Raw genomic sequence first — 53,982 nt, forward strand, 5'->3', positions numbered from 1 at the left:
GCGTCAGTAGCCGCTTAAGTCACTGGCATTGCGTCTAGGGCAGACGTCAAGCACCACCCGACGCCAACCCGTCAACCATCAACTGAGACTCGACAAGGCGTGCAGGGGCTCAGGGCTGGGCGTCTCGTCGGCGAACCCGTGATCGGCAAGCCGCGTGGGACGTTGGGCAACCCAGCCTGAGACTCGCGGACCGCCATTGACGGCGTTGCCTTCGAGGACGGTCCTCACGTACTGGAAGCCTTGGTCAAGGTAGTACCGCTGAAGCCGCGCGTTGGTCGTCCACGCGTCGAGGCGCAGCCATTGCGCGCCTGCTCGATGCGCTCGGTCGCCGGCCCAGTCCAAGAGCCTGCCTCCGAGGTTCTGCCCTGCGTAGTCGCGGGAGATCGTCAACTTGTTGACGAACATCGAAGGTTCGGCAAGTTCTTCATCTGACCACAACCCCTCCTCCGCGTCGGGCGTGAGGGTGATCGTTCCGGCTGTCCTTCCGTCATCCCTCAGCATGAAGACGGTGCCGCCCTCGATGGTGGCCAAGAGCCGTTCCGCAGGGTACGGCCGGCTCCACTGGTCATTGCCCAACTTGCTGATCCAACCAGCGGCCTCGACGCGGAAGGCCAACAACTGGTCCAGGTCGGCGGGGGTGGCGGTGGTGACTCTCACTTGGCTTCGTTCTCTCGGGCGGACAGGTCGCCGATCTCGTAGTTCATGCGGTTGAGATCGCCGCGGAAGGTCGTGATCGTGCAGCGCACCGGCCGGTCCGCGGTGTAGCCCGTGCGGGTCCAGAGCAGAACAGGGATGCCCGGGCCGATCTCCAGCAACCGGGCCTCTTCCGGTGTGGGCATGCCGAGACCAAGCCCGGATACGTCGAACTGCGCATGACCGGCTATGACGTACTGCGCCGGGTCCGGCTCCCCCGTGGGGCACGCCCTGACGGTCTGGCCGTGCCGGTGGCGCTGCGGGAGGACGGGACGGCCTTCGTCCGCGACTACCGCAAGGTGCCCATGGCACTGACGCTCGGCGCGAACAACTCGGGCAAGTCCGTCTACCAACGGAACCTGATCAGCGGCTTGGCACGGCTGCCGGTCGCGCTGGTCGGGATCGACTGCAAGCGCGGTGTCGAACAGAAGGCGTACGCGCCCCGGCTGTCGGCCCTGGCCACCACGCCGGACGATGCCGCCTCGCTGCTGGATGTGCTGGTCGCGGAGATGGAATCCCGCTTCGACCTGCTCAGCGCGCACGGAGTCTCGGACATCTGGGAGCTGCCCGCGGGGTTACGGCCGGTGCCGGTCGTCGTCCTGGTCGACGAGGTGGCCGAACTGTTCCTGATCTCCTCCAAGAAGGATGAGGAGCGGCGGGAGCGGATCGTCACCGCGTTGATCCGACTGGCGCAGATGGCCCGCGCGGTCGGGATCTACCTGGAGGTGTGCGGGCAGCGCTTCGGCTCCGAGCTGGGCAAGGGCGCGACCATGCTGCGCGCTCAGCTCACCGGCCGCGTCGTGCACCGGGTCAACGACAAGCAGACCGCCGAAATGGGGCTCGCCGACGTGGCGCCGGACGCGGTCGTGGCTGCATCCCTGATCCCGGCGGAGCGGCCCGGAACGGCGGTTGCCGCCGACTCCTCGGGGGGCTGGGCGAAGATCCGCACCCCGCACACCTCCCGCGATGAGGCGATGGCGGTGTGCCGGGAGTTCGCCCACCTCGTCCCGGACTTCCCCGCCCTCGACCCGTTCCGCCCGCACGTGCCCGCCGACGCCCCGGCGCCGGACGTGTCCCTGGTCAAGCCGCTGCCGGTCACCGACTAGAAGGGGGGAGACCTGCCATGGCCACGCGTAAGAACGCCAAGCCCAAGCCGGCGGCCTGCCCCGACTGCAAGGGCAGCGGTGAGGTTCCCACCACGGTCCTCGTCGGCCGCAAGCGCCGCCCGGTCGGGAAACAGTCCGGGATCTGCCTGAACTGCCTGGGAACCGGCGAAGCGCCAGCGGACGGGGAGTGATCGCCGTGAACCGCTCGATCCGCCCCGATGCCGTCCTCATCCAAGCCGTGATCGCCGGTGCCCTGTCCTTCGCGCACCTGCACGACCTGGCTGCGGCGGCCGGGCAGTCCGGATGGAAGGCGTGGGCCTATCCGGTCTCGGTCGACCTGCTGTTGGTCGCCGCCTGGCGTCGGCTGCGCGCCGGCCGGGACCGGTCCGCCTGGACCTGGTTCGCCATCGCCCTGGCAGCCTCGCTCGGCGCCAACATCGCCACGGCCGGCATGCTCGACCTGCACAACGTGCCCGCCTGGCTGCGCATCCTCGTCGCCGGATGGCCCGCCCTGGCCTTCCTCGGCGGAACCCTCCTGGTCCACGCCCCCACCCCGGCCACCCCGGATCCGGCCCCGGAGCCGGACGAGGAATCGGCGGCGCCGGAAGTCGAGATGCACCGCACCGACACACCCGAACCGGTCCTGGTCTCCGCCCCTGCGGCGGAACTGACCCCGGCCCCGGCGAAGCCGCCCGCCACTGGTCCGGCGGTGCCGCCGGCCCTGCTCGACCATGCCCGTTCGATCGCTGACGCGCACCGGAACACCACGGGCCAGCCGATCACCGCCGACGCGCTCACCGCCCGGCTCGGCTTGCCCGTCCCGACCTGCCAAGCGATCGCATCCCAGCTCCAGCTCACCTGACATCGAAGGAGGTTGATCCGATGCGCCCGAACCGCTTCTACGACGTGATCCAGATCGGGCCGGTCAAGGTCGGCACCTACAACAACGGCCGTGGCCAGACCAGGCACACCGCCGCCTGCAACGCTCCCGGCTGCGGCTTCTCCACCGAGCACCGCGACCGGTCGGCCGCCGAACTCGCCGCCCGTACCCACCGCTGCAACGCCTGACAGGAGGAAGATCCCGTGTTCACCCCGAAGTACCCGCCCCCGGACACCGCCCCCGCGGTCCCGGCCCCGGCGCCCGTGACCGACCCCCCGGCCACCACCACGCCGGCCCCGGTCCCTGCCTCGGCCCCGGCTCCGGTGGTCCCGGCCTCGACCCGGCCCACCGTCCAGCTCACCCCGGGCAGCGCGCTCGCCCTCGTCGGCGGCGGCACGGCCGTGGTCCTCGTCGTCGGCGCGGTCCTGGTCTCCATGCTCCTCGCCGTCGCCATCACCGCCGCCTCGGTGGCCGTGTGCGCCCTCGTCGTCCGCTCGCTCATCAGCCAGGAAAGGAAGCGCTGACATGGGCTTCTTCGGCCGTAAGAACAACGACGCCTCGACCAACCCGGAGATGGCCGAACTGGGCCGCGAGTACGCCATCGCTAAGCGCCACGGCGACCGCAAGGCCGTCAACCGCATCAACCGGCAGATCGGCGCCTCCGGCATGAGCGACAAGGACCGCGACTCTTTCGACCGGGGCCGCGAGTCCTACGACGCGATCCCGCCGGCCTACTCCAAGCGCCGCACCCGTCGACGCTGACGGCCCCCGGAGCGGCCTCAACCGCCAAGTTTCCGCCGCTCCGGGTGCCTGGACCCCTTACCAGATCCAACGGACCCGAAAGGGAGACCTCATCATGCCCCAGCACGCCCAGAACACGCGCGTCTGCCGCGACTGCGACGGCTTCGCCTCCGTCGCCATCACCACCGGCACCCGCCACCGGGACGGCACCCGCGCCACCCTCCGAGTCGCCTGCCCGACCTGCAAGGGCACCGGCCACGCCGCCCCCGCCGCCGACTTCGCCCGTGCGGGGAGGTGACCGCCGTGGCGCTCCTCGACTGGCGCTCGCCCGAGCACTTCGACCACACCGGCGATCAGCCGTGCGTGATCTGCACCAAGCCCACCCCGCTCCGCTCCGACCGCGGCAAGCCCGTCCACAAGGTGTGCGCCGAGGACTGGATTGACCGCCACACGCCCAAGGAGGACAACGCGTGACCGCCGCCACCATGGCGGGCCTGGACCCGGCCACCCTCGCCGACGTGCTGAGGTTGGCCGGGTCCACCGGCTTCGACCGCATCCAAGACCAGATCCGCCGTACCGGCGGCTGCACTGACCCGATCCGCCTGCAAGGCTCCACCGTCACCCGCGACAAGCTCACCGGGCACGTACTGCACTCCTACTCGACCGACACCGAACCCGGCGGCGTGCTCCGCGTCGCCTGCGGCAACCGCCGCGCCTCCCGCTGCCCCGCCTGCGCCTGGACCTACGCCGGCGACACCTACCACCTCATCCGCGCCGGCCTCGTCGGCGACCCCGACAAGGGCACCCCGGAGACGATCCGCGACCACCCGCGCGTGTTCGCCACCCTCACCGCCCCCTCGTTCGGCCCGGTCCACAACCGGCCCGGCAACCGGCCGTGCCGCTGCGGCACCCACCACGCCGAGGATGCCCCGGAACTGGGCACCCCGCTCGACCCGGACACCTACGACTACGCGGGCGCGGTGCTGTGGAACAACCACGCCTCCGAGCTGTGGCGCTACTTCACGATCTACCTGCGCCGCGAGATCGCCCGCCGCGCCGGCCTGACCCAGAAGGACGCCCGCGAACAGTCCCGCGTCTCCTTTGGCAAGGTCGCCGAATACCAAAAGCGCGGGGCCGTCCACTTCCATGCCGTGATCCGTTTCGACGGACCCGAGGGACCCGACGACCCCCCGCCGGCCTGGGCCACTCTTGACCTGCTCACCGACGCCAGCCGCGCCGCTGCTGCCCGCGTCGCGGTCGATGTGCCCCCGGCCGGGGACCAACCGGCCCGCACGCTGCGCTGGGGCACCCAGCTCGACGTCCAGCCCATCGGCGCCTTCGGCCACGGCGAAGAGATCACCGAACAGGCGGTTGCCTCCTACGTCGCCAAGTACGCCACCAAAGCCGCCGAGACCACCGGCACCGTGGACCGCCGGATCGGCAACAAAGAAGCCCTTGACCTGCTCGGCGTCCCCGAGCATCCAGCCCGGCTCATCGCCGCATGCCTCGACCTGCACGCGCTCTACCCGGACCGCAAGTTACGGGACTGGGCTCACATGCTCGGCTTCCGCGGCCACTTCTCCACCAAGTCCCGCCGCTACTCCACCACCCTCGGCGCCCTCCGCCAGACCCGCGCCGACTACCGCGCCGCCCAGCAACGCGAAGCCCTCGGCCTGCCCGACCCCGACGACGAGGAAGCAACCACGCTCACCCTCGCCCACTGGTCCTACGCCGGCCACGGCCACACCCCCGGCGAATCCTGGCTCGCCGCCAACATCCGCCGGGACATCCAACTCAACCGCGAGATCGCCCGCGAAGCACTGCAAGACCAACTGAACTGGGAGGAATGCGCAGCATGACCACGACCATGATTCAACCGAAGTGGCACACCACGGCAGAGGTCGCCGCCATGCTGGGATTCGGTCTCTCCAAGACGAAGATGCTGGTCCTCACCGGAGAGATCCGCTCGGTGAAGGTCGGCCGCAACCGGCGCATCCTGCCGGAGTGGGTCGAGGAGTACATCGAGCGCGTTACCGCCGAGTCCGGGGCGGTGTCGGCATGAGCGGCAAGCGCGCCAACGGTGAGGGCTCGATCTACCCGTACAAGAACGGCTTCGCAGCATACGTCTGGGTCGACACCCCGGAGGGCAAGCGCAAGCGCAAGTACGTCTACGGCAAGACCCGCGAAGAGGTTCACGACAAGTGGATCAAGCTGCATGGTGAAGCCAAGAAGGGGCCAGTGGCGACCCGGCACCGCACCCTCGCCGCGTTCCTCGCGTACTGGCTCGACGAGATCGTGAAGCCGAATCTCGCGCCTCTGACGTACGTCTCCTACGAGGGGTCGGTGCGGCTCTACATCAACCCTCACCTCGGTGCGAAGCGGATCGACAAGCTCACGGTCCGGGATGTGCGCGAGTGGATCAACAGGCTCGCCGCCACCTGCCAGTGCTGCGCCCAGGGCAAGGATGCGAAGCGTCGCCCCGAACAGCGGCGCTGCTGCGCTATCGGCGAGTGCTGCGAGGCCTTCCCCTCGCGGCGTGTCGTCCAGGCGGCCCGTGATGCCCTCCGGGCGGCACTCACTCACGCCGTGGCTGAAGAGGAGATCGGCAAGAACGTGGCCTCTCTGGTCAAGGTCCCCAAGCCTCGGCGGCGGAGGATCAAGCCGTGGTCGGTCGCCGAAGCCGGGCGCTTCCTCGCCGACTGTGCCGCTCGGGACGATCACCTCCTCGCAGCCTGGATGCTCGTACTCTGCCTCGGCCTGCGCCGGGGTGAAGTCCTGGGCCTCACCTGGAAGTCGGTGGACTTCGAGACCGGCGAGATCTACGTGGATCACCAGATCCAGCGAGCCGGGCGGCAGATCCTCCACCGCGAGACCAAGACCGAGGAGTCCGACGACTTCCTTCCGCTGCCGGCGCTCTGCCTCAAGGCGCTTCGGATGCGTCGGGCGCAGCAGATCGGCGACCGGAAGGCAGCCGGGGAGCTGTGGCAGGGCAGCCATGACCTGATCTTCACCACGAAGTACGGCACGCCGATCGAGCCGGGCAATCTCACCCGGATGTTCGCTCTGCGGGCTCGTCGTGCCGGCCTCCGGGTCATCCCGCTGCGAAACACACGGCACACCTGTAGCTCGCTCCTTGTGGCGTTGAAGGTGCACCCGAAGGTGGCACAGCGCATCCTGCGGCACTCGCAGATCGCCATGACGATGGAGGTCTACGCCGAAGCGAGCGAGGAAGAGGTACGCACCGCGATCGGCAAGCTGTCCGACGCCATGGGCAGCACCAGCTGAACAACCCGCAGCTCTCACCTACGCTCCAGGGGGCCCCGAAACCGGGGTCCCCTTCGTGATGCCGAGCCCTTGCCTACGCGGCATCCACTGTCAGGGTGTAGTCCACACTGACCGAGAAATCGCCGGACCGACCGCGAATCGTCAGCGTGTGCTTTCCGGGTCCCAGCGGGGGTACCTGGCCCCAGAGTCCGCACCCGGTGGTGGTGAAGTGCCCGCGCGTGCTTGTGAAGGGATTGCCGGCCACGCTTCGTGCCGAAATCGTCTCTCCCGGGTGAGTGTCCACCTCAAGTTCCCTGCCGTCCAGAACGGCAGACCCCTCGGCTGCGCTCATGAAGACCGCGCAGTCCACCGGCCTACCGATCAAGTTCACGAGAGGGAAGGCAAGGCGCACCCCGTGGGGGACGTTACAAGTGCGCTCGGCCTGAGTGCCGAATGTGCCGGCCAGGAACCACACGTCCCGCGGCTGGTTCCGCTTGCACGCGCTTCCATCCTGATCGGCGACCGGGTTCGTCGACTCGGGCTCCGACAGTGCCCACGTCCACCATCGGCTCTGCAGCGTTTTGGACGAGAGGCGATCCTGGGCCTGGGCCCTGGTCCCGCACCCCACGAGTACGGCCAGCATCACAGCGGTGAGCGCCGCCGCGACAGCCCTGATCTTCATCAGTGCCCCTCCCGTATCGCACAAACGCTCCGGGCGTCGACCCGGTTGCTGTACTTCGCTGCTGTACGCCCCTGAAACGCCGAAGGCCCCGGATCTCTCCGGGGCCTTCGACCTGTGTGCACTCGGCAGGATTCGAACCTGCAACCTTCTGATCCGTAGGCGCGTGCACCACCGTCACGAACCGCTCGCCTGCTGCGATCTGTTGGCTCGCCCACCGATTGCGGGTGTGTCGCCGTGCTCGGCCGTACGCCTCTGTTGATGTCAACTGCTGATGTCAGCCCGGGCGGTAGACGGAGACGAGTTGCGCGGCAGGCTCCACAGGGCTCATCGCTCGGGGAACTCGGTCGGTGTCGGTTGAACTCGGACGGCCCGCAGAGACGGCCCAGTGGCCCTCGCAGGCAACTGCCCGCACCCGGCTGCGGCTTCGTGCGAAGATCAGGCCCGCGTGATGGGACACGCGAATGGAGGGGTGGGACATGGACTGGTTCCTTGTTGGTGCGGCTGCGGTGGGCTTTGGCCTATTGGCTTTCAGCGGCTTCCTGGCCTTGGCCACCGGGTGGCTGCTGCCGTGGCTGCGAGGACGCGTAGTTAGGCCGGACCTGTGGGGGTATGGGGCAGTGTCGCTGGCCTTGAGCCTGGCGATGGCCATGTCCTTCAAGGTGGTGACAGGACATTCCACGATCGTGCTGGATGCGCTCTTCGTCGTCACCATCGCGTTGGCCATCCTGGGTGGCCTGCTTCAGAGGCGCTCGACGCGTCTCCCCGCAGACAAGTAACCGCCCAGCCTTTCGGCTGTTCTACTTCGTCTACGGACGACTTCTGATCTTCCTCAACTCTGCTTCAGTGATGAGCACCTGCGCCGGTACCCGAAGCACCGTCTCTGAGCAGGGGAAGAGACGTCGTCGACTGTCGTCATCTGTCATTGTTGAGCACCCCCGCACGGCTGGCACGATCCGCCGCCCAATCCGGCAGCCTCGCACCGACGACGCCGCCGGCCGGCGCCCCGGTGTTCTGGCGAGACAGCGCCTGATTACAGGGGCTGTGCTGGGCTGCTAGTAGGTGCCGTTGTGCGCCGCTGTGGGCGTACAGGTTGGCGTACGCCCACGGCTCTGTTTCGGCTGGTTACCACTGACAAAGGGCCACGGTCGCATCGTCTCCCGACTTGTAGCGCGGCCACCGGCGGCCTGTGGGGTCTGATGCCTCAACCTTGCGCACGGTCTCGATAAGTTGACGGGGACCTCCCCCATGCAATGTGGCGAACGCCTCATCCCAGGTGGCCATGCCGTACTCCGTGACGAGTCTCGACACTCCGTCCGACATGACGGCGGCGCACCGTACGTCTTCAAGCTTCGTCGTACCTGTCAGGCCATGCCGTGCCGACTCTGGATTGGTGCCTGCGACCCAGTACCCGTCCTGGGTGTTGCGGACCTCCCTCTGAGCAAGAACCAGGCGCTGGAGCGCTTCCCTGTGACCTTGGGTGTGGGTCTCGTGGCGTTCCACCTCCGCTCGCAGCTCAGGAAGGATGTCGTCCACACGTAGGTCAGTGATCACGGTGTAGCCCTCCCGGCCGTCGAATACGACGGGCGAGTCTGCAAGAACGAGGTGATCGAGGATCCCGTGCCTCTGCCGCAGGATCGCGACCGTGGCCGATGGGGTGCCGGGGTTGTTGAGATCACATTGCGGGTGCAGCGATGCGACGCGGGCTAGGGCGTCCGCCAAGCCATCCGAGAGTGACACGTCTGGCTCAGCCAGGGCGGCCATGAGGTACCCGCCAAGGTGGGCGACGTACCACGGAACGCCGTGCTGGCAACCTGTAGGGAGTCCGGCCGTGCTTAGCCCGTCTAGCACTACGGCAACTGTTGGGGAGCTGGCCACCCAGTCCTCATTGGGGTTGGCGCCCCCTGGACAACTGTCAAAGCTCACTCGCATGGTCAGCCTTCGTGCCGGTAGAGGGGAGTAACCCTGCGGCTCTCCAGGATTTCCAGGGTCTCAGGGTTGTACCGGCAGGAGATCAGCGTGGAGAAGCGCTTTGTTCGCACCTCGCGGTACAGCTCCGCCAAGTTGTGCTCCAGGAAGTGGACGACCCCGTTCGCGCCGATGGCGTGGATTCCCGCGATGTAGAGGAACGTCCCACGGCCGTCAAGGCGCGGGAGCCGTCCGAGGTACCCGAAGTCTCCTGCTGAACCGTCCTCATCCTGCGGGGACCGGTACTCCTTGCCCGTGCGCTGGTCGAGCAGGTGCCACGCGTGGTCCTTCTCAAAGCGCAGGTTGTCGTCGCCCTCCAGTACCTGGGCAACGATGGGTGACAGGCGCGGGCCACAGATGACCACGTGGTTGTCGCGGTTCAGGTTGACGATGCCGCTCGGAGGAATGACCTCGTACTGGGCGTCCAGCTTCATGCCGCTCAGCAGCTTGCGCAGGTGCTCGAAGTTGTCGAGGTCTTCCCTGGTGACGACCTCGCTCGGGTTCTGCTCGGGCGTCTTGCCGCCTTCGTACTTGCCGCCCAAAGACACGGTCACCAGGTCTGTGCCGAAGAACGCGCGCTCCGGAGGCGGGCCGGCCGACGCTAGCTGACCCACCCGACCACGACTCACCCCAAGCCGCTTGGCGATTTCCGCTTGGGTCATGCCGGACGCCTGCGCTTCTTCGATGGCTTCGCGGCGGACGCGGGACAGCTCCAACACCCACCCCTGATAGGTCGCCATCAGGGCGATTGCTGCCTTGGCTCGATCGACCGGATCCCCGATTCCTGAGATCCGCTCCATGTCCTCGTGCACGACTCTCCAATCGTCGCCTAGGGGGGCTATTGGATCGTACCGCGAGAGGGGGTTGCGCGTCGCCATCCGTTTGCCTACGGTACCTATCAAGCAACTTCGCAACCCCCCCTAAGCAGCAGATGGGGCGGGTTGTTGTGGCTGCTTGACCTGCACGAACGCAGAGGGCGGGGACGCTGCAATCCCGCTAAAGGCCAGAGGACAGGGCTTCGGCCCGACTGGCGAGGTGGCCCGGTGACCGCGAGCAACGGCCGGAGAGTGGGGACGTGGTCCCCCTTGCAGCAATCCTGATCCTTTCGACCCACGGAGCACTGATGCATCAACGACAGCGTGTGGCGCCGCCGCGATGGACCGGCCGGCGGCGCCAGTGCAGTAGCCCGGTCCATTCCTGGTCTCGCAGCTCATCTGCTGCGGCCGGTTGCCTCCGCTGCTCGTCTCGTACGAGCAGCGCTGAGGGGAGCCGCGAGGGCTTCACCCACCCGAGAGGACGTGTTCATGGACCGCCTGATCTTCGGCTTCAGCGACGGGGAGATCGTCACTCCGCAGGAGCAGGGCGTTGAGGTCGACAGCAGCTTCACCGTCGAGCGTGGCGAGACCGTGACGGACGCCAACGGCGACACCTACACGTCGACCGCATCTGAGGGCTGACCGGCCGCTTCTACGCGGCCTGCCGCACCGCTCGTGTGCGGCTTTCCACCATCAACGGCGTGCACCCCCGGAGGGCCAACTCCGGGGGTGCTGTTCGGGCCGCTCACCTGTGAGAGGAACACGACCCAATGAGTCACATCGTCACTGTTCAGGACGCTGTTACCGCGTTCGCCGACTTCATGGAGCCGACGGCCGCGGAGCTGGACGCGATCGAGCAGGAGATGCCCGCGATCCTCGCGGACGTCGACCTGCTCGACGCGCAGATCACCACGTTGGACCGCACGCCGTCCGAGCTGGACGCCCGCCGCATCCGCCGGGCCCGCCGCCGGGCGCTCGCCGCCCGCGTCGCCCTGCTCAACCGCACGGCCGGCGCGATGGTGCCCGGGGGTGCCGCGTGAGCGCCACCGGCCCGAACCTGACCGCCGCGCACGCCGAAGTAAAGGCGGAGATCGTGCGAACGGACAGCAAGACCGCGTTACTGCTGGCGTTCGTCGGCGCGGTGCTGGCCGGCGCCTGGACGGTCGCCCGCACCCTTCCCCTGACCCTGCCGGCCGCCATCGTCGGTGGGGGCGGCATGGCGGTGCTGGTCGCAGCGGCGGGGATGCTGCTGCGCTCGGTGCGCCCGAACCTGGGCAACCGGCGCGAGCGCTTCGGCTTCCCACTGTGGGCCACCCTCACCCCCGACGAGATCAGCGACGCCGTCTCGCGCGACCTCGCTGCGGACATCGCCGGCCTGTCCCGGCTGGCCGTCGCCAAGTTCACCTGCCTGCGCCGCGCGGTCGACCTCACCTACACCGGCGGGGCCCTGCTCATCCTCGCCGCCCTGCTCACGATCGGAGGCAGGGCATGAACCGCAAGGAGCTGACCCTTTCGCAGCGGGTCGTGCTCGGGGCCGCGTTCGTCATCATGGCCGCCGTCGGCGGTATCGGCGGGTACGGCACGTTCAGCAATATCGGCCACGCCTACGGCACCGGGACCGCGCTCGGTGCGGTCGCCGCCGGTGAGGGCGCCACCGCCGTGCTGGGCCTGGTCCTGCTTGGGCTGACCATGCTTGGGCAGTCCTCGCCGAGGATCATCCGTCTCGGGCTGTGGGCGCTGCCCGCCGCCGCGTCCGTGATGGCCGCGATGGCGGGTCCCGACGTCGGCCGGACCGTGATCTACGCCGTCACCCCGATGGGCATGTGCGTCTCCGCCGAGGGCATGGCGTTCCTGGCGCGGCGGATCGTCGTCCACACCGATGGCCGCGATGCCGAGGCCGAGGCCCGCGCGGCGGCCGTCGTCCGTGAGCTGGCGTATCACCGGGCCGTCGCCGCCAACCACCCGGACGAGAAGGATCGGGAGAAGGCGGAGAAACGGTCGTGGAAGCTGGCTCGCAGGGTCGGCACCGGTGACTACTCGTTGGGGGCGCGGCTGGTCGACGTGCAGCGGGATCGGGTGACGGCCGGCGCGGACGCCGCGTTGGCCGCGATGTTCACCGCCCCGATCGAGCTGCCCCCCGCACCCGCAGTCGACCCGGTCGACCCGATCGGCCCGGCGGACGCCGATAGCGCGAATGCGGAGGAATCCACCGAGACCGAGAGGATTCGGTCTATGGCTGACCAGCCTGTATCGGCTCCGGTCGCGATCACGTTGACGCGGCTGCCGGTGCCCGTTCAGGTGCCGGTCGACTACGTGAAGCCGGCCGTGTCACTCAAGCCGCTCGCCTCGATCGAGCCGACTCCGACCGCCCCGATCGCGCGGCGGTCGGTGGCTGCGGAATCGACCCGACCCCGTCGGGCGACGGGCCGTGTTCCCGAGGTGGCGAAGTCGACCCGGCCCAAGCGGACCACGGCTCAACTGCTCGATGAGGCACGCGCGGTGACGGCGGATTGGCCGGACGCGAAGGTGACCGCCGAGGGCATCCGCCGCGAGGTGCGTACCTCGCCCGCGAACGCCCGGATGCTGCGGGACACGATTCTCGCCGAACGCGCCGCCACGGCTGCCGAGGCCGTGTGATGGGGGCGCTGCCGGTGTTCCGGTGGCGCCTGGCCCCGGACGGATACGCCACCCGCCGACAACTCCGGGCGCGCGGTCTGCGCCCGGGTGGTCAGGGCGTGGCCGCTCAGCTCGAACGGCCGCGCCGCCGCCGTGGGCCGCTGGTCGCCTACCTCTACCGGGTCGACCTGGCCAAGCCGGTGCGGCCCATGACCCCGGCCAGGCGGGCGGCGCTGGCCAAGGCCAACACCGCCCGCCGCCTCTGCCCGCAGTGTCGACGCGATGCCGGATACGTCATCCCGCCCTCGCTCGGCACGTGCGTTCCCTGCGCCTACCCCGACCACTCCGAATCCCCGAGGAGTACCTGACATGGGCAAGCCCGACACCCGCCGTCTGGACCGCGAGATCCAGAAGACGAACCGCAAGTTGGAGGCGGTCCGCGAGCGGGAGATGTGGCCGCTGGACAGCCGCGAGCGGCGCGCGATCCTCGCGGCCATGGCCGGCGGCTCCTACGGCGTCATGCGCGGCCGTGGCACCGACCGGGCCGAACGCCGCCTGGAGTCCGCGTGGCTGTCGGCTGAGACCCGGCTGATCGCGGAGATCACCGCCCTGCAGACCGAGCGGCAGCGCATCGTCACCGAGGCCGCCGCCGCCAAGTCCGCCAAGTCCGCCAAGAAGTCCTCCGGTTGGTGGTGACTTATATGGAAACGAACGCGATCACCTTGCTGACCAAAGAGATCCAGCGTTCAGCATTCTTCGTGTCGTCGTGATCGTGCTTCTGCCACGCGGAGCAATAGCCACGCGAACACCGCTGCGGTGAAGATCGTGATGAGAGACGAAAGTCTGCCTAGCTTGAGGAAGAGCACGAAGTCCTCAGGGCCGCTCATCAGCCCGATCATGCCCAACAGCGCCAAGGCACCGACGGCAACGACGCCGGACAACCGCTGCGCCAGGTAGCGCGCCGCGGCTCGTGCTATCTCGCGGTCCCGATGGTTCATCTGTGTGTCTCCCAGCGCTCGATGGCCAGATCTTGTCAGCTGCACCCGATCTTGACTACGGGTCCGCTACCTCAAGGAACGCCGCGCCATGCTCGGCCGGCCCGCCGCCTCCCCTTCAGCTTCGCCCCGGCCCGGGGCAGTCAGGAGTGTTTCCCCCATGAGCGGCAACGTCGTTCACCTGCACAAGCACACCGACCCGCCCGCCGCCGTCGGCACCCGCCCGGCCCTGTCCGTCGTCCCCGAGCAGCCGGCCGCCCCGGTCGTGCCGTTGTGGGTGCGCTCGGGCCGCGCCGTCCGCGCGGTGGTTACGCACGAGACGACCAGGGCCGCCGCGCGTGGCGCGGCCCGGCACACCCTCTACGTGTTCGGGGGCGCGCGGATCGTGGCCCGCCGGACCTGGGACGGCCGCACCGCCGCCCGCTACGAGCGCATGCTCCGGGCCGCGGAAGCCGCCGGGAACTACGAGGCCGCAGCCGAGTGGGAGGAGCGCGGGCAGCGCTTCCGCGAGGCCCGGCACCGCCGCCGCATGGACCTGCTGCACTCCCCGATGGACGCCGCGAAGGGGGTGCTGGTCGGCACCGGTATGGGCATCGGTTCCCTGGTCACCCTCGGGGTGGTCCTGGCCATCGCGAACAAGGACGTCACCGACGTGGTCACGCCGCTGATGGCCGTGGTCAAGTTCATCCGCCTGATGATCACGATCGTTCAGGTGGTGTGGGGGCCGCTCGTCTCGATCGGTCCGTTTCTTGCCCTGTTCGCTCTGTGGGCCGTCGGCAGCCACCAGCAAGCCGCACCCCAGTGGGCGCTCCCCGCGACCGTCCGCGACACGGCGGGGGAGCCCATCACCCCCTCGATCGTGGTCAAGGCCCTGCGCGACCTCGGCGTCCCGGCGCTACGCAACGCCATCAAGGAGATGGGCGACGCCGGCGCGTCCATGCTCGGGCCCATCCGCATCGCCGGATGCGGCGTCGAGGTCGACGTCACCCTGCCCTCCGGGGTGTCGACCATCGAGGTGCAGCAGCGGCGCCGCAAGCTTGCCGAGAACCTGACCCGGCACGAGCACGAGGTGTTCATCACCATCCCCGAGGCGGCCCGCACCGTGCGGCTGTGGATCGCCGACTCGGGGGCGCTGGACGAGCCGATCGGCCCGTCCCCGCTGGCCACCGACGACACCCTGACCGCCGACTACACCAAGGGCCGCGCCCCCTGGGGCCAGGACCTGCGCGGAGACGCTGCCGCACTGAGCCTGTATCAGCGCCACCTGCTCGTCACAGGGCGGTCGAACCAGGGCAAGACCGCCTCCCTGCGCGCGCTCGCCCTGTGGCTCGCACTGGACCGGTCGGTGCAGTTCTGGCTCGGCGACCTCAAGGGCGTCGGGGACTGGGCCATGTTCGACGGCATCGCCGACGTCCTCATCCAGGGACCGACCGACGACCACGTCATCCAGGTCACCGAGATGGTCGAGGACGCGGTGAACGAGATGAACCGCCGCATCGAGGTGCAGCGCACCGACGAGGGCGCCGTGTTCCCGCCGCTCATCGTCCTCGTGGACGAGGCGCAGGTGGCGTTCATGTGCCCGGCCGTCGACGAGGACAGGCGGCCCTACGGCGGGTCCAAGGCCACGTCCCGGTACTTCATGGCCGTCCGCAAGATCCACAACCAGGGGCGTGCGGTCGACGTGCTGATGTGGCAGGGCACGCAAGACCCCACCGACCAGAACCTTCCCAAGCTGATCCGCGAGGGCGCCCACACCCGCGCCTCCCTCGTGCTCGGCACAGAGACTCAGTCCCGGATGGCGCTGGGTGACAAGGCCGTTGAGGACGGCGCCGCCCCGCACCTGCTGCGCCAGGGCCTGGACAAGGGAACCCTGGTCGTCGCCTCCGACGGCATCGAGATGCCCAAGGGGCAGTCGTCCATCACGGTGCGCACCCACTTCATCGACGATGATCCGGCCGCCGCGATCGCGGAGCGGGCCAAGGCACTGCGCGACGGGGTGACCACCCTGCACGTCATCGAGCGGAGCGAGGAACGCGACCCGCTCACCGACATCGCCACCGTCCTCGGGGACGCGCCCCGTGTGCGCACGAAGGACGTTCTCAAGCGGCTCGCGATCCTCAACGAGGACGCCTACGGCAAGTGGTCGTTCATCGACCTCAAGCGCGTCCTGGACGGCGCCGGCGCCGAGCCCTACAAGTCCGACGGCGTCATGGTCGTCGCCCGCGAACGCGTCGCCCGCGCCCTCGCCAACCGCGACAGCGACGGTTCCGCTTCCGCCTCCGAATGACAGGGAGGCGACCCCCGACGGGTCAGGGAGACAGGGAGAACTCCCTGAACCCCTCCCTGACCCGCCTCCCTGGCCCTGACCAGCACAAATGATCGTTCAGGGAGTCAGGGAGGCACGCAGGTCAGCACCCCTGAAACCCCCTCCACAGCCACCCCCAAGGGGGTGGTTCCGCCTCCCTCACCGAGCACCGGAAGGGATTCCGCATGTACCCCGAGACCACCGGCCACGCGCCCGCCGTACGGGCCGTGGAAGTCCACCACCCCACCCCCATCACCCCGCAGACAGTGCCGGTCGCGGCACCGCTCGTCGCCGTCCAGCCGCACGCGGTTCCTGCGGTGGCGAGCGTGGTCCTGCCGGACGGGCGGGTCGTCACCGGCTACGCCATCGAGCCGGCCAAGCCCGAACCGGTCGCCGCGAAGCCGGCCGTCTCCCGCGCGGCGGTGAACGTCGCCCTCGGCGGCGTCGGGTTCCTCGCCGTCTGCGGCGGCCTGCTGCTGCTCACCACGTTCATCGCCGCACTGACCGCGCTGATCACCCAGCTCATCATCCTCGCCGCCGTCATCTTCGGCGGCTGGATCGCCGTCCAGGTCTTCACCGCGAGCGGCCACAAGGGCGGCACCACCGTGAACATCCGCCGGGCCGTGATCAAGCGCAACCACTTCCACAGCTAGGGCATGCCGGTGCCCTGTCGCTTACCACCCGCGCGCTGGCTCACCACCATCAGGATGATGCCGGTCAGCAGAAGCACGTTGCCGAACAGGGCCCACTGTCGGATGCCGATGTCGCTGATCAGCAGCCCGAAGACGATCTGCCAGCACAGGCCGAAGGCAGCCACCAACTGACCCCAGCCGTAGAGGCGAACGCGGTGAACCCGATGCCGGTTCCAGGGGAGCACCCAGCCACGCGTAATCCCCGCTACGCCCGAGGCGGCGAAGAGCAACGCCAGCAGAACACCAGGTATGGCGATGTAGAGATACATGGTCCCTCCCTGCGCGCCCGACCCACGCCGGACGTCGCCGTGATCATGGCACCCACCGCACGCCGCGTCCACGCGCTTCCGTAGCCCACAACCCTCCTGACCGGCCGGACAGTCCCAGCTACGCCAAGGGTGGCCCCCACCGTGAACAACGCCGGGCCGTGATCAAGCGCAACCACTTCCACGGCTAGCGCGTGCCGGTGCCCTGCCGGTTACGACCCGCGCGCAGGCTCACCGACGTGAGGAGGATGCCGGTCAGCAGAAGCCCGTTACCGGACAGGGTCACCCACCACCGGATGCCGGGGGCGCTGATCACCAGCCCGAAGACCACGGGCCAGCACATGGCGAAGGCCATCACCAACTGACCCCAGCCGAAGAGGCGAACGCGGCGAACCCGACGCCGGTCCCAGGGGAGCACCCAGCCACGGGTAACCGCGGCTACGCCCGAGGCGGCGAAAAGCAACACCGTCAGACCATAAAAGAGGTCGAAATAGAGCCTCATGGTCCCTCCCTGCGCGCCGAACCCACGCCGGACGACACCGTGCCGCTGCCCTGCCGATTACGACCCCTGTACTGGCCCATCATCATCAGGATGATGCCGGTCAGCCCAAGCACGTTGCTGAACAGGGCGCCCCACGGCCGAATGTCGGGGTCAGTGAGCACCAGCCAGAACACCCCACTCCCGAGGATGCCGAAGGCACACACCAACTGGCCCCAGCCATAGAGGCGAGGGCGGTGGACCGGCCGCCGGTTCGTGGGGAGCCTGGGGGGCACCCAGCCACGCGTAATCCCCGCCACGCCGGAGGCGGCGAAGAGCAAGGCGATCAGAACACCTGCTACGGCCATGTAGACCTTCATGGTCTCTCCCTGCGCGTCGGACCCGCGCCCGACGACACCGTGCCGCTGCCCTGTCGATTACCACCCGCGCGAAAGCTCGCCCTTGTCACGAAGATGCCGGCCAGCAGAAGCCCGCTGCCGAACAGGGCCCCCAACGACCGGATGGCGGGATTGCTGGTCCCCAGCCTGAATGCCTGCAAGCACAGGGCGACAGCAAGGATCAACTGACCCCGGCCATAGAGGCGAACGCGGCGAACTTGACGCCGGTTCCAGGGGGGCACCCAGCCACGGGTAACCGCCGCCACGCCCATGGCGGCAACGAGCAACGCCACCAGAACAAGAGGTACGGCGAGATAGAGCTCCATGGTTCCTCCCTGCGCGTCGGACCCGCGCCGGACGCCGCCGTGAGCATGACACCCGCCGCAGCCCGCGTCCACGCGCTTCCGTGCCCACGACGCTCCTGCCCGGCCGGACAGTCCCAGCAACGCCAAGGGCGGCCCCCACTCACGCCAATGAAACGGGGCCGCCCTTGTCCAACCAATCCACAACAGACCTGTTGGAGGTCTTCCAGCATGACCGAACCGACCGACATTCGGGGAGAGCACCTGCATACCGCTCTCTCCCTGGCAGCCTCCGGCGTGCCCGTGCTGCCGTTACGAGCTGGGAAGGTTCCGTTCGGCAACTGCCGCCGCTGCGCCGACAACGCGTGCGGTGGCCGGCCGAACATGAAGACCCCCGGCCCCTGCACCTGCCCGGCGCCCTGCCACGGCTGGGCCGCCGCCGCCACCGACCCGCACGCCATCAACTCGTCAACGTGGGCGCGAGCGTGGCGGGAAGCGGCGGCGGTGGCCTACCACCCCGGCGGCGCCGGCCTCACCGTCGTCGACCTCGACAACGCGGAAGCCATCGCATGGGCCCGTGCGAGCCTGCCCGCAACTCGAATCGTGCCCACGACCAGGGGTGAGCACTGGCTCTACCAGGGCGTCATGCAGTCCGCCAATGCCGTACGGCCCGGCGTGGACATCAAGTCGTCCATGCAGTACGCGCGGTGGCTCGGTCCCGGCGCCGGCACCATGACGGCAATCCCGGACGTCGTGCGCGCGCTGACCGTGAAAGAACCCGCCACGGTCCGGCCGGCGGCCATCACTGTGCCCGCACGGGCCGGGGGCGGGGAGTGCCCTCACCGCACGCCCGCCTACCTGGACCGTGGCATCGCCATGGCCGAGCAGCGCATCACCGAGGCCCGCAGCGCGGTCCACGCCACCGTCTACCGGACCTTCCTGGCCGTGCTGTCCACGCACGGCCGGTGCGGCTGCCTCACCGAGGCGCACACCGCGCGGCTGTTCACCGCCGCGCAGGCCAAGGGCGAATCAGCCCGCCACTGCACCGACGCATGGACCAACGCCCTCACCACGCTGGGACTGTGACTATGTCCGACGACGAGAAGACCCCGGCCCGCGAGGTCATCGCCGACTACGCGCAGGCGCACTTCCGGTACTTCCGCACCGCCGACGGGACCGTGTACGCGCAGAAGAACGGCCACCCCGTGGCCCGTCCGATCCGCTCGCAGGGCACGACGGGCAGCCACCGGCAGGAACTCATGGTCGGGCTGTTCAGGGACGGGCTGGGCGTGTTCAACGGGACCGCGCTCAAGGAGGCGCTGGACTTGATTGAAGCCCTCGCGCTGACCGAGGACGTGCAGCCCGTCTATATCCGCGTCGCCCCGGGGTTCGACGGGGCGACGTGGCTGGACCTGGGCCGCAGTGACGGGCAGTCCGTGCGTATCCACCCCACCGGCTGGGACATCGCCATCCCTGATCCGCGTGAGGTGTGCTGGCGGCGCACCCAGCTCACCGGCGAACTCCCCCTGCCCGTCAAGGACACCGATGGCAAGGGCATCGATCTCCTGCTGCGGCTGTGCAACTTCGCCACCGCGGAGACCGAGTGCCTGGCCATCGCCTGGTTGGTCGGCTGCCTCGGACCGTCCGTGCCAGTCCCCGCCCCCTTCCTCACCGGGCCGCAGGGCGCGGGCAAGTCCACCGGCGGACGGATGCTCGTGCGGATCATCGAGGGCATGAGCGGTGATCTGCGCCGGGCGCCGAAGGATGAGGAGAATCTGATTGCGGCGGTGGCGGCAGGGTGGGTCACGGCCCTGGACAACCTCTCCCACATGACCCCGGACCTGTCGGACGCGATGTGCTGCATCGTCACCGGCGCCGAGAACGTGAAGCGCGCTCTCTTCACTGACGGGGACGTGTTCCGTGCTCGCTACCGCCGCCCCCTGCTCCTGACCGGTATCGACGTGGGTGTCATCCGCCCCGACCTCGCAGAACGGCTCCTGCCGCTGCGGCTGGAACGGCCCCGCGTCCGGCGCACCGAGGCGGAACTGTGGGCTGAGTACGCGGAGGTTCTGCCCGTGGTCCTCGGGTCCCTCCTGGACCTCACGGTGAAAGTCCGCGCGGTCGAGGCAGAGACACCGACCGACCTGCGCATGGCGGACTTCGCTCACCTGTGCGCGCAGCTCGACGCGGCAACCGGCCTCGGAGCGCTCACCGCCTACCGGGCCAGTCTGGACGACCTCAACGACGACGTCATTGAGGGCGATCTCCTCGCGCAGACCGTCCTCAGGCACGCCGCAGACATCGAACAGGGCGCAGAACAGCGCATGACCTCCACCGAGTGGCTCCACTGCCTCACCCGCCTCTACACCGGCGAGGACTTCCGCCCCCTGCCCAAGGGCTGGCCCACCACCGGCAAAGTCCTCTCCGACCGCCTCAAGCGCCTCCAGCCGACCCTCGCCGCCCGGGGCGTCCTGATCGACTCGGGCCGCACCAAAGAGGGCCGCTACATCGAGATGACCCGCTCACCGGCCCCGCCCCCACACGAGCAGCAGCAGTCGTTCTGACCGACGACCGCCGACCCGCCGCACAAGCAAGAGGAGCACCACCGGCCGGGCGTGCTCCTCTTGCTGTTCGGCGGCGGCGCCGCCCTGCGCTGGACGCGCCGCGAAGCGGCTCCTTCTTCACGCCCTGAGCCGCACCGCACCACAACAGACACCCCCCTCTTTTTTTCCTAAGAGAGGAACGCTGCGTCACCTGCGTCACCGGGGCCCGGAAAACGGCGGGTGACCTGCGCATACAGCGGTGACGCAGACGGCCGGCGGCTGCGTCACCCCGCGTCACCCGCGTCACCGGTGACGGACAGCCTGCGTCACCGGTGACGCACCCCCGGCCCTCTGCGTCACCCAAAACCGCAGGTCAGACGCGTGAATGACGCAGATGACGCGGTGACGCAGAAATCCGTACCTCGGACAGACACGGGCTGCTGAGCCCCTGAAACCAACCCCATTCGCAGGCCCCGCCCTCTCCCGGAGGTCTCAACGTGCTGACCGTCGTCGCGAGCGACCCCCAAGCCCTCACCGTCCCGGAGGTCATGACCGCTCTGCGGCTGAGCCGCAGCAAGGTCTATGACCTCATTCGCACCAAACAGCTCCACAGCTACACGTCCGGCCGGGCCCGCCGCGTCCCGGTCGACGCAGTTCGCCAGTACATGCATGACCGGATGGAGGAAGCCGCTTAATGGCCAAGCGTCGCGCCAACGGCGAAGGAACGATCACCAAGCGTGCGGACGGCCGTTACCAGGCTGCTGCCTACGTATACCGCCCTGATGGGACCCGCACCCGGAAGTTCGCCTACGGCAAGACCCGCACGGAAGTGGCCGAGAAGCTGACGGAGTTGCAGGAGAAGACCCGTCAGGGCATTCCGGCCGCCGAGTCCACCATGGCGTTCGGCGACTACCTCACCTACTGGCTCGCCACCATCGCACCCCAGCGGCTCAAGCCGTCAACGCTGAACAGTTACGAGGGTCTGACCCGCCTGTACATCCGACCCGCTCTCGGCAAGAAGCGGCTGAACCGGTTGTCGCCGGCGGACGTGCGCCGGTTCCTCGCGGAGTTCAAGGACTCCTGCCTGTGCTGCCTGCGGGGTGCGGACGCGGAGCGTCCTGAGGGCAAGCGCTCGTGCTGCGCCGTGGGCCGTTGCTGTAAGCGGCGCCCGTCCGCCCGGACCGTCCAGTACATCCATGCCGTCCTCCGGTCCTCGCTGCAACAGGCCATTCGGGAAGAGCTGATCGCGCGGAACGTCGCGCGGATCGTGGAGACCCCCATCGTCACCCGCAAGGAGGTGCGTCCGCTGGACGCCGCAGAGGCTCGCATCATGCTCAAGACCGCCCGCTCCCACCGCCTCTACGCCCTGTGGCTGCTGCTCGTGTCCGCGGGTCTGCGACGGGGTGAGGCGCTCGCCCTCACCTGGGCGGACGTCGACCTCACGAACGGACAGCTCCGTGTCCGCCGGAACGTACAGCGCATCCGGCGTGAGCTGATCTTCGGCAGCCCCAAGACCATGCGCTCCATTCGTACGGTGTCCCTCCCGAAGCACTGCATGCGGGCACTCGCACAGCACCGAGCCCAGCAGGAGCGGGAACGCAAGGTCGCAGGGAAGAAGTGGCTGCCCACACCGGGGCAACCGGACGGGCTGATCTTCACCACGACGACCGGTCGCGTCACGGACCCCCGCAGCCTGAACCGGATGCTCACCATCCTGTGTCGGAACGCCGGCGTACGGCGGGTGCGGGTGCACGACCTCCGACACACGTGCGCGTCGCTCCTGCTCGCCCAGGGCGTGGACGCTCGCACGATCATGGAAACGCTCGGGCACAGCACGATCACGATGACGCTGGACACCTACGCGCACGTGATGAGCACGACGCTCCAGGCCGCCGCCGCCCGGATGGACGACGCACTGGGCCTGGACGAGCCGGCGGAGGAATCAGACGGCGATCAGGAGCCGCACGCCGAGGAGTGATCGTCACTTCGGGCTGCGTTGATGTCAGCCGTTGATGTCAAAGGCCCCTCAGGATCATCCTGAGGGGCCTTTGACCTGTGTGCACTCGGCAGGATTCGAACCTGCAACCTTCTGATCCGTAGTCAGATGCTCTATCCGTTAAGCTACGAGTGCTTGTTCTGTTTTTCGTCTTCGCTTTGGGCCCTTCCGGGCCGCTCGCGGCGACAGGAAGAACATTACATGACTGCCGCCGTCATGTGAAATCCATTCCCCCCACCCCTTGTGACCTGCGGAAACAAGGTCTGAAGCGGGACGGAGCCGACAACGCCGAAGCCCCGGTCTGAAGGGACCGGGGCTTCGGTGATCATGCGCGGAGGCGGAGGGATTTGAACCCTCGATGGGCTTTAAGGCCCAAACCGCATTAGCAGTGCGGCGCCATAGACCGGACTAGGCGACGCCTCCAGCACAACCGCTCACGCGAGCGCGCGAGTGGTGCGTGCAGATGATGACACAGCCGAGTGGGGTGTCACCAATCGCCCCCTACGGTACTAGGCGGGTGGGGCCCAGGGCAAAGTCCTTCTGGTGGCGTCGGGCGGCCGGGGCGCAACGTCCGGGGGCGCGAGGCGTTAGTCCGGGCATGACGCAGATCGAATCTCTCCCAGCTCGACGTTCCGCGGTGTCGCGGGCGCTGGCACTCGGCGCCTCCGCCGTGTTCGCCGGACTCGCCTCGGTCTCCGCCGTGCCCGCCGCCTCGGCCGCGGCGCCGCCGCCCGTCCGGGTCGAGGACCGGGCCGGCGACCACCTCACCGTCACCGTGCGGCACGCGGGCCCGGGCAGGGACGGGACCTACAGGCTGTACTGCCACCCGGCCAGGGGTAGTCACCCGGACGCCCGCCGCGCCTGCGACGTGCTCGACCGGAACACGCGCTGGGGGCGGGAGCCCTTCGCCCCCGTGCCCTACGACAGCATGTGCACCATGCAGTACGGCGGTCCTGCCACCGCCCGCATCACCGGGACGTGGGCCGGGCGCCGCGTCGACGCGGCCTACGACCGCCGCGACGGCTGCCGGATCGACCGCTGGAACCGGCTCGTGCCGCTGTTGCCCGACCTCAGCGCTCCGAGGCCGGCCGCGGTGTCCCGTAGCGGCGCGTAGGCGGGAACCTGCGCGCGCAGGCACGTGCCCGTGCGTAGGCGGGAAACGGGGGCACCGGCACGTACCCGTGCACAGGCGGGGACGGGGCACCGGCACGTACCGGCGCGTAGGCACGTGTCGAAGGTGTGGTGGACCGGGAGTCCGTAAAGGTCTCGCGGAGGTCGTGCGAAGCGAAATCGTCCGGTCACAGGTTCGACGTCAACTCCGCGTGCGACCTCCCTCTCATCCGGCGTCGCGGGAGCAACCTCAGCGCATAGACTCCCTCGCGTGACACGCTGCGGGCCGGTTGGCAAGATGGCCTCCGCGGTCGGCAAGGTGCGGTGACAGGGAGGAAGCGTCTCGTGAGCAGCAGGCCATCCCGAGGCGCTGCTCGCCTCGCTGCCATACTCGACGCGCTGCCCGACGCCCTGGTGCTGGTCAACGCGAACGGCACCGTCGTCAACGCCAACACCATCGCGCTGGAGGCCTTCGAGACGCCGGGCACCGCCCTCGTCGGACGGGGCCTGCTCGATCTGCTGCCGCAGTTCGACTCCAAGCTGATTCCCGGCTCCATGCGCCGCCCCGACCACATCGACCCGCGCGGGCGGACCAAGCCCACCCGGATGACGGCGCGACGGACCGACGGGTCCGAGTTCCCCGTCGAGGTCACGAGCGCGAATCTGGAGAACAGCCAGCAGGCCTACGACGGTCACGGCTACAGCGGCGACGAACTGCTGATGCTGGTCGTCCGCGATCTGTCCGGCACCGTCGACACCGAGGCCGAACTGGCCCGTTCGCAACGGCAGACCGAGATGATCCTGCGGGCTGCCGCCGAGGGTGTCGTGGGCACCGACACCGACGGGCGGATCGTGCTCGTCAACCCAGCCGCCGCCCAGATACTGGGCTACCGGGCCGGTGAACTCGGCGGCCGCGAGCTGCACACCCTCGTCCTGCACTCGCGCCCCGACGGCTCCCCCTTCGCGTACGGGGAGTCCCCGCTCGCCGACACCCTGCGCTCCGGGCGCAAGCACCGGGTGCGCGGGCAGGTGCTGTGGTCCAAGGCCGGCGACAAGGTTCCCGTCGATCTGACCACCGCGCCGGTGCGCGACGGCGACCAGCTCGTCGGCGCCGTCATGACCTTCACCGACCGGCGCCCCTACGACGCGCTCGCCGACGAGAAGGCCGCCGAGGAACAGCGCCACGAGGAGCAGCTCGAACAGCTCGCCGAGGAGCACGCCTCCGAGCTCACCGCCCTGCGCCAGCAGCACGTCACCGAGATCGAGGAACTCACCGAGCGCCACGAGGAGCAACTCGCGGCGAACGAGGAGCGCTACGCCGCCCTCGGCGAGCGGGAGAAGGACCGCTACGAGGCGCTGGCCGGCCGGCACGAGCAGCTGCTGACGCTCCTCGGCGGCTCCCTGCGCGGACCCCTGGACGAACTGCGCCGCGAGCTGGCCGCCCTCGCCGCCGACGACGCCGGACAGCTGTGGCCCGAGGCCAACCAGGTGCTGCACCACCTGTCGGCCGGGTACTCCCGGATCACGACGCTGATCGACAACGTCCTGGGCTATCAGCGCCTCGACACCGGCAGCGAGGGGATCACCCGGACGAAGGTGATGCTGGACGCGGTCGTCGCCGCCGGTGTCGACGGCGCCGTCGAGCTGATCGGCCCCGGGCGGGTGCAGTTCGCCGTGCACGCGCCGCCCATCGAGGCCGAGGTCGACCCGCGGCGCCTGGCCACCGCGCTCGCGCACCTCGTCGCGGACGTCGCAGGCGTCGACGCGACCGGGAACTCGCCCGTCTCGGCGGGCGGTTACATGGACAACACCGTCGTGGTGGCGGCGGCGCAGCGCGGTGAGGTCGTCCGGATCGAGGTGCGCGGGCCGTACGCCGGGGGAGACCCGGTGCACGAGCCGATCGTGCGCGGGATCGTCCGGGCGCACGGCGGTGTGCTCCAGACCCACGAGGTGCCGGGCATGAGCGGCAGCGCGTACGTCCTGGAGGTGCCGCTCGGCGGCGGTGCCGGCGTCGTCGCGGCCCCGCCCCCGGCCCCGGTTCACGCCCTGGAGCCGGCCGCGGTTTCCGAAGAGCCCGCCCCGGCGGAGCCCGCCGTGCCCGAGCAGCCTTCGGGCGGCGGACGGCGGCGGGCCCGGCGGTCCTCGACGGACGCGTTCCTGGAAAGTGACAGCGAGGGGGAGACCGCCGGTACCGCGGCGGCTCCGACCGGTCGGCGCAGGCGGCGGGCGGCCGAGCCGCCCCAGGAGACGGGGCAGGTTCCGGCCCAGGACGCGGACGGCTCCGGCGGTACGGGACGGCGGCGCGGACGGCCCGCCGACGACGCGGCGGGCGTGTCCGAGGGTGCCGTGGTCATGGCGGCCGAGCACGGCGCGGGAACGGCGGCCTCGGGTACGGGACTCGGCGGTACGGTGCCGCCGCAGGGCGTACCCGCGCCCACCGGCCGGCGCGCCCGGCGCGAGGTCGGTCCGCCCGAGGCACTGCCGGCGGCGCTGCCCGCGGCTGCCGACACGCAACCTGAGGCCACGCAGACCGAGGCGGCGAGCGGCGAGAACCCGGCGGCTTCCGGCCCACAGCCGACCGGTCGCCGTCGGCGTGCCCTGGCGGCGGCGACCGAGCGTGCCGCCGCACAGGAGGCGGCCCCCCGCCCTGTCTTCGCCCTGCCGCCCGCGGAGGCCGACCGGCCCGCCGAGGGCCCGGAGGCCGCGCCGGCGCCCCGGGTGCCGGCGCAGGGCGCCCCTGCCGTCGCCCCCCTGGGTGACGAAGGGCAGCACGAGGCCGTACGCCACGACCAGGCCGACGACCACACGCCGCCGCAGCCGCACCCCACGAGCGCGCCGACGGGACGCCGGCGGCGGGCGGTGGCCCAGCCGCAGGACACCGCGGCGGCGGGCGCGACGCCCGTGCAAGGCGCGCCGGGCGTTCCGGTTGTTCCGGTTGTTCCGGGTGTTCCGGGTGCGCCTGCCGGGGCTGTGCCCGTGCCCTTGCCGGGCGCGCCCGCGCAGGGCACGGCCGGACCGGGCGTTCCGGCTCAGGCAGGCCCGGGTGGCGCCCAGGCGCTCCCGCAGCCCGTTCCGCAGATGACTCCGGGTCAGCCCGCCGTGCCGCAGGGCGTGCCCGCTCAGCCCGCCGTGCCGCAGGGCGTGCCGGGACAGCCCACCCCGCAACAGGTGACTCCCGGTCAGCCCGTCGCCCCCCAGGGCCTGCCCGGTCAACCCGTACTGCCGCAGGGAATGCCCGGTCAGCCCGCCGCACCGCAAGGCCTGCCTGCTCAGCCCGTCGCACCGCAGGGCGTGCCGGGACAGCCCGCCCCGCAACAGATGACTCCCGGTCAGCCCGTGACGCCACAGGGTCTGCCCGGTCACCCCGCCGTGCCCCAGGCGGCTCCCGGACAACCGGGTGCAGGGCCGCAGGTTCCCGGGCAGCAGCTCGTTCCTGGACAGGTGCCGCCCACGCAGCATCCGTCCGGGCAGGCGGCCCTGCCCGCACAGGTGCCGTCGCCGGAACACGGGGCCGCGGGTACGGCGCCCGCCCCCGCGCACGGCATCGCCGGTCAGCCGCTCCCCCAGCAGCCCGCCGCACTCGCTCCCGCGCAGAACCCCGCCGTCCCGGCCCCGGCTCCCGCCCAGCCCTCGGCCGGGCCGCTCCCCGCGCAGCCCGTCCCGGCGCAAGGCATCCCGGCCCCGGACACCCCGGCGCAGGCAGCCCCCGGCGCGGGTGGCGGCCCCGTACCGCCGAACGCCACCGGCGCCCCCATGCCCCCGGCCCAGGCCCTTCCCCAGCCGCCTGCACCTGGTGCATCCGGTACTCCAGGTACGCCGCCCCCCGGAATCCCGGCCGCCGCCGGCCCCGTCCTCCCTCCCGAGCAGGCGACGGGACAGGCCACCGGGCAGCAGCCCGGCCCCGGCGCCCCGGCACCGCGCGCGGCCCAGCCGCTCCCCGCCGAGGCCGCCGCTCCCGTCGACCCCAACTCGACCCAAGGGCGGGCGATCAGCGTGCGCACGCTGGGGCAGGGCGTGCCGTTCAGCCGGCAGGCGGCACAGGTGCAGGCACCGCAGCCGCCGTCGGCCACGCCGCCCCCGCAGACGACCGGCGGTTCCGGCCGCCGCCGCAAACTGGGCACTCCGCCCGACCCGGCCGCCGCCGCGCGCCCCCAGACGCAGACCCCGCCGCAGACGCAGGCACAGCGGCCGGACCAGACGGCCCGCCCGCACCCGCCGGCCGAGCAGCCCCCCGCGCAACCCTCCGTGGGCGGACCCGCCATGGCCGTCGGCACCGAGGGCGGCGGACGGTCGTACGCCATCGGGGCGCCGGACGAGAACGCCGCCGAGGGTCCCGAGCCGCTGGACGGTCCCGGCGGTGCCGTGGAGATCGCGGACACCCCGCGGCCGCAGCCGATGGACGACGAACTGCCGCCGGAACCGCTGGACAACCCGCGCAGGCTGCTGGTCTGGCCGGCCCCCGACGTCACCACCCAGCAGGCGCTGAGCGACCGTGGCTACCGGCCGGTCATCGTGAACTCGCGCGAGGAGGTGGACGCGCAGATCGCGGCCTTCCCCGCCGCGCTGTTCGTCGACCCGCTGACCGGGCCGATCACGCGCACGGCGTTGCAGTCGCTGCGGCAGGCGGCGGTCGCCGCCGAGGTGCCGGTGCTGGTCACGGCCGGACTCGGGCAGGCGACACGCGAGGCGGCCTACGGCGCCGATCCGGCCGTACTGCTGAAGGCGCTCGCGCCGCGCGACAGCGAGCAGCATCCGCCGCGTGTGCTGCTGATCGAGGAACACGCGGAGATCGCGCTGGCGCTGACGGCGACGCTGGAGCGGCGGGGGATGCAGGTGGCGCGGGCCGCGAGCGACAACGACGCGGTGACGCTCGCCGGGCAGTTCCGGCCGAACCTGGTCGTGATGGACCTGATGCAGATGCACCGGCGCCGCGCCGGGATCCTGGACTGGCTGCGCGCGAACGGGCAGCTCAACCGCACGCCGCTGGTCGTCTACACGGCCGCCGTCGGCCAGGCCGACCTGCCGCGGCTGGCCTCGGGCGAGACGGTGCTGTTCCTCGCGGAGCGGTCCACCAGCGACGAGGTGCAGAGCCGGATCGTCGACCTGCTGGCCCGCATCGGTACCAACTGACCAGCCGCCCAGCCGACCGACTGGCCCACGTCCTTACGACGCGGGGGCGCCGGGCGGGGATCCGTGGTGCTCCCCGCCCGGCGCCCCGGCGTCGTACGCGTGCGCGTGCGTGTGCCGTCCGGTCCGCGGTCAGATCCGGGTGACGTCCAGCTCTCCGGCGGCGTACTGCCTGCGCAGCACCTTCTTGTCGAACTTGCCGACGCTGGTCTTCGGAACAGTCTCGATGATCGTCCAGCGTTCCGGGAGCTGCCACTTGGCGATCCCGCGCTCCTCCTGGAGGAAGGCGCGCAGCACCTCGAAGCCGGCGGTGGCGCCCTCCTTGAGGACGACGGTGGCCAGCGGGCGCTCGCCCCACTTGTCGTCGGGGACGGCGACGACTGCGGCCTCGGCGACGTCCGGGTGGGACATCAGGGCGTTCTCCAGCTCGACGGAGGAGATCCACTCGCCGCCCGACTTGATGACGTCCTTGGCCCGGTCGGTGAGGGTGAGGAAGCCGTCGGGGCTGATCGTGCCGACGTCGCCGGTCTTCAGCCAGCCGTCCTCGCTGAACTTGTCGGCCGGGCGCAGCGGTTCGGCGCCGGGGCCGTTGTAGTAGGCGCCCGCGATCCACGGTCCGCGGACCTCCAGCTCGCCCGCGGACTCGCCGTCCCAGGGGAGGCGTTCGCCGCCGGGTCCGGTCAGGCGGGCCTCGACGCCGGCCGGGAAGCGGCCCTGGGTGAGGCGGTAGCCGAACTCCTCGTCGGTGCCGACCGCGTGGGCCGGCGGGCGGGCCACCGTGCCGAGCGGGGAGGTCTCGGTCATGCCCCAGGCGTGGCAGACCCGCATGCCCAGCCGGTCGAAGGCCTCCATGAGGGAGGGCGGGCAGGCCGAGCCGCCGATGGTGACCTGAGTGAGGGCGGAGACGTCGCGGGACCGGGCGGTCAGCTCGGCGAGCAGCCCCTGCCAGATGGTGGGCACGGCGGCGGCGTGGGTCGGCTTCTCCCGCTCGATCATCTCGGCGAGGGGAGCCGGCTGCAGGAAGCGGTCCGGCATCAGCAGGTTGACGCCGGACAGGAAGGTGGCGTGCGGCAGGCCCCAGGCGTTGACGTGGAACTGCGGGACCACCACGAGCGTGGTGTCCTGGTCGGTCAGGCCCATGGACTCGCTCATGTTGACCTGCATGGAGTGCAGGTAGACCGAACGGTGGCTGTAGACCACGCCCTTGGGGTCACCCGTGGTGCCGGAGGTGTAGCACATGGCGGCGGCCTGGCGTTCGTCCAGCTCGGGCCAGTCGTAGGTGACCGGCTTGGCCGCGATCAGGTCCTCGTACTCGTGCACCCGGGCGTGGGAGCCGTCGAGCGGGGTGCGGTCGCCGGGGCCCGAGACGACGACGTGCTCGACCGTCTTCAGGTGCGGCAGCAGCGGTCCGAGCAGCGGGATCAGGGAGCCGTTGACGATGATGACGCGGTCGGCGGCGTGGTTGACGATCCAGGCCAACTGCTCGGCGGGCAGCCGCAGGTTGAGGGTGTGCAGCACCGCGCCCATGCTCGGGATCGCGAAGTACGCCTCGACGTGCTCGGCGTTGTTCCACATGAGGGTGGCCACACGGTCGTCGGCAGCGACGCCGAGGTCGTCGCGAAGGGCGTGCGCCAGCTGGGCCGCGCGCTCGCCGATCCCGGCGAAGGAGCGGCGGTGCGGCTCGCTGTCACCAGTCCAGCTGATCACCTGCGACGCCCCGTGGATCGTCGACCCGTGGGCCAGGATCCTCGAGATCAGCAGCGGTACGTCCTGCATGGTGCTCAGCACGGCGTCCTCCCGGGGCGGCGTCGCCTACGCGGTGGTAAGGGCTGCGCTGATTCTGCTCACATACCGCGTGGTATGTCACTAGTCCCGGATGATCGATCACACAACGTTCCCCCAACGGTCAGCGCACGCGCACCAGTTCCGGATCCTCCCGCAGCTTGCCGAGCGCCCGCGACACCGCCGACTTCACCGTCCCCACGGATACTCCGAGCACCTCGGCCGTCTGGACCTCGGAGAGGTCCTCGTAATACCTCAGGACGACCATCGCCCGCTGCCGGGCGGGCAGCTTCATGATCGCCCGCCACATGGCGTCGCGCAGCGCCTGCTGCTCCGCCGGGTCGGTCGTCCCGGGCGCCGGCTCCGGCTCGGGCAGTTCGTCGCAGGCGAACTCGTCGACCTTCCGCCTGCGCCACTGCGAGGTGCGGGTGTTCAGCAGCGCGCGGCGCACATAGCCGTCGAGCGCCCGGTGGTCCTCGATCCGCTCCCACGCCACATACGTCTTGGTGAGCGCGGTCTGCAACAGGTCCTCCGCGTCGCTCGGGTTCGCGGTCAGCGACCGGGCGGTGCGCAGCAGCAGCGGCTGCCGGGCCCGTACGTACGACGCGAAGGACGGGTACGCCGGAGTCCGGGTCGCCGGTACGGCGGCTTTCGACACGCTGGTGCAGACGGGTGTGGTCATGGCTCCACGCTAGGAGCGGCACCCGCTCCCGCGGATCGCCCGCAGGTCCCGCAGCCGAGTCCGCCTCAGGTTGTAGGGGTGGGGTTGGCCGCACCTCCTGAAGGTGGAGGAACGGGGCATGTGTACTGCGGGTTCACCCCTGGGGGACGTCCTGGACGGCGTCCCGGGCGACCGCCCTCCCGGGCGCGGCCGCCTGCCGCGGTCGCACGGAACACGTCTGCGCGGCGGCGCCGAAGCACCGCCGCGCAAAGGTGTGTTACGTCCCCACGAGCACACCCACCAGGGGGTTCAGGACCGGCGGGTCCCCAGAATGCGCGCCGGCCCACCCCGGCTCACCACAGACGGGTGAAGTGGATGACGACGTTCTTGTTGCCCTGCTGGATGGCCGTGAACGCGGAGCGGTTGACCTGTGCGGTGTTGCTCTGGTTCGAGGCGCCCGATCCGACCGCCTGCTGCTGCGTGGTGGACGAGTTGCCGCTGTTGTCGCGGCCGACCCCGCTGCCGACGACGCCCGCGACGCCCGCGTTCGATCCGTCGCCCGCGATGGCTCCCGTGCCCGCGGCGGCGACGCCGGTGAAGAGCGCCGCGGCGAGGGGGATGGCCGCCGCGGCGGCGAGAACACGGGCGGTACGGATGCTTGCCATGTTGCTCCTCCAGTACGAGGTACACACCGGCTGCCTTGCCGGGGAGTACATGAAGTACGGCTTTCACCTGGGCAGTTGGCCGACCGCCCGGGCCTTCTCACGACGTCGCGAGATCAGAGTTGCCCACCGGAACCCGGCGAACCACCCCGAAGCGCCCGATTCGCACGCAAGCGTGAGGACATATCGATAAACCCCTTTCGCCACCTTTCCTGCCCCCGTAAGCTCCGACGGGGGCGATGCGGACCGCTGCTCCCCATGCGCCGCAAGGGCTGAGGCGTCCCTCCGGAAGCCGCCCGAAAACACCGCCCCACGGCGCGCCGCGCCCGCCCCTCTTTTCTTTTTCGAACGTACGTACGAACATAGAAGCATGGCCACCATCGACCGGCAGGCCACGACGCTGGCCCTCGCGCACGCCCTGTCAGCCGCCGAACGCGGACTGGCCGTCATCCCCCTGTCCCGGACGAAACTCCCGGCCCTGCGCTCCCCCCACCGCGACGGCCCCGGCCCGGTGGGCCCGCCCGGTCCGCCCTGCCACGGCGAGTGCGGCCGCTTCGGCCACGGGGTGTACGACGCCTCGACCGACCCGGCCCGCATCCGGGAACTGTTCGCCGCCGCACCCTGGGCGACCGGCTACGGCATCGCCTGCGGACTGCCCCCGCACCATCTGATCGGCGTCGATCTCGACACCAAGACCGGCACGAACGCCTCGGCGGCCCTGCGTGAACTCGCTCAGCGCCACCTGTTCGCCATCCCCGCCACCGTGGTCGTCCTGACCCCCAGCGGCGGCCGCCACCTGTGGCTGAGCGGGCCGCCCGACGTCGTCGTCCCCAACTCGGCCGGACGCCTGGCCCCCGGCATCGACATCCGCGGCGCCGGCGGCTACCTGGTCGGCCCCGGCTCCCGCACCGGACACGGCGTCTACGTCACCTCCCCCGGCACCGCGCACCTCGCGCCGGCCCCCTGTCCGCGCGCCCTCCTGCGCCTCCTGCTCCCCCCGCCCCGTACCGCCCGCCACCCCGCACCGTCCTCGGCGGGCCGGCACGGCGAGGGCCTGGTGCAGTTCGTCCTGGGCGCCCACGAGGGCCAGCGCAACACCCGCCTGTTCTGGGCCGCCTGCCGCGCCTACGAGGACGGCATCGGCCCCGCCCTCGTCACCCCCCTGGTCGACGCGGCCCTGCACACCGGCCTGACCGAGCACGAGGCCCGCGCGACCATAGCCTCCGCGGCCCGTCTGACGGGCCACCGGCCCTGAGCCCCCGACGAGAACGGCCCCGAGCGGGCGCCCGATCATCGGCCTGGCCGGCTCCGGCCGCCGGTCGCACGGCGGCGCTCCCGGAACCACACTGGTCAGTGGGGCGCCCCCGCTGGAGGCGCGTCCCCACGGCGGAAGGACGGATCCATGCCCACGGACACGCCTCCCGGCCCGCTGCGGTTCCTGGTCTTCGGTGCGGCACTGCGGACCGCTTCGGCCAACGCACGCCTCGCCTCCCTCGTGGCCCGGCTCATCTCCGACACCGGTGCCACCGTCGACCTCGCCGGCATGCACGACTTCGACATGCCCTTGTACGACGGCGACATGGAGGCGACCGAAGGGCTGCCGCAGGGCGCCCTCGCCCTGCGCGACCGACTCGAGCAGAGCGACGCCTTCGTCATCTCGTCGCCGGAGTACAACGCCTCCGTGCCGGGAGTGCTGAAGAACGCGATCGACTGGGTCTCCCGTGTCCGGCCGCAGCCGTTCAAGAGCAAGCACGCGATGCTCGTCTCCGCCTCGCCGTCCCTGATCGGCGGCAACCGGGGGCTGTGGGCCCTGAGGGTTCCCCTGGAGCACCTGGGCACCCGCGTCTACCCGGACATGTTCAGCCTGGCCGACAGCTACCAGGCCTTCGCCGAGGACGGGACGCTGGCCGACACGGGGCTCCAGCAACGTCTCACCGAGACCGTGTCGGGTTTCCTGAGCCTCGTCGAAGCGGACGTGCGCTACGTCTGCCTGGAACGCCGGTGGTACGAGTTCCTGGGAGACCGCACCGAGGCGGCCATCACCCAACGGGCCGAATCGTGATGCTGCGATACCGGTGAGTCAGGGTGGGACAGGATCACGCGGAAGGGGTGCCACTGCGGAGAGCGGCACCCCTTCTGACCTGGTCTTACGTTGACCTGCTGCGGTGGGTGTGGGATTTGGACCCACGGTGACTCGCGCCACTACGCTTTTCGAGACCTTTCGGCAGTCAAGCGCGCCCGTCGCTCCACCGCAGGTCAAGTGGGTGCGAGCCTCCCAGCGGCACCGTCGTCCTCGCCGCCGTGCCCGCCACGTGCCCCAGGCCCGGGGTCGTGCCCGCTGAACCAGGCGCCCCGCAGAGCTTTCAATTCACCAGCGAGGCCCTGATGCGCTCGATGGCTCGCAGAACCTCGACTCGGTTCTTGGTGCTCTTGATCCACGTCGGCAGTCTGGCAACGAACGTCATCTTCCGCCCGTTCGAGTCCCAAGGAGGACGTTCGTGCAGCGGCGCCTGAACGAACTGCCTTATCAGGAGCCTGTCAGTCCAGCCAGACGAGCACCGCGTCGTTCGCCCTGGCGGCAGCCTCGAAGAACTGTGTGAGTCCGTCGTACCAGTGACGCGCCCACTCCAGCACGCCGGGCTCACTCCATCCGAGGGGGTACGCCCCAGCAAGGGGGTACACCTCAGCGTTGGTCAGCTCAGCAGGATCCACCCCACTGATGAGCTGGGTGTAGGTGGTCGCCCTCAGAGCTTCCCCGGCGAGCCGGACCCGCTCGGGCCGCAGGTACCTCGGAGGCCCGTATCCCCAGTCCTCGTCCTCGGCGAACGGCTCCTCACCATGGATCACGTCCACCGAGAACTCGGCACGCTCCAGCAAGAAGCCGAGCATGTCCCAGGTCTTGTACGTGCTGAAGTGACGCGCCTCAGCCGGCGCAGGCTCGGACTCCTCCTCGGCGTCCTGGACCTCTGCAACGAAGTCCAACGCCCAGTCGGGGTCTTGGATCACTCGGTCAAGCTCAGCAGCCGTGACACGCAGGTACTCACCGATCATGCTCATGACCGGAGGCTAGGCGAGATCGCTGACAGGGACCGCAGCGCCCGTCTCAGAACAACGCCCAGCAGCCCGCCAACAGACTTGGACCTGGAGTGGAAGCTTCGGGCGGGCAGCCGGAAAGGTCATGCAGGTGATCAACGCTATTGCTCCCCCAGGAGGGACAACACACCACCCACTACGGCTCGCGACCTGCTCAGAGCCACTCCGCGGCCCGTCGGCCGTAAAACCGCCGCTACTCGTTCACCAGCACCGGGATGGAGACCACGGCGGCAGCAGGGGTGCCCTGGATGCCCTTGGCGGGGATGGTGAAGTCGATCCCCCCGTTCTCGGCCTGCGGGCCGGAGTGCTCCCCGTGGGCGTGGCCCTCCTCGGTGTGCTCGAAGGTGCCGGTGCCCAGCAGGCGGCCCTGGGCGTCGTAGTAGGCGGCACGCAACTCGAGGGCGATGAGGTCGCTGACGTCGGAGGTGACGACCAGGTGTCCGGTGACGGCGGCCGGTCCCTCGGCGAGGGCGAGCTTGGTGATCCGGACCCGGTCGGTGAAGGGCCCGTCCGATATACGGACCTCACCGGGGGTGGCGGCGGGGCTGAGGCTGGCCGCCGGAGCGGGGGCGGAACGAGGCGTGGGCAGGGCGAGTTCGCTGGACGTGGCCGACGATGCCGTGCTGTGCGGCCGGCTGTCCTGGCCGTTGCTGGTGCAGCCGGTGAGTGCGCCGAGCACGAGGACACCCACGGCCGTGGCGGAGGCGACGCGAACACGGGTACGGCTGCGGGGGCTTGCGGGAAGGGTCATGGGGAGGACTCCTGGTACGGACTCGGGACGGTCGGCGCCCGACCGACGGCTTCCGCGTCCCTGGGCTGCCGGCATTGGCCAGTCGGCCTTCGTCAGGAGCGGGTGCGGAAACCGGACGGGGCCGGGAGCGCGGTATGCGCTCCCGGCCCCGCTTCACGTGATCAGTGCTGCTGCTTGGCCGGCTGCGAGCGGAACAGCGACGTGTACATCTTCCGGTACAGGTCGGTGTTGTCCTGGCTTGCACCGAAAGCGTCGGCGCCGGGGCCGAAGGCGTAGATCGGCACGTCGGCACCGGTGTGGTTGCCCGACAGGTAGGTCAGCCACAGGCTGGCCTCCGGGGAACCGTCCTTGACGCCCTTGGGGTCGTCGGCGGTGCGGAAGGTGGCCGGGGCGAAGTTCTTCGCGTCACCCGCGCCGGCTCCGTTGACGATGCCGGTGGAGCGGGTCCGGTCGAGCACGTTGCCACCCGCGCGCGACGGCGTGGAGTTGTTCGCCGTGTTGCCCGAGTCGACGTTCACCGGAGGCGCGGCCGCCTCGGCGTTGGTGAAGGTGCCACGCTCGATGATGTTGAAGCCGGCGCACTCGTGGTCGGCGGTGACGACGACCAGGGTGTGGCCGTCCTTCTTGGCGAAGTCGACCGCGGCCTTGACGGCGTCGTCGAACGCCTTGATCTCGTCAAGGGTCTGCGCAGCGTCGTTGGCGTGCGAGCGCTTGTCGATCAGCGCGCCCTCGATCTGGAGCAGGAAGCCCTTCTTGGAGGCACCGTCCAGCAGGGAGATGGACTTCTTGGTCATCTCCGCCAGGGTCGGCTCCTGCTTCTCGGCGGCACCCGCCGGAAGCTTGGCCTTGGCGTTCTCCACGGTCAGGTTGCCGCGGTTGAACAGGCCGATGACCTTGCCCTTCTTGACCTTGTCAAGCTCGGACTTGGTGGCGGCCTGCTGGCTGGCGGCCGTCTGCTCGCTGAGCTTGGCGTCACCGAAGCTGCCGAGGACCTGATAGCCCTGGGCCTTCATCGCCTTCTCGTCGTCCGGCTGGAAGCGGGACAGGCCGCCACCGAGGATGACGTCAGCGACGCCGTTGCGGGCGATCTGCTGGGCGATCGGGGTGATCAGGGTCTTGTCGGCCGGCTTGTTCTCGTACGTGCCGTCAGCGTTCTTCGGCAGGCACGAGGCGTCGGAGTAGGTCGGGCCCTGGCAGCCGCGGAGCAGCGCGTGGCTGAACATGCCGGCCGGAGTGGCGTCGGTGATCTCAGCGGTGGAGACGTTGCCCGTGGCGAAGCCGGCCTTCTTGGCCTGCTCCATCAGGGTCGGCGCGGACTTCTCGTACGAGTCCACGCCGATAGCGGCGTTGTAGGTCTTCACACCCGACGCCCAGGCGGTGGCCGCGCTGGCGGAGTCGGTGACCAGTGCGGGCTGGTCGCTGCCCTTCTCGACGGCGTACGTCGAGACGGCGCCGTAGAAGGGCATGCGCTCCATGTTGAGCTTGCCCTCGGCGCCGTAGAAGCGCTCACGCCCGGCAGTGACGTGGGTGCGGCCCATGCCGTCGCCGAGCAGGTAGATGATGTTGCGGATGTCCTTGCCCTTGGCAGGGGTGTCCTTGGGCGCGGAGTTGGCCGCCGCCGGCATGCTGGCGGCCAGCGCGCCCGCAGTGGCGAGGACCGTCAGGATTCTGACGGATTTGCGCATCGCCGATGCTCCTCGATCGATGAGGCATTCACGGCTCCTCTTGTGGCAGCCACAAACGCGCCCGGCGGGATACCGGGTAAAGGCACGTTAAAGGCGGGTCGTGAACCGGCTGCCACCGCCGGGTGTACTGAACCCGAACGTGCCCGAAGAATGGTTGGGACAATGAACCGATATGTCCTTATTTGATATGGCCAGGGCTTCCGTGCGGCGGACCGGGATGGTGCGAGCACACCGATCCCTTCAGTACCCGAAGACCGTGGTGCCCGCGGTCTCCTCTGCGGTGTGGGCGGTAGTCAGCGTCTGACGCGGCTGTGGACGGCCCTCGCTGCCCTGACCAGGACGGTGGCCCGACGCTGCGCTCGGGTACCTCGACTGATCCACGCCGCGATGCGTCCCGCACGGCCCGGCCGCAGGATGGTGCCATGACTGCTCGCGTGATCGTGGACCCGCCCGGGGAAGGCGGCGGCCGGCAGGTGCGAGCCGACGGGACCACCATCGGCACGGCGTACAGCCTGCACGACCTGTCAGTCTTCATGGAGCGGGCCGGTCTGGAAGGCATGGACGAACTGGACGTGGCGATGTCGCCCCTGGTGGAGTGGCACGGCGGCGGGCCCGAGGTGTGGCCGGCGACGGATTGACACCGGAGCGGCCCTCTTCCCTTGCGGAGACGGGCCTGGGACTTGTCGTGGCCGTGCCCTCGCGGTGCCGCTCAGTCCTCGACCTCGATTGAGAACAACTCGTCGCCGACGAACTGCTACGTTCCCGCGCATGAAGATCCGGAAGTGGGTCGGCCGCAGCATATCCGTGCTGGCCGCGGGTGGGGCACTGGTTCTGATGACGGCGTGCAGCGGGGAGGCCGGCAAGCCGAGCCCGACTGGGGAAGCGAAGCCAGCGGCGACGGCCCCGAAGGTGAAGCCCGATGCGGCGACGGTCCCGAAGGTGAAGCCCGATGAGATGAGGGCGACGAGATCTGCTGCGCTTCAGTACACGAGCTTCGCTGCGGCGGAGACGTTCTCCGGTGTTTGTGTCACTGACCACCAATGCCAGGCGACTCTCATCCTGATTCAGCCGCTTGCGGCTCCCGTGGCGCAGCAACTGCACGACGAAGCGGGGGCGGATCCGTACTACGCGGATCTCCGCGACCTGGCCGACAGGGTGTCCAAGGGTGTGCAGGAGACGGATGCGGCGGACCTGGCCGCGATGGATGCCGTCCTGAAGGACGTCATGAAGCTGAAGGAGCGGCTGGATCACGAAATGGACCTCGGGCACTTCTAGCCTCGGACACGACCCGGCCCCCGCCGGGTCGGTGCGGTCGACCTGCGATACCCGCACGGCTTCGATGTCGGCGATCTTTCCGTTCACGATCTCGGCCTCAAGAGGTGCCGTGCCCGGTGTTCGTCTCGCTGGGGTCCAGCTTGTCGGCCCTCGCCCCGGTCGTACCGAGCACGTCGCCGTCCTTGTCGATGAACTCCAGCACGCGCTGATCGAGCGGGGGCGACGGAGCACGAGAGTGCGGGCTAGGGACCCTGATTCTTGACCGCAGGTTGGCCGCACACCCTGGTCAGAGATGGGAAACCGGCGAGCCAGGGTGAGACAAGGTCACGCGGAAGGGGTGCCGCTCCGGAGAGTGACACCCCTTCTGACCTGCAAGCTTCTGACCTGCTACGCGGTGGGTGTGGGATTTGAACCCACGGTGACTCGCGCCACGACGGTTTTCAAGACCGTTCCCTTAGGCCGCTCGGGCAACCCACCTCGTCCCCGCCCACCAGGGGCGGAGCGGGTACAGCGTACCGGCCTCCGGCGTCTCGCGGGGTTCGTGGCCCACATGGGGTCCACTGGCTGAGGAGTACGGGGAGGTATGGATGGCTGCCCGCACGGCAGTGTCGGCGGAGTCTGCCTTGTCGATGACCCCAAGCTGCCGAAACCAGAGCTCGACAAGGCTGCTGCAGAAAAGCGAGCAGAGGCACTTAAACACCTCAAGCCGGGAAGTCCTGTTTCCCTGATTGCCCAAGAGGTCTACGGAGAATGGCGCCCCGTCTGGATCGTCAACATGATCCAGGAGGGGGAATCGAAACCTTGGGGATCAGCCGTCCACCTTGATGCGGTGTCGGGCAGGATGGTCCAGCCCGAGGACTGACTGTCGTGCTCGACACAGAAGGGGTGCCCCTCAGAGAGAGGCACCCCTTCTGACCAGTACATCTGTGACCTGCGGAGGCGGTGTGGCAGGCCCGCGTGGGATCAGTTGTCGCCGACGCGGGAGCCGAGCGTGAGGTCCGCCGTGTGCTCCTTGCCGGCGCGCTTGTAGGTGACGGTGACCTTGTCGCCGGGCTTGTGGGTCCAGATCTCGCCGATGAGGGTGGGGCCGGAGTCGATGACCCGGTCGTCGAGCTTGATGATCACGTCACCGGGCTTGAGGCCGGCCTCGGCGGCGGGGCCGCCCGGTTCGACCGGGTCCGAGCCGCTGACGCCCTGGTCGGTGATCTTGGCACCGTTGGTCGTGTCCTCCAGGGAGACCGACGCGCCGATCTTGGCGTAGACGGGCTTGCCGGTCTTGATCAGCTGCTGGGCGACGTACTTGGCCTGGTTGATCGGGATGGCGAAGCCGAGGCCGATCGAGCCGGACTGGCCGGCGCCGCCGAGGCCGCCGGTGCCCGCGGACTGGATGGCGGAGTTGATGCCGATGACCGCGCCGCGCGCATCGAGGAGCGGGCCGCCGGAGTTGCCCGGGTTGATGGAGGCGTCCGTCTGCAGGGCGCTCATGTAGGAGGCCTTGCTGTCGGAGCTGCCGTCGCTGGAGGCGACGGGACGGTTCTTCGCACTGATGATGCCGGTCGTCACCGTGTTCGACAGGCCGAAGGGCGCGCCGATGGCGATCGTCTCGTCGCCGACGGCCACCTTGTCGGAGTCGCCGAGGGCGAGCGGCTTGAGGTCCGAGGGCGCGTTCTTGAGCCGGATGACCGCGACGTCGTAGCCCTGCGCGTGGCCGACGACCTCGGCGTCGTACTTCCTGCCGTCGGGGAAGGTGGCACTGAGCTTGCCGCCGTCGACGGCTTCGGCCACCACGTGGTTGTTGGTGACGATGTGGCCCTGGGTGTCGAAGACGAATCCGGTTCCGGTGCCGCCGCGGCCGCCGGTTCCCTCGGCCTCGATGGTGACCGTGCTCGGCAGGGCCTTGGCGGCCACGCCCGCGACCGAGTTCGGGTCCCGCTTGATCTGCGAGGCGCCGTTGTCGGAGGCCGAGACCGTGGTGGAGCTGCTGTCGTCGTTCCTGGCCAGTGTGTAGCCGAGGCCGCCGCCCAGACCGCCGGCGACCAGCGCGGCCACCAGGACCGCGGCGACCAGGCCGCCGCGTCGGCCGCCGGGCTTGGGCGCGGGCTGGTGCTGCTGGTACGCGGCGCCCCAGCCGGAACCTCCCGCGCCGCCGTCCCCGTAGGCGGGCACGGCGGAGGACGGGGGCGGCCAGGAGCCGTCGACGGGCGAGCCGTGGCCCTGCGGTGCGGGCGCGCCGGCCCCGCCGTGGGCTCCCGGGACGTGCGGAGGCGCGTCCGGGGGCGGAGGTGCGGACGGGCCGCCCTGGGGGGCGGCCGGGTGCGGGGAAGCAGCGGGAGTATCCACCGGCGCGGGAGGTGCGGACGGTGCCGGGGGTACCGTGTTGCCCTCGTTCTCGGTGCTCACAGCTCTTCTCCTTGGTCCACGGCTGTTGTTGTCGGTCGCACTCGGTCACGCTCGCCATGCCCGCCGGCGACCCGGCGCGCTCCAGCTGTGCATGTGCAGGTGTGTACGTAGTCAGCTTTTCCCACGGGCCGTCAGAGCACCATAAGCCGTTGCTGTGGGTCCAGGTACATTCTTTATATAGGTCATCTCACATGAAACAGACACATTATCGACGGCTCTCCACTGTCCCGCCCATTCCGCCGCGGTGGCACCATGACGCGGTGACCCACGCACGGCAGCACCGCATCCAAGTCGTCGCCCACCGCGGAGCCTCCGAGGCCGCCCCGGAGCACACGCTGGCCGCCTACCGGAAGGCCATCGAGGACGGCGCGGACGCCCTCGAGTGCGATGTACGCCTGACCGCGGACGGTCATCTCGTCTGCGTGCACGACCGGCGCGTCAACCGTACGTCCAACGGCCGGGGAGCGGTGTCCGCCCTGGAGCTCGCCGACCTCGCCGCGTTGGACTTCGGCTCCTGGCGCACGCGCGCGTCCTGGCGCGGCCGGGTCGAGGAGCCGGACTGGGAGGTGCGGCCCGAGGACCCCGAGGACACCTCCGTCCTCACCCTGGAGCGACTGCTCGAACTCGTCGCCGACGCCGGCCGGCCGGTGGAGCTGGCCATCGAGACCAAGCACCCCACACGGTGGGCCGGGCAGGTCGAGGAGCGGCTGCTGACGCTCCTGAAGCGGTTCGGGCTGGACGCCCCGGCCTCGGCCACGAGGTCGCCGGTGCGTGTGATGAGTTTCTCAGCGCGCTCCCTGCACCGGGTGCGGGCGGCCTCGCCGGCCCTGCCGACGGTCTATCTGATGCAGTTCGTCTCGCCGCGGCTGCGGGACGGACGGCTGCCGGCGGGCGTCGGGATCGCGGGGCCCTCGATCCGGATCGTGCGCAGCCAGCCGGTGTACGTGGAGCGGCTCAAGCAGGCGGGACACCAGGTGCACGTGTGGACGGTGAACGATCCCGCGGACGTCGACCTCTGCGTGGACCTGGGGGTGGACGCCATCATCACCAACCGCCCGCGCGCGGTCCTGCACCGGCTCGGCCGCTGACCGGCCGCCGGTCCAGCCGTGATGACAGGGAGTGCTCCGGCGCGTTCGGTGAGTGATCGAGCGTTCCAAATGCGTCGCCGGACGCGATTCGGCCGGTTTCCGGTACAGGCCGGTGGGGCATCCACTCCGTGGCGTGGGGCGAAGGAGGTCTCGGGGGTGGCGTTGGTGGTGGCACAGGAGGTGCCCACGTCGTCGAGCATGGCCGTACCCCATGGCCCTGCGGGCGTGGGGGAAGCAAGACACCGGATGCGTGATCAGTTGCGCAGTGGTGGCGTGGCGGAATCGGTCATCGACGACGCCGTATTGATCCTTTCCGAACTCTTGAGCAATGCCTGCAAGCACGGCCGGCCGCTGCGCGGTGCCCTGGCCGGCGACGGCGACGTCCGGGCCGCATGGCGGGTGGACGCGGGCGGCAGCCTGATCGTCGAGGTGACCGACGGCGGCGGCCCGACCCGCCCGTCCCCGGCCACCCCCTCGGTCACCGCGCACGGTGGCCGCGGGCTGAACATCATCACCGCCCTCTGCGACGACTGGGGGGTACGGGACGGCGTCGGCGGCGAGGTCACCGTATGGGTGGTCGTCCACGACGACGTGCACGACCCGGACGCCGGTCACCGTCGCGACGACTTCGCCTCCCGGATCACCGCACCGCCCGTGTCGGCCCTGCCCGACCTGGGCTTCACGGACGCCTTCGGCGACCTGGACTGAACACGCACGCGTGCGCCGCGCCCGGGCGATGCCCGGGTCGTGCCGCGGGCTCGGGCGCGCGGGGCCGGCCGGTTGTCGCCCTTCCCTGGCGTTCCTGGCCATTCCCCCGTTCCCCGCCATTTCCCCGCCGCGTCCACAGGGTCCCGTCGTTGACGGCGTGAACGGCTAGGCTCGCGCCGTACGAGACGAGCCGTAACCGGGAGACACCCAGATGGCCAAGAAGCGACCCCAGACGAAGGCCAAGCGCCCGCAGCTCACGGATGGAGAGATCCCGGTCGTCGGTGCGCGCGAGCCCTGCCCGTGCGGCAGCGGCCGGCGGTACAAGGCCTGCCACGGCCGAGCCGCCGCGCACGCGGTGACCGAGCTGGTGCAGCGGCCGTTCGAGGGACTGCCCGGCGAGTGCGACTGGGTGGCGCTGCGCGAGCTGGTCCCCGCCGCCACGGCCGGGCTGGCGCTCCGCGACGGCCTGCCCGACGGCGTCCCGGCGGTCACGCTCGCCACGGTCCTGCCGATGGCCTGGCCCGCACTGCGCCGCGACGACGGCTCGGTGCTGCTCGGCCTGCAGAACGACACGGCGTCCGGCGACATCAGCCGCGACCTCGCCGACACCCTGCTGCGCGCCCTGGAGGCCAAGCCCGGCACCCCGGTACAGGGCCGCCGCGCCCCGGCCGACGGCCCGCGGCTTCAGGACCTGCTCGACCTCGAGGCCCCCTTCGAGCCGGTGGTGCACGAGGGCTTCGAGTTCTGGGTGCCGGACGCGGAGAACGCGACGCCCGAGGTCACCGCCTCTCTGGAGCGGGCCAACGCGGCGGCCATTCCGACCGTGCGCCTGGAGAGCGTCGAGGCGGCGTACTGGTGCCGGACGCCGGAGAAGAACCACCTGCGCTGGGTCATGCCGCACGCGGAGGAGCAGCTTCTGGACGCTCTCGCGCGGCTGCACGCGGCGGGCCGTTCGAACCTCGGTGAAGGCACCCGTCTCGTGGGCTCCTTCCGGGCGCACGGCCTCACCGTGCCCGTGTGGGACCTGCCGAGCGAGATGGGCGCCCAGGACGTGGAGAAGCCGGCCGCCGAGTTCGCCGAGCAACTGGCCGCCGCGCTGGCCACGCAGACGCCGCTGACGGGGGACGAGCGGCGGGCCCGCGGTGGTCTGACTAACCGCCAGGTCACGCTGAGCTGAGCGACGGCCGGGCGGCCGGCCCTCCGGTCGGCCGCCCCGCTCGGGCAGATCGGGTGACCCCCGTCACAACCGGAGGACGACTCAGGCGAGTCGGTGACCGGAAAGCCGTCCGCCCGGTGACCGGAAAGCCGGGATCGAATTTGCGAACTGCCGATCTCTTGTTACCGTTCCAGTAGCCCGGTTGCTGGTGCATCCCCCGTCGCCAGCAACCGGGCGCTTACGTGTCCGCCGTCGCTCACCCAGCGCAGTCGCTCATCAACCGCCCGTTGTCGTGGGTGAGTTGCTCCCGGATCGCAGTAGCAGCGCGGCACGTCCGCCGCGCTCCGCGAACTCCGCGACGGCGCTGTACGCCGCCGCCGTCCCCCTGTTGCGTTCCCGCGGTGTCTCACAGGTCTCCGGCTCATCGCCCCCGGTCGGCGCGCAGTGCGTCCGCACGGTGCGCTCGCCCGGACCCATCAGGGTCAGGTCGGCGTCCAGGGGCCGTCCGGTCGCGTTGCGGTAGTAGGTGCGCGCCCAGGTGTCCTGGCCCTGGTCAGCACACAGGTCTGCGCCTCGATCCCGTCGGGCGAGGTGACCTCGGGGCCGCAGCGCGCGGCGGTCGCGAGCCCCAGGCCGAGCACCAGCGGGGAACGGGCGGGCGCGGCGGAGGGCATCTTGTCGTCGCCGGGCGGCAGGGAGCGCACCGGGGACCAGGCGTCCGTACCGCTCCGGTCGCCCACCTGGCCCGCGGACGCCCCGGCCGGCGGCAGTACGGCGGCGCAGCCGACGACGCCCAGGAGGGCGAGCAGGCGGACGCGTCGGGAATCGGGGCCGCCGCACGGCACTCGGCTTCCAGGTCCGGCGGAACGACGCAGCATGCGGGGACGATAACGGCCCCGGGCGGGCGGTTCGCCCGCCCGGGGCCGCGACACCCCTAGAACTCGGGGGCGCTCACACCCGTACGAGTGAGGGCCTCCACCACCGCATCGACCACGGCCTCCACATCGGGCACCCAGGGCGAGGCGGAACCGGGCAGCGGGGCACGCTCCCAGCGGATCGGGCCGGCTCCGGTCTCGGAGGGAGGCAGGGCGAGGTAGCCGCCCTCGCCGTGGAAGCGGAGGGAGCCGGGGACGAAGTCCTTGGCGTAGAGCAGCTCGCCCAACTGCTCCATGGAGTAGGGCTTGACGAGGATCGCCCAGCGCGTGGGCGAGGCGACGACCGGGCCGAGCCGCATGCCGACGCGGTCGAGTGCCGTGAGGGCGCGGGCGGCCGGGAGGGCCGGCAGGCTCACCGCGCAGGGGGCCTTGCCCCCGGTGGCCAGGACGATCGGCGCGGTGGGCCGGTTGGTCCACCACCAGCGCACCATGCGGGCGTCGGTGGTGGCCGCGAGGAGGCCGGGTTCGAAGGGGTGCGCGCCGGGCACCGTGCACTCCGGGTCGGGGCAGCCGCAGCGGCCGCTGCGCCGCGGATCCGGTGCCACGCCCGGCAGTACGGGCCACTGCCACCGGGTCGCGAAGGTCAGGGCCGCGCTGATCGGCTCAGGCCCCCCGTCACTGTGCTGGGACGGGAGCCTGCGTCGCCTTCCGGGGATCTCGCGCATGAGCGCTCGTTCCTTTCCGTTGCACCGCTGGCAACACCGTGGACCACTCACATCATGTGTCGATCACTGCACTGTGCGTACCTGTTGGCGCATCACACCCCTGCCTTCAGGCACGGGGAACCCCTATGGGCCGAGCATCGGCTGCTTCCACGGCAGCCCCGTCCATACTGCGTCTACCAGAAGCATGGGCGTGGCGCGGGGTGGCGGAGCATGGCGTTATGCCGTCTTGTGTTCTGCTCTCCGCCTCCATCGCGCAAGGATGGGGCACGGTCGTCGGTGGCTAAGACGCCCGGGTCCGTCGCCAGGTTCCGGGTAGTCCCCAACCACCCCTGGCCTTCTCCGAGTACGTACCCATCACGACCGCTGTGACGCTCTGTCGAGCAAGCCCAGTCGACCGCAACAGGCCGTCACCCGAGGCAGTTTCAAGCCAACTTCCCCTTTTAGCAAGAGGTTGGGAAGAAGACCCCGAGAAGCCCTCTGACACCAGGAAACCCGGCAGGACAATGCTGGACATCCCCTCACGAGTGCGTGTACATGTGGAGACACTGCTGGCGGCGCAGAATGACATGGGGGTTTGCGATGCTTTTGAGCAATACGCACCGGTCGGAAAGCCGGACGCCATGAGCGCCCCCCACCCTCCGAAAGTGGCTGGAATCGATCCGACGGTTCCGGCACCCGCACACACTGTCGTGCCCTCGTCCGCCGCTCCGGACCCCTCCCCGAGCGGTCCGTCCGGCCCGCACGCGCCCCGCCCGCCGGGCGCCCTCCTCCAGGACCGGCTCGCCGGCTGGGTCTCCGACCTCACCACTCTGAACGAGCTCACCGAACGTCTGGCCCGTACGAACGGACTCGACGCCGCCCTGAAGGAACTGCTGCGCGCCGGCGCCGCCCTCGTCGGCGCCCGGCGCGGACTCGCCGTCCTCGAACCGGACGACGGGCTGGGCCCCGACACCACCATCGGCCTCGGTCTCGCACGGGCCGATCTCGGCCACCTCGAGACCGTGCCGCGCAGCGCGATGCCCTACGGGACGCTCCTCGACACCGCGGCCGGGCTGCCGGGCGGCGACGGCGAGGTCGTGCGCCCCGACCTGTTCGCCGAGGACGGCCTCGATCCGCGCCACCGCGAGGTGGCCGGCCGCCTCGGCTACGCCGCCAGCTACGCGCTGCCCCTGTCCACCGAGACCGCCGGCCGACTCGGCGCCGCCGTCTGGTTCTACGACGAGCCCGCCGAACCGGTTGAGCGGCAGCGCCACCTCGCCGGCCTCTACCTCCGCTTCGCCACCGAGCACCTGGCGCGCCTGCTCGACACCGAGCGCACGCGCGCGTGCATGGCGACGGTCTACGAGGAGCTGCTGCCCTCCCGGCTGCCCCGCGTCCCCGGTGTCCAGCTCGCCTCCCGGCACCGCACCGGGCCGCGCGGCGGCGGCGACTGGTACGACGCGCTGCCGCTGCCCGACGCCGCGCTCGGCCTCGCGGTCGGCTCGGTCACCGGCGCCGGGCCGGGCGCGATCGCCGCGATGGGCCGGCTGCGGGCATCCCTGCGGGCCTACGCGGTCATGGAGGGCGAGGATCCCGTCGCCGTCCTGTCCGACCTCGAACTGCTCCTGCGGCTGACCGAGCCCGCCCGCTCCGCCACGGCCCTGTTCGCCTACTGCGAACCCGCCCTGCGCCGCATCACCCTGGCGGGCGCCGGGCACTGCCCGCCGCTGGTGCTCGGCGAACGGCGCACGGAGTTCGTGGAGACGTCCGTGTCCGCGCCGCTGGGCATGCTCGCCTGCTGGGAGGCGCCGAGCGTGGAGTTCCAGGTGGCCTCGGGCGAGACGGTGCTGCTCTACACCGACGGGCTGCTGCACCGCACCGGCGATCCCGCGGACCGCGCCTTCGCCCGGCTGCACACGGCCGCTGCGAGCGTCCCGCGCACGCTGCGCCACGACCCCGGGGCCGTCGCCGACCACGTCCTGCACACGCTCCTGCCGAACGGTCTCGACGTGACCGACGGCGCGGAGGACGTGGCGCTGCTGGCGGCGCGCTTCGAGTAGGCCGCCCGGTGACCCGGTAACAGGTGCTTCCGCCTCTGGCCCCCTTCCGCGCGACCGTACGATGGGGGATGGCCCAGTGGCTGTATCGAGGAGGAAGACCGTGGCGCAGGAGCTGCCGGAGACCCCGGAGACCGCCGAAGAAGAACCGATCAAGCAGCGGAAGAACGGCCTGTACCCGGGCGTGTCCGACGAGCTCGCCGAGAACATGAAGTCCGGCTGGGCCGACACCGAGCTGCACGGCCTCGAGCCGGTCGAGCAGGCGGAGCACACCGCGCGCCGCCGCGCCGCACTGTCCGCACGCTTCCCCGGCGAGCGCCTGGTCATCCCCGCGGGCAACCTGAAGACCCGCTCGAACGACACCGAGTACTCCTTCCGCTCCTCGGTCGAGTACGCCTACCTCACCGGCAACCAGACCGAGGACGGCGTCCTGGTCCTGGAGCCCACCGCGGACGGGCACCAGGGGACGCTCTACCTCCTGCCGCGCTCCGACCGTGAGAACGGCGAGTTCTGGCTCTCCGGCCAGGGCGAGCTGTGGGTCGGCCGCCGCCACTCCCTGGCCGAGGCCGAGACCCTGTACGGCATCGGGACCTCCGACGTGCGCGAACTGGCGGACACGCTGCGTGAGGCCACCGGCCCGGTCCGCGTCGTGCGCGGCTACGACGCCGGCCTCGAGGCCGCCCTGACCGACAAGGTCACCGCCGAGCGCGACGAGGAGCTGCGGGTCTTCCTCTCCGAGGCGCGCCTGGTCAAGGACGACTTCGAGATCGGCGAGCTGCAGAAGGCCGTCGACTCCACCGTGCGCGGCTTCGAGGACGTGGTGAAGGTCCTCGACAAGGCCGAGGCGACCAGCGAGCGCTACATCGAGGGAACGTTCTTCCTCCGCGCGCGCGTCGAGGGCAACGACGTCGGCTACGGCTCCATCTGCGCGTCCGGCCCGCACGCCTGCACCCTGCACTGGGTGCGCAACGACGGCCCGGTCCGCTCCGGCGACCTGCTCCTGCTGGACGCGGGCGTGGAGACGCACACCCTCTACACCGCCGACGTCACGCGCACGCTGCCCGTCAACGGCACGTACAACGAGATCCAGAAGAAGATCTACGACGCGGTGTACGAGTCCCAGGAGGCCGGCATCGCGGCGGTCAAGCCGGGTGCCAAGTACCGCGACTTCCACGACGCCGCCCAGCGCGTGCTCACGGAGAAGCTCGTCGAGTGGGGCCTGGTCGAGGGCCCGGTCGAGCGGGTCCTGGAGCTGGGTCTGCAGCGCCGCTGGACGCTGCACGGCACCGGCCACATGCTCGGCATGGACGTCCACGACTGCGCCGCCGCGCGGACCGAGACGTACGTCGACGGCACGCTGGAGCCGGGCATGGTCCTCACCGTCGAGCCGGGCCTGTACTTCCAGGCCGACGACCTGACCGTCCCGGAGGAGTACCGCGGCATCGGCGTCCGCATCGAGGACGACATCCTGGTCACCGAGGACGGCAACCGCAATCTCTCGGCCGGCCTGCCGCGCCGCTCCGACGAGGTCGAGGCCTGGATGGCGTCGCTGAAGAGCTGATACGGGTCCGGAGGCCGGGTACCCGCGAGGTGCCCGGCCTTCCTGTGCCGGGGCGCGGGTCCTGGACATGCATTCACGTACCTGGGGGGAGGGTTCTCGTGGAGGACTTCTGGTCCGGTGCCGGGTTGGACCTGCATCTGGAACCGGACGCGGCGGCGGGCCGCCGGGCGGGGCTGGAGAAGGCGCTCCGCGACGCGGTGCGGGACGGGCGGCTCGCGCCCGGGACACGGCTGCCGGCGACCCGCCGGCTGGCCGCCGAACTCGGCATCTCGCGGGGCACCGCGAAGGCGGCGTACGACCAGCTGGTCGCCGAGGGCTATCTGACGGCGCGACAGGGATCGGGCACCCGGGTCGCCGCCCTGCCGGCCGTCGACGCGCAGGAGCCGGGAGCGGCGGCACGCGCGCGTGCTCCCCGTTTCGACCTGCGGCCGGGCAGCCCGGACGTGGGCACCTTCCCGGCGGCGGCCTGGCTGCGGGCACTGCGCCGGGCCATCGCGACGGCGCCCTCGCTGACGTACGACTACGGCGACCCGCGCGGCCGGATCGAGCTGCGCACGGCACTGTCGGGCTATCTGGGGCGGGCGCGCGGGGTGATCGCTCCGCCCGAGCGGATCGTCATCACCTCCGGGTACGTGCAGGGGCTGGCGCTCCTCACGCGCGTACTGGACGGGGCCGAAATCGCCATGGAGGATCCCGGGCTGCCCTTCCACCGGGAGGTGGTGCGGCGGGCGGGCGGCAGCGTGGCGCCGGTCCGGGTCGACGAACGCGGTGTGTGCGCCCAGGACCTGGGCGAGCAGAGGGCCGTCGTCGTCACCCCGGCGCACCAGTACCCGACCGGCGTGACCCTGCACCCGGAGCGGAGGCGTGCGCTGACCGACTGGGCACGCGCGCGTGGAGGGCTGATCGTCGAGGACGACTACGACGGCGAGTTCCGCTACGACCGCCAGCCGGTGGGCGCGCTTCAGGGCATGGCGCCGCGTCAGGTCGCCTATCTGGGCACCGCCTCCAAGACCCTGGGGCCGGCCCTGCGACTGGGCTGGGTGGTGCTGCCGCCGCACCTGGTCGACGCGGTGGCCGAGGCCAAGCTGCACAGTGACCACCACACCGAGACCATCGGCCAGTTGGCGCTCGCCGAGCTGATCGACAGCCACGCCTACGACCGGCACATACGCGCGTGCCGCCTTCGCTACCGGCGCCGCCGGGACCAGCTCCTGGGCCGCCTGGGCTCCCGCCGGGTGCGCGGGATCGCCGCCGGGCTGCATGCCCTGGTGGACGTCGCCGACGAAGCGGAGACGCTGGCCCGCGCCGAGGCGGAGGGCCTGGCCCTCGGCCGCCTGGCCGACCACTGGCACACCCCCGGTGAGGACCGCCCCCAGGGCGTGGTCGTCGGCTACGGCACCCCACGGGAACGGGTCTACCCGGAGGCCCTGGAGGCCCTGGCGAAGCTCCTGGCCGACTCCTGACGAAGTTCCGTCGCGCCGGACCCGGGACACGCCCGGACTCCTGGCCGGCGTCTCGCACGGCGCTGCACCGCGAACCGGCTGCGCTACACCGCCACCAGCGGGGCGTCCTCGCGCCACTTGAGGATCTTGTCGAAGCTCACCACCGCGCCGCCCCGGCCCGGCCTGTTGCGGATGTGGACATGGTCGGCGAGTTCCTGGATGAGATACAGGCCGCGGCCGTGCTCGGCCTCGGCGCACGCGGCGCGGATCGGGCGACGGCGGCCCGCCGGCGGAAAGCCGGGGCCCGCGTCGGCCACCTCGATGCGGCACTTCTCCCCGTCGAGAAAGGCGGTGACGCGGTACCCACCGGAGGATTCGGTGTCCCCGCCGTACTCCACCGCGTTCGCGCAGGCCTCGCTCAGCGCCACGGACAGGTCGTAGGAGATGTCGGGGTCGACGCCCGCGGTCTCCATCGTGCCGAGCAGCAGTCGCCGCGCGAGCGGCACGCTCGCGGCGTCACGCCGCAGATGGAGTGACCACCAGATGCTCATGCTCCAGCCTCCCGGCGCGGCTCGACATACCGTTACGTATTGCCCCGAGTGCCCTGCCATAAGCACGGCGTTGACACGACACGGTCCGATCGGCGGACGCGGCGGGGCGGGGAATCGGTGTATGTGCGGGCCGAAGGCATCAGAACGTGACCTTCCGGATCTACCGCATCTTGTGGACCTGCCGTACGACGGGCCCGGGTCCAGTGGGATGATGAGGCCGCCATGTCTGACCCCCGCCCGCGCACGGCACCCGCCGGACGCGGTCTCCGGATCCTGCGGGCCGCGGTGTTCGCCGCGGTCTGCGTCGTGCTGGCCGCGGCCGGGCACACGCTGGCCTCCTGCGCCGCCGTGCCGCTGTGGACGCTGGGCGCGGGGTTCCTGGGGGCGTTGGTCGTGGTGGCGCCCCTCGCCGGGCGCGCGCGTTCCCTGCCGGGGATCGCGACGCTGCTCGTGGTCGGCCAGACCGTGTTGCACAGCCTGTTCGGCATGGGGCAGAGCGGCGTGGGCGCCATGGCTTCCGGTGCCATGACCATGGGCTCCACGGGATCGACGGGGCCGACGGGTTCGCTGCCCGTGCTGTCCGACGCCGAGCTCGTCCAGCGGGCCGCCCGGTACGTGTGCGGGGCGACCGCCGCCGCGATCAGCCCGGCCCGGGCCTACCGGATACTCGTCGACGCACACGCCTACGGCGGTGCCGGCACGGGCCCGAGCGCCCCGCACCACCCGGCAGGCTCCCCGTTCCCCATCGGCGCGGCCGCCGCGCTGCTGCCGTCCCTGCCGATGCTGCTCGTCCACGTCCTGGCCGCCGTCGCCACGGGCTGGGTACTGCGGCGCGGCGACCTCGCCCTGCTGCGGCTGATCGAGCTGTCGGCGCACGGAGTCGCCGAGGCCGCGCTCGTTCGGTCCCTGCGCGGGGCGCTCGCCCTGGTGCGCGCCCTGTGCGCCGGGCTGCCCACGGTGGCCGGTACCGGCCCGCGCTTCCGGCGCACCGCCGACTCCGCGCCCCTCGTCCCCCACACCACCGCACTCCAGCACACGGTGATCCGCCGCGGCCCGCCGACCGCCGCCGCACTCGTCCTCGCTGCCTGACGCGACGCGACCACCACCCCACCGAGCGGGTCTCCGCCGGGGGAGCGGCCGCCGTCGTGCGGGCACGCGCGCGCGTGCCCGCCCGGCGGGAACACCGGGACACCGGTCCCGCCCCGCACGCGCACCCCTCAGACACCGGAACTCACTCGAAGTGGAGTGCACCCCCATGAAGGCTTCTCGACTCGTCGCCACCGCCGCCGTCGCCGGCTCGGCCGTCCTCGCCCTGTCCGCCCCCGCGTTCGCGCATGTCAGTGTCCAGCCGGAGGGCTCCGCCGCCAAGGGCGGCTACGCCGTCGTCGACTTCAAGGTCCCCAACGAGCGCGACAACGCCTCCACCACCAAGGTCGAGGTCAACTTCCCGACCGACCACCCGCTGGCCTCAGTGATGCCGCAGCCGATGACCGGCTGGAAGATCGACGTCACCAAGTCCCAGCTGGACAAGCCGCTGGAGATGCACGGCAAGAAGATCTCCGAAGCCGTCACCAAGGTCACCTGGACCGCCGACGGCGACGGCATCAAGCCCGGCTTCTTCCAGAAGTTCCCGCTCTCCATCGGCACGCTGCCCGAGGACGCCGACCAGCTGGTCTTCAAGGCGATCCAGACGTACTCCAACAAGGAGGTCGTGCGCTGGATCGAGGTGCCGCAGAAGGGCCAGGCGGAGCCGGACAACCCGGCGCCGGTGCTTCAGCTGACCGCGGCCTCGGAGGGTGACGGACACGACGCGTCGGCCAAGGACGCCGCTGCCGACACCAAGCCCGCCGCCCAGACCACCGCCGCCGACACCTCCAAGAGCGGCAGCGACAACACCGCCCGCGTCCTCGGCATCATCGGCATCCTCGTCGGCGCGGCCGGCGTGGCCTACGGCGTACTCGCCGGCCGCAGGCGCGCCACCGCCTGATCCGGCTCGTCCGTCACGCGCTCCGGGGGTCGTGCGACCCTCGCGTACGGCCCCCGGTGCGCGCCGGAGTTCTCACATCTGGGACATTTCTCTATGCGCAACAAGACCTTCGTCGCGGCCGCCCTGCTGGCCGCGGCCACCCTGACCCTCTCCGCCTGCGGCAGCGGCAACGACGGCGGGAACCCCGTCGCCGTCGTCTCCGAGGACACCTCGCAGAAGGCCGCGACCGTCCTCGACAAGCCGTTCGAGAAGCCGGACCTGGTCCTCACCGACACCCAGGGAAAGCAGTACGACCTCCGCAAGGAGACCGCCGGCCACCCGACGCTGGTCTACTTCGGCTACACCCACTGCCCCGACGCCTGCCCGCTGACCATGAACAACATCGCGGTCGCCAAGAAGGCGCTGCCCAAGGCCGGGCAGGACGACCTGCGCGTGGTGTTCGTCACGACCGACCCGGACCGCGACACCCCGGCCGAACTCGGCAAGTGGCTCAAAATGATCGACCCGCAGTTCATAGGACTGACCGGCGACTTCTCCACCATCCAGGCCGGCGCGCGCACCCTGGGCATC

The 53,982-nt window shown here is 70.7% G+C and carries 57 protein-coding genes, 3 tRNA genes and 3 pseudogenes (1 of these 63 only partly in view); 40 read left to right on the forward strand and 23 right to left on the reverse strand.

Annotated elements, in window-relative coordinates; all coding sequences use genetic code 11:
- Nucleotides 1–78: 78 nt before the first annotated feature.
- Both ACFY3J_RS07670 and ACFY3J_RS07675 read right to left on the reverse strand, forming a co-directional pair.
- Nucleotides 79–657, reverse strand: coding sequence for a GNAT family N-acetyltransferase (locus ACFY3J_RS07670; protein ID WP_390840515.1), 579 nt, complete (start codon nt 655–657; stop codon nt 79–81).
- Nucleotides 654–839 (reverse strand): annotated as a pseudogene (locus ACFY3J_RS07675) (UTRA domain-containing protein); the annotation flags it as partial. The gene ACFY3J_RS07670 and the pseudogene ACFY3J_RS07675, both read right to left, overlap by 4 nt.
- Before the next feature lie 3 nt (nt 840–842).
- Here ACFY3J_RS07675 and ACFY3J_RS07680 point away from each other — a divergent pair.
- The 11 genes and pseudogenes from ACFY3J_RS07680 to xerC all read left to right on the forward strand — a co-directional run.
- Nucleotides 843–1,799: pseudogene (locus ACFY3J_RS07680) on the forward strand (FtsK/SpoIIIE domain-containing protein); the annotation flags it as partial.
- A 17-nt stretch (nt 1,800–1,816) separates the two neighbouring features.
- Nucleotides 1,817–1,990 carry a hypothetical protein gene (locus tag ACFY3J_RS07685; RefSeq protein ID WP_390840516.1) on the forward strand — a complete coding sequence of 58 codons (174 nt, stop codon included), beginning with the start codon at nt 1,817–1,819 and terminating at the stop codon, nt 1,988–1,990.
- A gap of 5 nt (nt 1,991–1,995) precedes the next feature.
- A complete protein-coding gene (locus ACFY3J_RS07690) occupies nt 1,996–2,661 on the forward strand; it encodes a DUF2637 domain-containing protein (RefSeq protein ID WP_390840517.1) in 666 nt (221 codons plus the stop codon).
- Nucleotides 2,662–2,681: 20 nt separating this feature from the next.
- The gene (locus ACFY3J_RS07695) at nt 2,682–2,867 is read left to right on the forward strand and encodes a mobile element transfer protein (protein ID WP_390840518.1); all 186 of its coding nucleotides are present in this window, start codon (nt 2,682–2,684) and stop codon (nt 2,865–2,867) included.
- A 15-nt stretch (nt 2,868–2,882) separates the two neighbouring features.
- The gene (locus tag ACFY3J_RS07700; protein WP_384174140.1) at nt 2,883–3,203 is read left to right on the forward strand and encodes a SpdD protein; all 321 of its coding nucleotides are present in this window, start codon (nt 2,883–2,885) and stop codon (nt 3,201–3,203) included.
- A gap of 1 nt (nt 3,204) precedes the next feature.
- Entirely contained in the window at nt 3,205–3,441 is a 237-nt protein-coding gene (locus ACFY3J_RS07705; RefSeq protein ID WP_384174143.1) for a hypothetical protein, read from the forward strand.
- A 94-nt stretch (nt 3,442–3,535) separates the two neighbouring features.
- Complete coding sequence (locus tag ACFY3J_RS07710; protein ID WP_384174146.1) at nt 3,536–3,718, forward strand: hypothetical protein; 183 nt, start codon at nt 3,536–3,538, stop codon at nt 3,716–3,718.
- A gap of 5 nt (nt 3,719–3,723) precedes the next feature.
- Nucleotides 3,724–3,894 (forward strand): hypothetical protein, encoded by a 171-nt coding sequence (locus ACFY3J_RS07715; protein WP_384174149.1) that lies wholly within the window; start codon nt 3,724–3,726, stop codon nt 3,892–3,894.
- Between the two features lie 11 nt (nt 3,895–3,905).
- The gene (gene repSA, locus ACFY3J_RS07720) at nt 3,906–5,279 is read left to right on the forward strand and encodes a replication initiator protein RepSA (protein WP_390840625.1); all 1,374 of its coding nucleotides are present in this window, start codon (nt 3,906–3,908) and stop codon (nt 5,277–5,279) included.
- On the forward strand, nt 5,276–5,482 hold the full coding sequence (locus ACFY3J_RS07725) for an excisionase family DNA-binding protein (RefSeq protein ID WP_390840519.1): 207 nt from the start codon (nt 5,276–5,278) through the stop codon (nt 5,480–5,482). The genes repSA and ACFY3J_RS07725 overlap by 4 nt, the downstream gene beginning before the upstream one ends.
- Nucleotides 5,479–6,705 (forward strand): tyrosine recombinase XerC, encoded by a 1,227-nt coding sequence (gene xerC, locus ACFY3J_RS07730; RefSeq protein WP_390840520.1) that lies wholly within the window; start codon nt 5,479–5,481, stop codon nt 6,703–6,705. The genes ACFY3J_RS07725 and xerC overlap by 4 nt, the downstream gene beginning before the upstream one ends.
- A 73-nt stretch (nt 6,706–6,778) precedes the next feature.
- Here xerC and ACFY3J_RS07735 read toward each other — a convergent pair whose 3' ends face one another.
- On the reverse strand, nt 6,779–7,366 hold the full coding sequence (locus ACFY3J_RS07735) for a signal protein (protein WP_384174158.1): 588 nt from the start codon (nt 7,364–7,366) through the stop codon (nt 6,779–6,781).
- A gap of 476 nt (nt 7,367–7,842) precedes the next feature.
- On the opposite strand from ACFY3J_RS07735, the gene ACFY3J_RS07740 reads away from it, so the two are divergent.
- Nucleotides 7,843–8,142 (forward strand): hypothetical protein, encoded by a 300-nt coding sequence (locus ACFY3J_RS07740; RefSeq protein ID WP_390840521.1) that lies wholly within the window; start codon nt 7,843–7,845, stop codon nt 8,140–8,142.
- 346 nt (nt 8,143–8,488) lie between these two features.
- Here the strand turns inward: ACFY3J_RS07740 and ACFY3J_RS07745 are convergent, their stop codons facing one another.
- Complete coding sequence (locus ACFY3J_RS07745) at nt 8,489–9,127, reverse strand: hypothetical protein (RefSeq protein ID WP_390840522.1); 639 nt, start codon at nt 9,125–9,127, stop codon at nt 8,489–8,491.
- Between the two features lie 170 nt (nt 9,128–9,297).
- Nucleotides 9,298–10,143 carry a sigma factor-like helix-turn-helix DNA-binding protein gene (locus ACFY3J_RS07750; protein WP_390840523.1) on the reverse strand — a complete coding sequence of 282 codons (846 nt, stop codon included), beginning with the start codon at nt 10,141–10,143 and terminating at the stop codon, nt 9,298–9,300.
- A 492-nt stretch (nt 10,144–10,635) separates the two neighbouring features.
- Here ACFY3J_RS07750 and ACFY3J_RS07755 point away from each other — a divergent pair, with 492 nt between their 5' ends.
- The 6 genes from ACFY3J_RS07755 (at nt 10,636) to ACFY3J_RS07780 (ending at nt 13,458) form a co-directional block, all read left to right on the forward strand.
- Nucleotides 10,636–10,788 (forward strand): hypothetical protein, encoded by a 153-nt coding sequence (locus ACFY3J_RS07755; RefSeq protein ID WP_390840524.1) that lies wholly within the window; start codon nt 10,636–10,638, stop codon nt 10,786–10,788.
- Between the two features lie 128 nt (nt 10,789–10,916).
- Nucleotides 10,917–11,186, forward strand: coding sequence for a DUF6284 family protein (locus ACFY3J_RS07760; protein ID WP_390840525.1), 270 nt, complete (start codon nt 10,917–10,919; stop codon nt 11,184–11,186).
- Nucleotides 11,183–11,638 carry a Pycsar system effector family protein gene (locus ACFY3J_RS07765; protein WP_390840526.1) on the forward strand — a complete coding sequence of 152 codons (456 nt, stop codon included), beginning with the start codon at nt 11,183–11,185 and terminating at the stop codon, nt 11,636–11,638. The genes ACFY3J_RS07760 and ACFY3J_RS07765 overlap by 4 nt, the downstream gene beginning before the upstream one ends.
- Nucleotides 11,635–12,783 (forward strand): conjugal transfer protein, encoded by a 1,149-nt coding sequence (locus ACFY3J_RS07770; protein WP_390840527.1) that lies wholly within the window; start codon nt 11,635–11,637, stop codon nt 12,781–12,783. Before ACFY3J_RS07765 ends, ACFY3J_RS07770 begins: the two co-directional genes overlap by 4 nt.
- Nucleotides 12,783–13,130, forward strand: coding sequence for an RRQRL motif-containing zinc-binding protein (locus ACFY3J_RS07775; RefSeq protein ID WP_390840528.1), 348 nt, complete (start codon nt 12,783–12,785; stop codon nt 13,128–13,130). Before ACFY3J_RS07770 ends, ACFY3J_RS07775 begins: the two co-directional genes overlap by 1 nt.
- Nucleotide 13,131: 1 nt before the next feature.
- The gene (locus ACFY3J_RS07780) at nt 13,132–13,458 is read left to right on the forward strand and encodes a hypothetical protein (protein ID WP_390840529.1); all 327 of its coding nucleotides are present in this window, start codon (nt 13,132–13,134) and stop codon (nt 13,456–13,458) included.
- A gap of 50 nt (nt 13,459–13,508) precedes the next feature.
- Here the strand turns inward: ACFY3J_RS07780 and ACFY3J_RS07785 are convergent, their stop codons facing one another.
- Nucleotides 13,509–13,760 (reverse strand): hypothetical protein, encoded by a 252-nt coding sequence (locus tag ACFY3J_RS07785; protein WP_365427591.1) that lies wholly within the window; start codon nt 13,758–13,760, stop codon nt 13,509–13,511.
- A 157-nt stretch (nt 13,761–13,917) separates the two neighbouring features.
- Between ACFY3J_RS07785 and ACFY3J_RS07790 the strand changes: the two genes are divergently transcribed.
- Nucleotides 13,918–16,044: an FtsK/SpoIIIE domain-containing protein gene (locus ACFY3J_RS07790; protein ID WP_390840530.1), complete on the forward strand. Its 2,127-nt coding sequence runs from the start codon at nt 13,918–13,920 to the stop codon at nt 16,042–16,044.
- Nucleotides 16,045–16,247: 203 nt separating this feature from the next.
- Nucleotides 16,248–16,715: a hypothetical protein gene (locus ACFY3J_RS07795; RefSeq protein WP_390840531.1), complete on the forward strand. Its 468-nt coding sequence runs from the start codon at nt 16,248–16,250 to the stop codon at nt 16,713–16,715.
- Here ACFY3J_RS07795 and ACFY3J_RS07800 read toward each other — a convergent pair.
- The 4 genes from ACFY3J_RS07800 to ACFY3J_RS07815 form a co-directional block, all read right to left on the reverse strand.
- Nucleotides 16,712–17,023 carry a hypothetical protein gene (locus ACFY3J_RS07800; RefSeq protein ID WP_390840532.1) on the reverse strand — a complete coding sequence of 104 codons (312 nt, stop codon included), beginning with the start codon at nt 17,021–17,023 and terminating at the stop codon, nt 16,712–16,714. The two genes, ACFY3J_RS07795 and ACFY3J_RS07800, sit on opposite strands and share 4 nt — an antisense overlap.
- Before the next feature lie 184 nt (nt 17,024–17,207).
- Nucleotides 17,208–17,522, reverse strand: coding sequence for a hypothetical protein (locus ACFY3J_RS07805; RefSeq protein WP_390840533.1), 315 nt, complete (start codon nt 17,520–17,522; stop codon nt 17,208–17,210).
- Nucleotides 17,519–17,878: a hypothetical protein gene (locus ACFY3J_RS07810; RefSeq protein ID WP_390840534.1), complete on the reverse strand. Its 360-nt coding sequence runs from the start codon at nt 17,876–17,878 to the stop codon at nt 17,519–17,521. Before ACFY3J_RS07810 ends, ACFY3J_RS07805 begins: the two co-directional genes overlap by 4 nt.
- Complete coding sequence (locus tag ACFY3J_RS07815; RefSeq protein ID WP_390840535.1) at nt 17,875–18,222, reverse strand: hypothetical protein; 348 nt, start codon at nt 18,220–18,222, stop codon at nt 17,875–17,877. Before ACFY3J_RS07815 ends, ACFY3J_RS07810 begins: the two co-directional genes overlap by 4 nt.
- 207 nt (nt 18,223–18,429) lie before the next feature.
- Here ACFY3J_RS07815 and ACFY3J_RS07820 point away from each other — a divergent pair, with 207 nt between their 5' ends.
- From ACFY3J_RS07820 to ACFY3J_RS07835, 4 genes are all read left to right on the forward strand, one after another.
- Complete coding sequence (locus ACFY3J_RS07820; protein ID WP_390840536.1) at nt 18,430–19,284, forward strand: bifunctional DNA primase/polymerase; 855 nt, start codon at nt 18,430–18,432, stop codon at nt 19,282–19,284.
- Between the two features lie 2 nt (nt 19,285–19,286).
- Entirely contained in the window at nt 19,287–20,762 is a 1,476-nt protein-coding gene (locus ACFY3J_RS07825) for an ATP-binding protein (RefSeq protein WP_390840626.1), read from the forward strand.
- A gap of 476 nt (nt 20,763–21,238) precedes the next feature.
- On the forward strand, nt 21,239–21,436 hold the full coding sequence (locus tag ACFY3J_RS07830) for a helix-turn-helix domain-containing protein (protein WP_390840537.1): 198 nt from the start codon (nt 21,239–21,241) through the stop codon (nt 21,434–21,436).
- Entirely contained in the window at nt 21,436–22,719 is a 1,284-nt protein-coding gene (locus tag ACFY3J_RS07835; RefSeq protein WP_390840538.1) for a tyrosine-type recombinase/integrase, read from the forward strand. Before ACFY3J_RS07830 ends, ACFY3J_RS07835 begins: the two co-directional genes overlap by 1 nt.
- 80 nt (nt 22,720–22,799) lie before the next feature.
- Here ACFY3J_RS07835 and ACFY3J_RS07840 read toward each other — a convergent pair.
- Together ACFY3J_RS07840 and ACFY3J_RS07845 are read right to left on the reverse strand one after the other, a co-directional pair.
- A tRNA-Arg gene (locus ACFY3J_RS07840) sits at nt 22,800–22,872 on the reverse strand.
- Nucleotides 22,873–23,069: 197 nt separating this feature from the next.
- Nucleotides 23,070–23,160: transfer RNA gene (locus ACFY3J_RS07845), tRNA-Ser, on the reverse strand.
- A gap of 175 nt (nt 23,161–23,335) precedes the next feature.
- On the opposite strand from ACFY3J_RS07845, the gene ACFY3J_RS07850 reads away from it, so the two are divergent.
- Nucleotides 23,336–23,851: an SSI family serine proteinase inhibitor gene (locus ACFY3J_RS07850; RefSeq protein WP_384174161.1), complete on the forward strand. Its 516-nt coding sequence runs from the start codon at nt 23,336–23,338 to the stop codon at nt 23,849–23,851.
- 341 nt (nt 23,852–24,192) lie between these two features.
- On the forward strand, nt 24,193–28,977 hold the full coding sequence (locus tag ACFY3J_RS07855) for a PAS domain-containing protein (RefSeq protein WP_390840539.1): 4,785 nt from the start codon (nt 24,193–24,195) through the stop codon (nt 28,975–28,977).
- A 129-nt stretch (nt 28,978–29,106) separates the two neighbouring features.
- Here ACFY3J_RS07855 and ACFY3J_RS07860 read toward each other — a convergent pair whose 3' ends face one another.
- From ACFY3J_RS07860 to ACFY3J_RS07870, 3 genes are all read right to left on the reverse strand, one after another.
- Complete coding sequence (locus ACFY3J_RS07860) at nt 29,107–30,762, reverse strand: long-chain fatty acid--CoA ligase (protein ID WP_384174167.1); 1,656 nt, start codon at nt 30,760–30,762, stop codon at nt 29,107–29,109.
- Between the two features lie 118 nt (nt 30,763–30,880).
- The gene (locus tag ACFY3J_RS07865) at nt 30,881–31,438 is read right to left on the reverse strand and encodes a SigE family RNA polymerase sigma factor (RefSeq protein ID WP_384174170.1); all 558 of its coding nucleotides are present in this window, start codon (nt 31,436–31,438) and stop codon (nt 30,881–30,883) included.
- 332 nt (nt 31,439–31,770) lie between these two features.
- Entirely contained in the window at nt 31,771–32,082 is a 312-nt protein-coding gene (locus ACFY3J_RS07870) for a hypothetical protein (RefSeq protein WP_384427227.1), read from the reverse strand.
- Nucleotides 32,083–32,449: 367 nt separating this feature from the next.
- Here ACFY3J_RS07870 and ACFY3J_RS07875 point away from each other — a divergent pair, with 367 nt between their 5' ends.
- On the forward strand, nt 32,450–33,334 hold the full coding sequence (locus ACFY3J_RS07875; protein WP_384174176.1) for a bifunctional DNA primase/polymerase: 885 nt from the start codon (nt 32,450–32,452) through the stop codon (nt 33,332–33,334).
- A 147-nt stretch (nt 33,335–33,481) separates the two neighbouring features.
- A complete protein-coding gene (locus tag ACFY3J_RS07880) occupies nt 33,482–34,141 on the forward strand; it encodes an NADPH-dependent FMN reductase (RefSeq protein WP_390840540.1) in 660 nt (219 codons plus the stop codon).
- Nucleotides 34,142–34,617: 476 nt separating this feature from the next.
- On the opposite strand, the gene ACFY3J_RS07885 is transcribed toward ACFY3J_RS07880, so the two are convergent.
- From ACFY3J_RS07885 to ACFY3J_RS07895, 3 genes are all read right to left on the reverse strand, one after another.
- The gene (locus tag ACFY3J_RS07885) at nt 34,618–35,136 is read right to left on the reverse strand and encodes a YfbM family protein (protein WP_390840541.1); all 519 of its coding nucleotides are present in this window, start codon (nt 35,134–35,136) and stop codon (nt 34,618–34,620) included.
- Nucleotides 35,137–35,365: 229 nt separating this feature from the next.
- Nucleotides 35,366–35,923 carry a hypothetical protein gene (locus ACFY3J_RS07890; protein WP_384174185.1) on the reverse strand — a complete coding sequence of 186 codons (558 nt, stop codon included), beginning with the start codon at nt 35,921–35,923 and terminating at the stop codon, nt 35,366–35,368.
- 161 nt (nt 35,924–36,084) lie between these two features.
- Nucleotides 36,085–37,608 (reverse strand): alkaline phosphatase, encoded by a 1,524-nt coding sequence (locus ACFY3J_RS07895; RefSeq protein WP_384174188.1) that lies wholly within the window; start codon nt 37,606–37,608, stop codon nt 36,085–36,087.
- 422 nt (nt 37,609–38,030) lie between these two features.
- Between ACFY3J_RS07895 and ACFY3J_RS07900 the strand changes: the two genes are divergently transcribed.
- Nucleotides 38,031–38,246 carry a hypothetical protein gene (locus ACFY3J_RS07900; RefSeq protein ID WP_384174191.1) on the forward strand — a complete coding sequence of 72 codons (216 nt, stop codon included), beginning with the start codon at nt 38,031–38,033 and terminating at the stop codon, nt 38,244–38,246.
- Between the two features lie 130 nt (nt 38,247–38,376).
- Nucleotides 38,377–38,883 carry a hypothetical protein gene (locus ACFY3J_RS07905; RefSeq protein WP_390840542.1) on the forward strand — a complete coding sequence of 169 codons (507 nt, stop codon included), beginning with the start codon at nt 38,377–38,379 and terminating at the stop codon, nt 38,881–38,883.
- A gap of 392 nt (nt 38,884–39,275) precedes the next feature.
- On the opposite strand, the gene ACFY3J_RS07910 is transcribed toward ACFY3J_RS07905, so the two are convergent.
- Nucleotides 39,276–39,360 (reverse strand) — tRNA-Ser (locus ACFY3J_RS07910).
- 106 nt (nt 39,361–39,466) lie between these two features.
- Between ACFY3J_RS07910 and ACFY3J_RS07915 the strand changes: the two genes are divergently transcribed.
- On the forward strand, nt 39,467–39,745 hold the full coding sequence (locus ACFY3J_RS07915) for a hypothetical protein (RefSeq protein ID WP_390840543.1): 279 nt from the start codon (nt 39,467–39,469) through the stop codon (nt 39,743–39,745).
- A 101-nt stretch (nt 39,746–39,846) separates the two neighbouring features.
- Here the strand turns inward: ACFY3J_RS07915 and ACFY3J_RS07920 are convergent, their stop codons facing one another.
- Nucleotides 39,847–41,283 carry a S1C family serine protease gene (locus ACFY3J_RS07920; RefSeq protein WP_384174200.1) on the reverse strand — a complete coding sequence of 479 codons (1,437 nt, stop codon included), beginning with the start codon at nt 41,281–41,283 and terminating at the stop codon, nt 39,847–39,849.
- A 260-nt stretch (nt 41,284–41,543) separates the two neighbouring features.
- Between ACFY3J_RS07920 and ACFY3J_RS07925 the strand changes: the two genes are divergently transcribed.
- The 3 genes from ACFY3J_RS07925 (at nt 41,544) to ACFY3J_RS07935 (ending at nt 44,256) form a co-directional block, all read left to right on the forward strand.
- Complete coding sequence (locus ACFY3J_RS07925; RefSeq protein ID WP_384174203.1) at nt 41,544–42,371, forward strand: glycerophosphodiester phosphodiesterase; 828 nt, start codon at nt 41,544–41,546, stop codon at nt 42,369–42,371.
- A gap of 69 nt (nt 42,372–42,440) precedes the next feature.
- Nucleotides 42,441–43,079, forward strand: coding sequence for an ATP-binding protein (locus ACFY3J_RS07930; RefSeq protein ID WP_384174206.1), 639 nt, complete (start codon nt 42,441–42,443; stop codon nt 43,077–43,079).
- A 211-nt stretch (nt 43,080–43,290) separates the two neighbouring features.
- Nucleotides 43,291–44,256 carry a DUF5926 family protein gene (locus ACFY3J_RS07935; RefSeq protein ID WP_384174209.1) on the forward strand — a complete coding sequence of 322 codons (966 nt, stop codon included), beginning with the start codon at nt 43,291–43,293 and terminating at the stop codon, nt 44,254–44,256.
- Nucleotides 44,257–44,511: 255 nt separating this feature from the next.
- Here the strand turns inward: ACFY3J_RS07935 and ACFY3J_RS07940 are convergent.
- Together ACFY3J_RS07940 and ACFY3J_RS07945 are read right to left on the reverse strand one after the other, a co-directional pair.
- Nucleotides 44,512–45,113, reverse strand: a pseudogene (locus tag ACFY3J_RS07940) (hypothetical protein).
- A gap of 56 nt (nt 45,114–45,169) precedes the next feature.
- On the reverse strand, nt 45,170–45,835 hold the full coding sequence (locus ACFY3J_RS07945) for a bifunctional DNA primase/polymerase (protein ID WP_384174212.1): 666 nt from the start codon (nt 45,833–45,835) through the stop codon (nt 45,170–45,172).
- Between the two features lie 503 nt (nt 45,836–46,338).
- Here ACFY3J_RS07945 and ACFY3J_RS07950 point away from each other — a divergent pair.
- The 3 genes from ACFY3J_RS07950 (at nt 46,339) to ACFY3J_RS07960 (ending at nt 50,895) form a co-directional block, all read left to right on the forward strand.
- The gene (locus ACFY3J_RS07950) at nt 46,339–47,874 is read left to right on the forward strand and encodes a PP2C family protein-serine/threonine phosphatase (RefSeq protein ID WP_384174215.1); all 1,536 of its coding nucleotides are present in this window, start codon (nt 46,339–46,341) and stop codon (nt 47,872–47,874) included.
- Nucleotides 47,875–47,935: 61 nt separating this feature from the next.
- Complete coding sequence (locus ACFY3J_RS07955; RefSeq protein ID WP_384174218.1) at nt 47,936–49,432, forward strand: aminopeptidase P family protein; 1,497 nt, start codon at nt 47,936–47,938, stop codon at nt 49,430–49,432.
- A 98-nt stretch (nt 49,433–49,530) separates the two neighbouring features.
- On the forward strand, nt 49,531–50,895 hold the full coding sequence (locus tag ACFY3J_RS07960; protein ID WP_384174221.1) for a PLP-dependent aminotransferase family protein: 1,365 nt from the start codon (nt 49,531–49,533) through the stop codon (nt 50,893–50,895).
- An 83-nt stretch (nt 50,896–50,978) separates the two neighbouring features.
- On the opposite strand, the gene ACFY3J_RS07965 is transcribed toward ACFY3J_RS07960, so the two are convergent.
- Nucleotides 50,979–51,425, reverse strand: coding sequence for an ATP-binding protein (locus ACFY3J_RS07965; protein ID WP_384174224.1), 447 nt, complete (start codon nt 51,423–51,425; stop codon nt 50,979–50,981).
- 222 nt (nt 51,426–51,647) lie between these two features.
- On the opposite strand from ACFY3J_RS07965, the gene ACFY3J_RS07970 reads away from it, so the two are divergent.
- From ACFY3J_RS07970 to ACFY3J_RS07980, 3 genes are all read left to right on the forward strand, one after another.
- Nucleotides 51,648–52,514, forward strand: a complete 867-nt coding sequence (locus tag ACFY3J_RS07970) for a hypothetical protein (protein WP_390840544.1) — start codon at nt 51,648–51,650, stop codon at nt 52,512–52,514.
- A 166-nt stretch (nt 52,515–52,680) separates the two neighbouring features.
- A complete protein-coding gene (locus ACFY3J_RS07975) occupies nt 52,681–53,412 on the forward strand; it encodes a YcnI family protein (protein WP_384174230.1) in 732 nt (243 codons plus the stop codon).
- 93 nt (nt 53,413–53,505) lie between these two features.
- Nucleotides 53,506–53,982 carry the 5' portion of an SCO family protein gene (locus ACFY3J_RS07980; protein ID WP_390840545.1) on the forward strand. The gene runs 174 nt beyond the window's last position, so the window shows 477 of its 651 coding nt (coding positions 1–477); its start codon is at nt 53,506–53,508; the stop codon falls past the right edge of the window.

Origin of the sequence: Streptomyces sp. NPDC001231 (assembly GCF_042896885.1) — a bacterium.
In the GTDB taxonomy this organism is placed as follows: Bacteria; Actinomycetota; Actinomycetes; order Streptomycetales; family Streptomycetaceae; genus Streptomyces.

Excerpts from the sequence above, each read along its gene's own strand:
- ACFY3J_RS07725 (WP_390840519.1), top strand. The coding sequence starts at position 5,276 with ATGACCACGACCATGATTCAACCGAAGTGGCACACCACGGCAGAGGTC.
- ACFY3J_RS07710 (WP_384174146.1), top strand. The coding sequence starts at position 3,536 with ATGCCCCAGCACGCCCAGAACACGCGCGTCTGCCGCGACTGCGACGGC.
- ACFY3J_RS07825 (WP_390840626.1), top strand. The coding sequence starts at position 19,287 with ATGTCCGACGACGAGAAGACCCCGGCCCGCGAGGTCATCGCCGACTAC.
- ACFY3J_RS07870 (WP_384427227.1), bottom strand. The coding sequence starts at position 32,082 with ATGGCAAGCATCCGTACCGCCCGTGTTCTCGCCGCCGCGGCGGCCATC.
- ACFY3J_RS07795 (WP_390840531.1), top strand. The coding sequence starts at position 16,248 with ATGTACCCCGAGACCACCGGCCACGCGCCCGCCGTACGGGCCGTGGAA.
- ACFY3J_RS07865 (WP_384174170.1), bottom strand. The coding sequence starts at position 31,438 with ATGACCACACCCGTCTGCACCAGCGTGTCGAAAGCCGCCGTACCGGCG.
- ACFY3J_RS07770 (WP_390840527.1), top strand. The coding sequence starts at position 11,635 with ATGAACCGCAAGGAGCTGACCCTTTCGCAGCGGGTCGTGCTCGGGGCC.
- ACFY3J_RS07835 (WP_390840538.1), top strand. The coding sequence starts at position 21,436 with ATGGCCAAGCGTCGCGCCAACGGCGAAGGAACGATCACCAAGCGTGCG.
- ACFY3J_RS07760 (WP_390840525.1), top strand. The coding sequence starts at position 10,917 with ATGAGTCACATCGTCACTGTTCAGGACGCTGTTACCGCGTTCGCCGAC.
- ACFY3J_RS07685 (WP_390840516.1), top strand. The coding sequence starts at position 1,817 with ATGGCCACGCGTAAGAACGCCAAGCCCAAGCCGGCGGCCTGCCCCGAC.
- ACFY3J_RS07785 (WP_365427591.1), bottom strand. The coding sequence starts at position 13,760 with ATGAACCATCGGGACCGCGAGATAGCACGAGCCGCGGCGCGCTACCTG.
- ACFY3J_RS07970 (WP_390840544.1), top strand. The coding sequence starts at position 51,648 with ATGTCTGACCCCCGCCCGCGCACGGCACCCGCCGGACGCGGTCTCCGG.
- ACFY3J_RS07890 (WP_384174185.1), bottom strand. The coding sequence starts at position 35,923 with ATGACCCTTCCCGCAAGCCCCCGCAGCCGTACCCGTGTTCGCGTCGCC.
- ACFY3J_RS07955 (WP_384174218.1), top strand. The coding sequence starts at position 47,936 with ATGGGGGATGGCCCAGTGGCTGTATCGAGGAGGAAGACCGTGGCGCAG.
- ACFY3J_RS07805 (WP_390840533.1), bottom strand. The coding sequence starts at position 17,522 with ATGAGGCTCTATTTCGACCTCTTTTATGGTCTGACGGTGTTGCTTTTC.
- ACFY3J_RS07790 (WP_390840530.1), top strand. The coding sequence starts at position 13,918 with ATGAGCGGCAACGTCGTTCACCTGCACAAGCACACCGACCCGCCCGCC.
- ACFY3J_RS07755 (WP_390840524.1), top strand. The coding sequence starts at position 10,636 with ATGGACCGCCTGATCTTCGGCTTCAGCGACGGGGAGATCGTCACTCCG.
- ACFY3J_RS07775 (WP_390840528.1), top strand. The coding sequence starts at position 12,783 with ATGGGGGCGCTGCCGGTGTTCCGGTGGCGCCTGGCCCCGGACGGATAC.
- xerC (WP_390840520.1), top strand. The coding sequence starts at position 5,479 with ATGAGCGGCAAGCGCGCCAACGGTGAGGGCTCGATCTACCCGTACAAG.
- ACFY3J_RS07885 (WP_390840541.1), bottom strand. The coding sequence starts at position 35,136 with ATGAGCATGATCGGTGAGTACCTGCGTGTCACGGCTGCTGAGCTTGAC.
- ACFY3J_RS07915 (WP_390840543.1), top strand. The coding sequence starts at position 39,467 with ATGGATGGCTGCCCGCACGGCAGTGTCGGCGGAGTCTGCCTTGTCGAT.
- ACFY3J_RS07950 (WP_384174215.1), top strand. The coding sequence starts at position 46,339 with ATGCTGGACATCCCCTCACGAGTGCGTGTACATGTGGAGACACTGCTG.
- ACFY3J_RS07945 (WP_384174212.1), bottom strand. The coding sequence starts at position 45,835 with ATGCGCGAGATCCCCGGAAGGCGACGCAGGCTCCCGTCCCAGCACAGT.
- ACFY3J_RS07895 (WP_384174188.1), bottom strand. The coding sequence starts at position 37,608 with ATGCGCAAATCCGTCAGAATCCTGACGGTCCTCGCCACTGCGGGCGCG.
- ACFY3J_RS07820 (WP_390840536.1), top strand. The coding sequence starts at position 18,430 with ATGACCGAACCGACCGACATTCGGGGAGAGCACCTGCATACCGCTCTC.
- ACFY3J_RS07740 (WP_390840521.1), top strand. The coding sequence starts at position 7,843 with ATGGACTGGTTCCTTGTTGGTGCGGCTGCGGTGGGCTTTGGCCTATTG.
- ACFY3J_RS07930 (WP_384174206.1), top strand. The coding sequence starts at position 42,441 with ATGCGTCGCCGGACGCGATTCGGCCGGTTTCCGGTACAGGCCGGTGGG.
- ACFY3J_RS07780 (WP_390840529.1), top strand. The coding sequence starts at position 13,132 with ATGGGCAAGCCCGACACCCGCCGTCTGGACCGCGAGATCCAGAAGACG.
- ACFY3J_RS07850 (WP_384174161.1), top strand. The coding sequence starts at position 23,336 with ATGACGCAGATCGAATCTCTCCCAGCTCGACGTTCCGCGGTGTCGCGG.
- ACFY3J_RS07735 (WP_384174158.1), bottom strand. The coding sequence starts at position 7,366 with ATGAAGATCAGGGCTGTCGCGGCGGCGCTCACCGCTGTGATGCTGGCC.
- ACFY3J_RS07905 (WP_390840542.1), top strand. The coding sequence starts at position 38,377 with ATGAAGATCCGGAAGTGGGTCGGCCGCAGCATATCCGTGCTGGCCGCG.
- repSA (WP_390840625.1), top strand. The coding sequence starts at position 3,906 with ATGGCGGGCCTGGACCCGGCCACCCTCGCCGACGTGCTGAGGTTGGCC.
- ACFY3J_RS07875 (WP_384174176.1), top strand. The coding sequence starts at position 32,450 with ATGGCCACCATCGACCGGCAGGCCACGACGCTGGCCCTCGCGCACGCC.
- ACFY3J_RS07975 (WP_384174230.1), top strand. The coding sequence starts at position 52,681 with ATGAAGGCTTCTCGACTCGTCGCCACCGCCGCCGTCGCCGGCTCGGCC.
- ACFY3J_RS07935 (WP_384174209.1), top strand. The coding sequence starts at position 43,291 with ATGGCCAAGAAGCGACCCCAGACGAAGGCCAAGCGCCCGCAGCTCACG.
- ACFY3J_RS07695 (WP_390840518.1), top strand. The coding sequence starts at position 2,682 with ATGCGCCCGAACCGCTTCTACGACGTGATCCAGATCGGGCCGGTCAAG.
- ACFY3J_RS07900 (WP_384174191.1), top strand. The coding sequence starts at position 38,031 with ATGACTGCTCGCGTGATCGTGGACCCGCCCGGGGAAGGCGGCGGCCGG.
- ACFY3J_RS07880 (WP_390840540.1), top strand. The coding sequence starts at position 33,482 with ATGCCCACGGACACGCCTCCCGGCCCGCTGCGGTTCCTGGTCTTCGGT.
- ACFY3J_RS07965 (WP_384174224.1), bottom strand. The coding sequence starts at position 51,425 with ATGAGCATCTGGTGGTCACTCCATCTGCGGCGTGACGCCGCGAGCGTG.
- ACFY3J_RS07810 (WP_390840534.1), bottom strand. The coding sequence starts at position 17,878 with ATGAAGGTCTACATGGCCGTAGCAGGTGTTCTGATCGCCTTGCTCTTC.
- ACFY3J_RS07705 (WP_384174143.1), top strand. The coding sequence starts at position 3,205 with ATGGGCTTCTTCGGCCGTAAGAACAACGACGCCTCGACCAACCCGGAG.
- ACFY3J_RS07745 (WP_390840522.1), bottom strand. The coding sequence starts at position 9,127 with ATGGCCGCCCTGGCTGAGCCAGACGTGTCACTCTCGGATGGCTTGGCG.
- ACFY3J_RS07800 (WP_390840532.1), bottom strand. The coding sequence starts at position 17,023 with ATGTATCTCTACATCGCCATACCTGGTGTTCTGCTGGCGTTGCTCTTC.
- ACFY3J_RS07815 (WP_390840535.1), bottom strand. The coding sequence starts at position 18,222 with ATGGAGCTCTATCTCGCCGTACCTCTTGTTCTGGTGGCGTTGCTCGTT.